Raw genomic sequence first — 55,996 nt, forward strand, 5'->3', positions numbered from 1 at the left:
GCCCGTCCCACACGTTCACGTTCATCACCGCGAGGAGCCGGCCGGACCCGTCGAGCCAGGACGCGACGAACTCCCGGCCGGCGACGTCGCCGCTGGTCTCCACCCGGTCGTAGCGACCCTGCGGGGCGTGCCCGACGTACTCCATGCCCAGGTCGAACTGGTCGGAGAAGAAGTACGGCGCGTCGGTGTAGGTGGCGTCGCCGCCGAGCAGTGCGGCCACCGCGGTCGCCGGGTGGGTGGACGCGGCGTTCCAGTGCTCGACGCGCAGGCGCCCGTAGATCGGGTGGTCGTGGGCGGCGATGTCGCCGACCGCGTAGACGTCGGGGTCGCTCGAGCGCAGCGACGCGTCGACCAGCACGCCGTTCTCGACGTCGAGGCCTGCCGCCTCCACGAGCGCGAGCTCCGGCGCCGCGCCCACCCCGATCACCACGGCGTCGGCCGCGACCGTCGAGCCGTCCCCGAGCCGGACCCCGGAGGCGCGCCCGTGCTCGACGACGATCTCGTCCACCTGCGTGTTCGGGCGCAGCTCCACGCCGTTCTCGGTGTGCAGGTCGGCGAACACCTGCGCCATCTCGGACCCGAGGACCTTGAGCAGCGGCAGCTCCTCGTGCTCCAGCACCGTCACCGTGGTGCCGGCGCCGCGCGCGGTCGCCGCGACCTCCAGCCCGATCCAGCCGCCGCCGATGACGACGAGGCGGCGACCCTCCCCGAACTCCTCCCGGATGGCCTCGGAGTCCTCGCGGGTGCGCAGCGTGTGGACGCCGGGCGCGTCGGCGCCGGGCAGGTCGAGCGTGCGGGCGGTCGAGCCCGTGGCGAGGACGAGCTTGTCGTAGTCGAGCGTGGTGCCGTCGGCGAGCGTCACCTGGTGCGCCTTCGGGTCGAGCACGTCGGCCCTGGCCCCGAGACGCAGGTCGATGCGCTGCTCGTCGTACCACTCCTGCGGGTGCAGGACGACGTCGTCGTCGAAGGCGACCGATCCGGCGAGGTAGTCCTTGGACAGCGGCGGGCGGTCGTAGGGCAGCTGCGTCTCGGCCCCGACGAGCGTCACGTCACCGTCGAACCCCTGGTCGCGGAGGGTCTGCGCCGTGGTGGTCCCGGCGAGCCCGGCTCCGATGATCACGATGTGCATGCCCGGGGGGTGCCTGCGGCTCGCGCGGACTAATCCGCGTCAGGACACGGATTAGTCCTCCCGGGGCGGAGCCACCCCCGCATGTGGAGTTCATCGGTCAGCTCAGCACCCGGCACGGTTCGGAGATCCACCCGCCGTCGGGCCCTCTTCTCGACGTCGGGTTCGTGCGGCGCTTCGCGGCCGCGCACGAGGAGGCGGGCTTCGACCGGGTGCTCATCGGGCACAGCGCCTCGTCGCCGGACGGGATGCAGGTCGCGGCCGCGCTCGCCGCGTCGACCGAGCGACTGGGCTTCCTGATCGCGCACCGCCCCGGCTTCGTCGCCCCGACGCTCGCGGCCCGCTCCTTCGCGACGCTCGACGCGTTCGCCGGGCCCGGACGGGTCGCGGTGCACACCATCTCGGGGGGCAGCGACGCCGACCAGGCGCGCGACGGCGACCACCTCGACAAGGAGGGCCGCTACCGGCGCACCGACGAGTACCTCGAGGTGCTGCGCCGGACGTGGGAGGCGGGCGAGCCGTTCGACCACCACGGCGAGTTCTACGACGTCGACGACGCGCAGACCGACGTGCGCCCGGAGCAGCCGATCCCGGTCTTCTTCGGCGGCTCGTCGGAGTCGGCCTACCGCGTCGGCGGGAAACACGCCGACGTCTTCGCGCTGTGGGGCGAGCCGCTCGCCGAGACCGCCGAGCAGATCGCGTCGGTCCACGCCGCGGCCCGGGCGGCAGGGCGGAGCGACCTGCCGGGCATCTCCGTGTCGTTCCGGCCGATCCTCGGCGCCACCGAGGAGCAGGCGTGGGACCGGGCACACGACGTCCTCGACCGGATCGTCGCCGCGGGCGGGGGCGGCGGGTCGTTCACGGGCCGGTCCGCGCACCGGCAGGGCCACGAGACGACGCGCACCAACGTCGGGTCGCAGCGGCTGATGGCCGCCGCCGAGCGCGGCGAGCTCCACGACCGGTGCCTCTGGACGCCGACCGCCGCGGCGAGCGGTGCGGCCGGGAACTCCACGGCCCTCGTCGGGACGCCGGAGACCGTGGCCGCCGCCCTGCTCGACTACGTCGACCTCGGGGTGACGACCTTCCTGCTGCGCGGCTACGACCCGTTCGACGACGTCGCCGCCTACGGGCGGGACCTGCTGCCGCTCGTGCGTTCGGAAGTGGCGTCCCGCGGCTCGGCCGCGTGAGACCGCTTGTGTGATCGCTGCCACAGGCGTAGGGCTGGGCGACGACCCCAGGAGGTGTCCATGACCGAACCGAACCGCTCCACCACCCCCCTGCCCCGACACGACGCCGACGAGCCGACGCGAGCGAGCACCGTGTCCGGGTGGGTGGAGTCCGCCCGCATGTGGGCCCGCGAGCGGGGCCTGCCCGTCCCGCCATCGGGCCCCCTGCCCCGCGGGATCGTCGACCAGTACCGCCGCCGGCAGAGCCGCGAGTAGGGAAGGTTCGACGGTCCCGGTTCGTTGTGCACGACGAAGTCGAGAGAAGGGACCTTCATGGCCACCGAGACCGCGATCCTCGCCGGCGGCTGCTTCTGGGGCGCCCAGGACCTGCTGCGGCGTCGGCCCGGCGTCATCTCCACCCGCGTCGGCTACTCCGGCGGCGACGTCCCGAACGCGACCTACCGCAACCACGGCGACCACGCCGAGGCGGTCGAGGTCGTGTTCGACGACGAGAAGATCTCGTTCCGCGAGATCCTCGAGTTCTTCTTCCAGATCCACGACCCGTCGACGCGCAACCGGCAGGGCAACGACATCGGCCGCAGCTACCGGTCGGCGATCTTCTACACCTCCGACGAGCAGAAGCGCGTCGCCGAGGACACGATCGCCGACGTGGACGCCTCCGGTCTCTGGCCCGGCAAGGTCGTCACCGAGGTCGAGCCGGCCGGTGACTTCTGGGAGGCCGAGCCGGAGCACCAGGACTACCTGATCCGCCAGCCGTGGGGCTACACCTGCCACTGGGTGCGCCCGGACTGGAAGCTCCCGAAGCGCTCGGAGACGTCCGGGTCTGCCCAGGCCTGACGCGCACGTCACCTCGGGTTGTCGGGTTCGTCCGACGACCCGAGGATGAACACCCATGACGGCCGACCACCCGTGCCTGCTCACGCAGCGCCGTCACGTCGACCAGCGGTGCCTCCGGCTCGTGTGCACTCCTCCGTTCTCTGACGCGGATGAGTACCCACGAGCCGGAGGCACCTCCTTTGTCCATCACCGCTCATTGGTTCCTGCCCACCTACGGCGACTCCCGCGGCCTCGTCGGCGGCGGACACGGCATGGCCGCTGCGGCCGCGGGCACGCCCCGCGAGGCGTCGCTCGGCTACCTCGCCCAGATCGCCCGCGCCGCCGAGACCGTCGGCTTCGAGGGTGCGCTCACGCCCACCGGTGCGTGGTGCGAGGACGCGTGGCTCACCACCGCCATGCTCGCCGCCGAGAGCGAGCGCCTGAAGTTCCTCGTCGCGTTCCGTCCCGGCGGCACCTCCCCCACGCTCGCCGCGCAGATGGGCGCCACCTTCCAGCGCCACTCCGGCGGTCGGCTGCTGGTCAACGTCGTCACCGGCGGTGAGCCGTCCGAGCAGCGCGCCTACGGCGACTTCCTCGACAAGGACGACCGCTACACCCGCACCGGCGAGTTCCTCGACGTCGTCCGCCGCCTCTGGGCCGGGGAGGAGGTCACGCTCGAGGGCGAGCAGGTCCATGTCGAGGGCGCGAAGCTCGAGCGCGTCCCGGACCCGGTGCCGCCGATCTACTTCGGTGGGTCGTCCGCCAAGGCCGGCGAGGTCGCGGCGAAGCACGTCGACGTGTACCTGACCTGGGGGGAGCCACCCGAGCAGGTCCAGGAGAAGATCACCTGGATCCGCAAGCTCGCCGCCGAGGAGGGCCGCGAGGTCCGCTTCGGGATCCGGCTGCACGTGATCACCCGCGACACCTCCGACGCCGCCTGGGCGCAGGCCGAGGAGCTGCTGCGCGGCATCCCCGATCACATGATCGAGAACGTCCAGGCCGGGCTGTCGAAGAGCGAGTCGGTCGGCCAGCAGCGCATGCGGTCCCTGCACGACGGCGGGGCCAAGACCGCCGCCGACCTCGAGGTCTCACCCAACCTGTGGGCGGGCGTCGGCCTGGTGCGCGGCGGCGCGGGCACGGCGCTCGTCGGGAGCCACGCCGAGGTCGCCGACCGCATGGCCGAGTACCACGACCTCGGCATCACCGAGTTCGTGCTCTCCGGGCACCCGCACCTCGAGGAGGCCTACTGGGTCGGCGAGGGCCCGCTGGCGGAGCTCGGCCGGCGCGGTCTGTGGACCCCGGCCGCCGGTTCCGAGGCCGCCCGCGCGCTGCACGCCCCCGCCGCGTCCGTGCCGTTCGCCGGGTCCGCCCGATGACCGCGACGGCCGACACCACCGTCCCGTCCGCCGGCAGCCGCGAGGGCCGCACGGTCCTCGCGGCCTCGCTCATCGGCACGACGATCGAGTGGTACGACTTCTTCCTCTTCGCCACCGCCGCCGGGATCGTCTTCCCGCAGCTCTTCTACGGCAACGGCGACCCGACGGTCGCGACCCTGCTCTCGTTCGCCACCTTCGCGATCGGGTTCGTCGCCCGCCCCATCGGCGGGCTGATCTTCGGCCACATCGGCGACCGCGTCGGCCGCCGCAGCACGCTCATCGTGACGATGGCTCTCACCGGGCTCTCCACCGCGGCGATCGGCCTGCTGCCCACGTACGCCGCGATCGGCGTCGCCGCGCCGATCCTGCTCGTGCTGCTCCGTGTCATCCAGGGCATCGCGATCGGCGGCGAGTGGGGCGGCGCCGTGCTCATGGCCGTCGAGTACGCGCCACCGGGGAAGCGCGGCCTCTACGGGGCGACCCCGCAGATCGGCCTCGGGCTGGGCCTCGCACTGGGCACCGGCGCGTTCGCGCTGCTCGGAGCGGTGATGGACGACCAGGCGTTCCTCGACTACGGCTGGCGCATCGCGTTCGTCGCCAGCGTCGTCCTCGTCGTCATCGGGTTCGTCGTCCGGCTCGCCGTGCTCGAGACCCCGGCCTTCCGCCGCATGCAGGAGTCGGCGGAGGTGTCGCGCGTCCCGGTGGTCGACGTCGTGCGCGACCCGGAGTCGCGCCGGAACCTCGGCTTCGGCCTGCTCGCCCGCTGGGCCGAGGGCGCGTCGTTCAACACCTGGGGCGTCTTCGTCCTCACCTACACCGTGTCGACGCTGAAGCTGCCGCGCTCGGAGATGCTGATCGCGGTGACCGTGGCGGCCGTGGTGAGCGCCTTCGTCGTGCTGCTGGCCGGGTTCCTCGGCGACCGCATCGGCCGCGGCCGGGTGTTCGCGATCGGCTGCGCGATCCTCGCCGTCGGGGTGTTCCCGGCCTTCGCGCTGCTCGGGACGGGGTCGACGGTCGTCGTCGGGCTCGTGCTGATCGTGATGCTCGGGATCTCCTACGGGCTGACCAGCGGCGCCGAGTCGACGTTGTTCGCCGAGATCTTCCCGACGCGGACCCGCTACACCGGCATGTCGCTCGCCTTCCAGGGCGGCGGGATCTACGCCTCCGGGCTCACCCCGCTGATCCTCACCTCCCTGCTCGCCCTCGGCGGCGGCGCACCCTGGTACGCGGCGGGCTACCTGTTCGTCGCGGCACTCGTCAGCATCTGGGCCGCGCTGAAGGCCCGGCCGCTCGAGCACCTGTAGGCGAGCGAGCGGCACTGTCGCAGCATCTGTGTGCGCGACAGTGCCGTTCGTTCGCGTCGGAAGCGCCCGTCAGGCCGCCACGGCCCCGACCGCATCGGCGAGCAGCTCGTAGCTGCGCACCCGGTCGGCGTGCTCGGTGGTGATCGTCGTGATCAGCAGTTCGTCCGCGCCGACCGCGTTGACCAGCGTCGACAGGCCCGCCCGGACCGTGCACGGCGAGCCGACGAACTGGGTGTCGACGCGGTCGGCCACCCCGGTGCGCTCGGCGTCCGACCATCGCCGCGCGCGGGCCTGCGCCGGCGTGACGTACGGGTGCGCGCCGCGACCGGTGCGGATGTCGAGGACCCACTGCCCGTAGGGCGCGGCGAGCTCGCGGGCGGCCGCGTCGGAGTCCGCCACGACCACGTCGGCCGAGACCATGACATGGGGCCGATCCAGGCGCTCCGACGGCCGGAACGCCGCGCGGTACGCGGCCACCGTCTCGAGCACCGTCGTCGGCAGCGTGTGGTAGTTGACCGCGAACGGCAGGCCCAGTTCGCCGGCGGTCTGCGCGCTCACCCCCGGGCTGGACCCGAGGATCCACACGTCGAGGTCGGCACCCTCGGCGGGCAACGCGTGCAGCGGCGCCCCGTCGTCGCGAACGGCCGTCCCACGGATGTACGAGAGGATCTCCAGCACCTGCGCGCGGTGGTCGGGCGCGTCGCCGTCGATGCCGAACCGCTCGGCGAGCGAGGCGAACGTCGACAGGTCCGCCCCGGGCACCCGGCCCGGGCTGGGGATGAGCAGCCCCTCGACGTGGCGTGACGGCGGTGGGGGCGGGGCGTCCGACGCCGGCGCCGACCGCTCCCGGATGCGCGCCAGGATCTTGTGGATGTCGAACCGACCGAGCCCGAGGTCGACCCGGCCGGGGTGGACCGCGGCGACCGTGCCGAACTGCTCGGCGATCTGCAACGGCGGGGTCATCGGCATCTGCACCGCGCCCGACCCCACCCGGATCGCGCGGGTCGCGCTCGCGACCAGCGCGGCGAGCACCGGTGTGGACGACGAGGCGACGCCCGGGTTCAGATGGTGTTCGGCCACCCAGTACCGGCGGTAGCCGGCCGCCTCGGCGACACGGGCGAGGTCGATCGTGTTCCGCAGGGCGTCGGCGGAGGTGCCGCCGGCCGGGACGGGGCCGAGGTCGAGGATCGAGAGCGGGACGGACGAGGGCACGGTGCACCTTCCGGGCGGGCGGGGACGGGGGCCGTCCCCGGACTCACCGCGCTCGCCGTCCGCACCAGATCGACGTGCCGGCGCAGGGTGCCGTGTCGGAGCATCCCGGGTCCCTCTCGCTCGACGCCGTGGTCAGCGCCCGCGCAAGCGGTCCGCGGCGAGCAGGAGCGCGGCGTGCGCCTCCTCCACGTCGGCCGCCGTCAGGTAGGCGCAGGCGATCGTCACGGCGGGCACCGCGTCCGACGGGCCGAGCGTCAGCTGCTCGTCGAGAGCGGCGCGCAAGGTGGTCTCGACGGTGCGGCACCGCGCCCAGCGCTCACGGGCGCCCTCGGAGTCGAGCCCCTGCAACTGCCGGATTCCGGCGGCGACGGCCCGCTCGAGCGGGTCGCGCACGCCGGTCCGGCGGCGGGTGGTGACGGTCGGCGTGGCAGGACGGGACGTGGGCACAGCGGTTCCTCACGGCGGGGCCCCGGAAGGGCCGACGGGTCGGACGGCGAGCTCAGCTCGCCCGACACCCCGCGGAGACGACGCGCAGCAGATCGACGTACGTGCGGCGCACGAGTCGCGATCCGGGTCCCGTCACGTCACTCACTCTGACACGGACGGGGCACCCACCACCAGAGCGACCCCGCGACCTGCGCACGCCGCCCGCCGCTACGACGGGACGACGGTGACCGGGGACGCCGGGGTGGATCCGGTCCGGGCCCGCAGCTCCCCGAGCACGGCGAGCGTGCGCGCCCGTTCCTCCGCCGTCCCGACCGGACTCACGTTGAGGTCGGTCGCCCCGGCGTCGGCGTACTGCGCGAGGCCCGCCGCCAGCGCCGCCTCGTCCCCGACGACCGCGATGTCGCCCGGCGAGGCGAAGCCGTCACGCGCGAGCACGGCGGCGTACGACGGCAGCCGTGCGTAGGCGGCGTAGTCCGCAGCGACCTCGGCGCGCACCCGCTCCGGCTCGTCGGTCAGCGCGACGGGCACCCCGACGACGATCCGCCGCGGCTCCCCCGCCGCCGCTGCCGACAGCCGGGGCACCACGTGCTCGCCGATGGTGCGCGGCCCGGACAGGAACGTGATGGTGCCGGACGTGCGCTCCCCGGCGAGGGCGAGCATCACCGGCCCGAGCGCCCCGAGCAGCAGCGGCACCCGCGGCTCGGCGCCGGGTACGGCGGTGTCGGTCGCGGACGAGCCCACGCCGCTCGAGCCGGGCACCGACCGGTCGTCGAGGATCGGCTCCAGCACGTCGAGGTGCGCGCGCAGCGCCGCCACGGGCCGCTCGAACGGCACCCCGTAGACCTCGAGCAGGCCGGGGTGGCTCACCCCGAGTCCCAGTGCGAGCCGACCGTGCGAACCCGCCTGCACCGTCAGCGCCTGCGCAGCCAGCACCCGCGGGTGGCGTGGCTGCACGACGACGACCGAGGCGCCCAGCTCCACCCGCGACGTCTCCCGGGCCAGCGCCGCGTACGTCGTCAGCGTGTCGAAGCCGTACCCCTGCGGCAGCCACACGGTGTCCAGCCCCGCGTCCTCGACGGCCCGCGCACGGGCCGCGAGTTCGTCGACGAGGTGGTACGCCGTGGCGGGCAGGCCGGCGGCGATGTTCACTCCGATCCGGATCATGCGACCGAGGCTGCGGGGACGACCGCGGCGGAACCAGGAGTCCGACGGTGACAGCCTCGACCCACGCCCGCCGACGGGAGCTCGGACGCTGCGTCCGGTCCTACCGCGAGCTGGTGACGCCGGGCGCGGTCGGGCTGCCCGTCGGCGACCGACGTCGCACCCCGGGCCTGCGCCGCGAGGAGGTCGCGGCGCTCGCCGGGGTCGGGATCAGCTGGTACACGTGGCTCGAGCAGGGCCGGGTCGCCGCGTCCGAGCAGGTCGTCGACGCCGTCGGCCGGGTGCTCGGCATCGACGACGTCGGCCGCGGACACCTCCGGGCACTCGCGCATCCGCCGACCTTGCTCCCGACCGTGCCACCGAGCACGCCGCTCGGGGGCCCGGACGGCCTGCGCCCGCTCCTCGCGAGCTGGTCGAGCCACCCCGCCGTGCTGCTCGACGCGCGCCTCGACGTGGTCGCCGGCAACGAGGCCTGGGCGGACGCGTTCGGTCCGGGCACCGGCCGCTCGGTGCTCGCGGCGCTGCTCGACCGTCCCGACGCCGCCGACCTCCTCACCGCGATCGCCCGCCGCCTTCGCATGGTCGGCAACCTGCTGCCCGACGACGAGCGCATCGCCCGCGTCCGCGACCGCGCCCGCGCCGCCGCCCCCGCCCTGACACCGCTGTGGGAGTGCCGTGCGGTCGGGGCGTTCGGGCGACCGCGGGTATGTCTGGGCGGGGTCGAGCGGGACGCGTACCTGCTCGGTGAGGCGGGCGCCCCCGACGTCGTCGAGGCCTCGGTGCTGGTCCTGCTCCCGGCGCCGTGATCCCGACGCCAGGCCTCATCGCGGCGCGGACGGTCCGGGAGGTCGGCCTCGGATGTCTCCCTGCCCGCTCCCGCCTCGGCGGGTGCGATCCCCGGCGAGTGGTGTCAGGAATCGGGACTCGGGCGTCCGAATCCGCTCCGTCCCGCGATTCCGCCACACGGACCGTGAACGGGACGCCCGGTCCGTGACCGAGCGTGAGTGGCCACGTGCGCTGTGACCCCGGCAACGGTTGACAGATCACGGGTCCGACTTCCTAGAGTCCTCCTCAGCCATCCCGAGCGGCCGAGAGACCTGGCTCCCTGACGCCGCAGCAACCCCCCGCAGCACCGCGGGTGAGGGTGCTCATGCCAGGACCGATGGGAGACCGCATGCGCACGGACCGGGACGTCGTCCTGCGCTGCGAGCACCGCGGGAGCTACCGCCGCCACGTCGACCTGCAGCGGGTCGCGAGCGCGGTCTGTCGGGCCTGACCGCCCCGACAGACCACTCCCCCTCCACCGCAGGAGCGCGGTACCCCCATGTCTTCTTCACCCCTGCCCGTGCACGTCGCCGTCGCCCTCGACGGCGCGGGCTGGCACCCCGCCGCCTGGCGCGAGCCCGGCGCCCGACCCGCCGAGCTGTTCTCCGCCCGCTACTGGACCGACCTCGTGCGGACCGCCGAACGCGGTCTGCTCGACCTGGTCACGATCGAGGACTCCCTCGGGCTGCAGTCGGGCGACCACCTCTCCGAGCCCGAGCGCCGCACCGACCGCGTGCAGGGTCGGCTCGACGCGGAGCTGATCGCCGCGTTCCTCGCGCCGCTGACGAGCCGGATCGGTCTCGTGCCGACGGTCACGACCACGCACACCGAGCCGTTCCACGTCGCCTCGGCGCTCGCGACGCTCGACCATGACTCCCGCGGCCGGGCCGGCTGGCGCGTGCAGACCTCGGTGCGCCCCGACGAGGCGGCCCACTTCGGACGTCGCTCCGTCCCGGGGCTGCGTCGCGGCGAGCTCGACACTCCCGCGGCGCGGGCACTGATCGCCGAGCTGTCCGGCGAGGCCGCGGACGCCATCGAGGTGGTCCGCCGGCTCTGGGACTCCTGGGAGGACGACGCCGAGTCCGCGACGCCGCCAGCGGGAAGTTCCTCGACCGTACGAAACTGCATTACGTCGACTTCGTCGGCGAGCAGTTCTCGGTACGCGGCCCGTCGATCGTGCCGCGGCCGCCGCAGGGCCAGCTGCTCGTCGTCTCGCTCGGCCACGGCGACGAGCCCTACCGGCTCGCGGCGCGGGGCGCCGACGTCCTGTGCGTCACGCCGCACGACGTTGACGAGGCCCGCGGGATCGTCGAGCGGGTCCGGGAGATCGAGGCCGAGGTCGAGCGCCACGACGAGGCGAGCGCAGCGACGAGGGGTCCGCTCGAGCCCCTCCGGGTGCTCGCCGACCTCGTCGTCCTGCTGGCCCCCACCCAGGACGAGGCCGACGAGCGCCTCGCCCGCCTCGACGCGATCGACCCGCTGACCAGCGACGCTGCCGTCCTGGCCACCACTCCGTCCGCCCTCGCGGACCTGCTGGTCGCCTGGCAGGAGGCCGGACTCGACGGCTACCGGCTCCGACCCGCCGTCCTGCCGACCGACCTCGACCGCATCGTCGACGGCCTGGTGCCGGCCCTGCAGCAGCGCGGCGCGTTCCGCACCGCCTACGTCGGGTCCACCCTGCGCGAGCGCTTCGGCCTGCCGCGCCCCACCAGCCGTTACGCCACCGCCGGGAGCTCCGCATGAGCCGCAAGCAGATCGTGCTGGGGGCCTACTTCCCCGGCGTCAACCACGACACCGTGTGGAGCGACCCGGCCTCGGGGAGCCACATCGACTTCGCGTCGTTCGAGCACTGGGCGCGCACCGCGGAGCGCGGGAAGCTCGACCTGCTCTTCCTCGCCGAGGGCCTCCGCATCCGCACCCGCGGCGAGGACTTCTTCGACCAGGACGTGGTCGGGCGCCCGGACACGTTCACCGTGCTCGCCTCCCTGGCCGCCGTCACCTCCCACATCGGGCTCGCGGGCACGATCAACTCGACGTTCAACGAGCCGTACGAGCTGGCCCGGAAGTTCGCCACGCTCGACGTCCTCTCCGGCGGGCGCGCCGCGTGGAACGTCGTGACCAGCTCGGACGCGCCGACCGGCGAGAACTTCCGCCGCGGCGGCTACCTCGGGCACCACCAGCGCTACGAACGGGCGGGCGAGACCCTCACCGCGGTCCGCGCCCTGTGGGACTCGTGGGGGTCGGACGCGGTCGTCGCGGACCCGTCGTCGGGAACGTTCCTGCGCGACGGCCACGTCGGCGACTTCGCCGTGCACGGCAACCAGTTCGACATCGCCGGCCGCTTCACCGTGCCCCGCGGCCCGCAGGGCCACCCGGTGATCCTGCAGGCCGGCGAGTCCCCGGCCGGCCGCGACTTCGCCGCCGCGAACGCCGACGCGATCTTCTCCCGCTACCAGAAGTTCGACGAGGCGCGGGCATTCTACGACGACGTGAAGGCGCGGGTCGCGAAGGCCGGCCGCGACCCCGGAGAGGTGCGGATCCTGCCGTCCGCGGCGGTCGTCCTGGGCGACACCGAGGCCGAGGCGCGCGAGCGGCACGCCGAGATCCACGACCGCCAGGTCGACCCCTGGACCGCGATCGTGCTCGCCGAGATGGTGTGGAACCGCGACCTCTCGGCCTACGACCCGGACGGTCCGGTCCCCGACGTCGAGCCGACGCCGGAGGCCCCGACCTGGATCCGCGGGCGCGCGCCGCTGACCCAGGACGCGCACGCGACCGCGACGTCGTGGCGGGAGATCGCCGAGGCCCGTGGGCTGTCACTGCGCGAGACGGTCAAGCACGTCTTCGACCGGGCCGTGTTCGTCGGCACCCCGGAGCACGTCGCCGACGAGATCGACCGCTACGTCCAGGCCGACGCCTGCGACGGCTTCATCCTCGGCTCCCACGTGAGCCCGACCGGCCTCGACGAGATCGTCGACCGGGTCGTCCCGATCCTCGCCGACCGCGGGGTGTTCCGCACCGACTACGAGGCAGGCACGTTGCGCGAGAACCTCGGGTTGGCCCCGCCCGCCCGCTTCGGCGAGCGTCGTCCGACCGGCTCCGCGGCGGTGGCCTCGTGAAGCGCTCGATCCTCCCGGCGTTCCTGACGGCGGGTCTGCTCACCCTGGCGGCCTGCAGCGGCGGCGCCGGCGGGTCCGGCGAGGACGCCGGTCCGCCGCGCCCGGGTGGCTCGCTGGTCTTCGCGGTGTCCAGTGACGCCGGGTGCGCCGACCCGGCGCAGGTCGCCAGCAACGACTCGATCTACTCGATGCGCCAGATCGTCGACTCGCTCACCGACCAGGACCCGGCGACCGGTGACATCAAGCCGTGGCTGGCGACCTCCTGGTCGCCGAACCCGCAGGCCACCGAGTGGACGTTCCAGCTCCGGCCGGGCGCGACCTTCTCCGACGGCACCCCGGTCGACGGAGGAGCGGTGAAGGCGAACTTCGACCGCGTGCCGTCGCTGGGCGCGCGCGGCACGCTGGCGAAGGGCTACCTCGCCGGCTACCAGGGCACGACCGTGACGAGCCCGACGTCGTTCACGGTGCGCTTCGCCCAGCCCAACGTGCAGTTCCTGCAGGGCACCTCGACGCACAGCCTCGGCCTGCTCTCCCCCGCGAGCGCGGCGCAGACCGACGACCAGCGCTGCGCCGGCGTCGTCGGGTCGGGGCCGTTCGTGCTGCAGTCGTACACGAAGAACCAGGCCACGATCCTGACGAAGCGGACCGGCTACTCCTGGGGCTCGTCGCTGTTCACGCACCCCGGCGAGGCCTACCTCGACCGCGCCGAGTTCCGGGTGGTCCCGGAGTCCGGCGTGCGCACCGGCAGCCTGCAGTCCGGCGAGGTCGACGCGATCGCGAGCATCGGCCCACAGGACGAGGCGCCGCTGTCGGGCGCCGGGATCGACCTGCCGTCGCGGGCGAACCCGGGCATCCCGTTCGGGATCGTGTTCAACCAGGCGACCCCGCTCGGCGCCGACCCGGCCGTCCGCGAGGCCGTCTCGGCGGCGATCAACCGGCAGGAGATCGTCTCGGCCGTCTACACCTCGCAGACGAAGCCGGCGACCTCGGCGCTCGCCTCGACGACGCCGGACTACGCCGACCGGTCCGCGTCGCTCGGGTTCGATCCGGACCGGGCGAACCGGGTGCTCGACGCCGCCGGCTGGGTCCGGGGCGGCGACGGGGTCCGGGCGAAGGCCGGCGCGCGGCTGACCGTGCCCCTGCTCTACGCCCCGGTCATCGCGACGAACCGGCCGGCGCTGGAGCTGCTCCAGCAGCAGCTGCGCGCCGTCGGGATCGACCTCCAGCTGCAGGAGCGGCCGGTGTCCGACACGGCGGCCATCCAGCAGAGCGGCCAGTTCACCGCGGCCTGGTTCAACGTCAGCCGCGCCGACCCGGACATCCTGCGCGCCCAGTTCTCGAGCGCCGGGTCGAACGTCTTCCGCTTCCCGGCGGCTACTCCGGTGGACGGGCTGCTGTCCGCGCAGGCGGGCACGCTCGACCCGGCGCAGCGCACGCAGATCGTGGCGCAGGCCCAGCAGCAGCTCGTCGACCAGCACCTGGTGATCCCGGTCGCCGAGCTGACCACGACGCTCGCCGTCGGGCCGAACGCGCACGACGTCGCCTTCGACGCCTCGTCGCGCATCCAGCTGCACGACACCTGGAAGTCGGCGTCGTCGTGATCTACCTGGCGCGGCGGCTCGGGTTCGCGGTGCTCGTGCTCTGGGCCGCGTACACCGTCTCGTTCGCGGTGCTCTACCTGCTCTCCGACCCCGTGGCGACCCTCGTCGCCCGGGCGTCGGACGGCTCGGCGGTCACCCCGGCCGAGCTGGCGGAACTGACGGCCCGCTACGGGCTCGACCAGCCGCTGCTCGTGCAGTACCTGGACCGGCTGGGGGCCGCGCTCCACGGTGACCTCGGGACGTCCTTCGTCAGCGGGCAACCCGTGGGCCGCACCGTCGCCGAGGCGCTGCCCCCGACCCTGCAGATCGCGACGGCGGGCCTCGTGCTCGCCGTCGTGCTCGGGGCCGGGGTCGCGCTCCTCGCCACCTACACGCGGCGCCGGTGGCTCGCGCACGCCCTCATGGGGCTGCCGTCGCTGGCGGTGTCGCTCCCGGTGTTCTGGGTCGGGCTGATGCTGGTCCAGCTGTTCTCGTTCCAGCTCGGCTGGCTGCCCGCCGTCGGGGCCCGCGGGCCAGAGGCGCTGATCCTGCCCGCGATCACGCTCGCGCTGCCGACGGGCGCGCTGATCGCGCAGGTGCTCGTGAAGAGCATGTCGACGGCGCTCGCCGAGCCCTACGTGACCACCGCACGCGCGAAGGGGGTCGGTCCGCTCGCGGTCCACCTCCGACACGCGCTGGGCAACGCGGCGATCCCGGCGCTGACGGTGCTCGGGTACGTCACCGGCAACCTGCTGGCGGGCACCGTCGTCGTCGAGACCGTCTTCACCCGACCCGGCCTCGGGCGGGTCACGGTCGAGGCCGTCGCCGACCAGGACGTCCCGCTCGTGCAGGGCGTCGTGCTCTTCGCCGCGGTCGTGTTCGTCGTGGTGAACCTCGTGGTCGACCTGATCTATCCCCTGCTCGACCCCCGCGTCACCCAGGCGGTGCCCGCATGACCGACCTCCTCGACCCCCGCACGACGGCCGAGCCGGCACCACCCCCGTCGTCGGGAACGCCTCCCGTCGCGGGACGCGCGCGGCTCGGCCGCTTCCTGCGGCGCCGACCGGGGCTCGTGGTCTCGGTCCTCGTGATCGTGTTCGTGCTGGTCTCGGCGGTCTTCCCGTCCCTGTTCGCGCCCGGCGACCCGACCCTCGCCGTACCCCGCCAGCGCTCGTTGCCGCCGGGGCCCGGACACTGGTTCGGGACCGACTACCTCGGCCGCGACGTGTGGACCCGCGTGGTCCACGGCACCTCCCTCTCGCTGCAGGCGACGCTGACCGCGGTGGCGGTCGCGCTCGTCGTCGGGGGCCTGATCGGGCTGCTGGCGGGATTCGTCGGCGGCTGGGTCGACGAGGTGCTCATGCGCGTCGTCGACGTGCTGCTCGCGATCCCGCCGATCCTGCTGGCGCTCGCGCTGATCGCCGCGCTCGGCTTCGGCACGACGAACGTGGCGATCGCCGTCGGCGTCGCGAGCGTCGCCCAGTTCGCGCGCGTGATGCGGGCGGAGACGCTGCGGGTGCGCGGGACGGTGTACGTGGAGGCGGCGCGGGCGGTCGGGACGCGGTGGTGGGTCTCGCTGGGCCGCCATGTGCTGCCGAACGCCGCGGGCCCGGTGCTGGTCCTCGCGGTGCTGGAGTTCGGGCTCGCGATCCTCGCGGTGTCGTCGCTGTCGTTCCTCGGCTACGGCGCTCCGCCGCCCGCGCCGGAGTGGGGGTCGCTCGTGGCCGAAGGGCGCAACTACCTCGCGACCGCATGGTGGATGTGTGCCATGCCCGGCCTGACGATCGCCGCGACGGTGCTCGCGGTCAACCGCGTCTCGAAGGCGCTCGACGGCGAGTGGGGGCGGGACCGGTGAGCCTGCTGAGCGTGACGGACCTGCAGGTCGACTACCGGGTCGCCGGCGGCACCGTCGACGCCCTGCGCGGGGTCTCGCTGGAGGTGGCGGCGGGCGAGGTCGTGGCCGTCGTCGGGGAGTCCGGCTCGGGGAAGTCGACGCTGGCCCAGGCCGTGATCGGGCTGCTCGCGGCGAACGGCGCGGTGCGCGCGGGCAGTGTCGCGCTCGACGGCGAGGAGCTGCTCGGCCGCTCCGAGAAGGCCCTGCGCGCGGTGCGCGGCGCCCGGATCGGTCTGGTCCCCCAGGACCCGGGCGTCTCGCTCAACCCGGTGCAGAAGGTGGGGACGCAGGTCGCGGAGGTGCTGCGCGTGCACGCCCTGGCCGACCGACGCTCCGCCCCGGCGCGGGCCGTCGAGCTGCTGGAACGGGCGGGCATCCCCGACGCGGTGACGCGCGCGGGCCAGTACCCGCACGAGCTCTCGGGCGGGCTGCGGCAGCGGGCGCTGATCGCCGTGGCCATCGCGGCGTCCCCCGCGCTGCTGATCGCGGACGAGCCGACGAGCGCGCTGGACGCCACCGTCGCGCGGCGCATCCTCGACCACCTCGAGGAGCTGCGGGCCGCGACCGGCAGCGCGCTCCTGCTGGTCACCCACGACCTCGGGGTGGCCGCCGATCGTGCCGACCGCATCGTCGTGATGTCGCAGGGCCGGATCGTCGAGCAGGGGCCGACCGCGGAGATCCTCGAACGGCCGACGCACCCCTACACGCGGGAGCTGCTCGCGGCCGCGCCCGGGCTCGCCGTCGTGGACGCCCTTCCGCCGGTCTCCGCGGCCGGAACGCCGATCGCCGAGGTGCGGGGACTGGTGAAGGACTTCCCGCTGCCGCGGACGCGCGGGTCGTTCCGACGCGAGCACCTGCGGGCGGTCGACGACGTCTCCTTCACGATCGCGCGCGGCGAGACGCTGGCGCTCGTCGGGGAGTCCGGGTCGGGGAAGTCGACGACGGCGCGCCTCCTGCTGCGCCTCGCGGACCCGACGTCGGGACAGGTGTTCCTCGACGGCTCCGACGTCACGACGGTGCGCGGGTCCGCCTGGCGCGACCTGCGACGGCGGGCCCAGCTCGTCTACCAGAACCCCTACGCCTCGCTCGATCCCCGCTTCGCGGTGCGCGAGGTGATCACCGAACCGCTGCGGGCGTTCGGCGTGGGCACGCGCGAGGAGCAGGCGGCGCGGGCGGCCGAGCTCGTCGACCGGGTGGCGCTGCCGGCCGCGATGCTCGACCGGCGGCCCGTGGAGCTCTCCGGCGGGCAGCGGCAGCGCGTCGCGATCGCCCGGGCGCTCGCCCTCTCCCCCGACCTCGTGGTGTGCGACGAGCCCGTGTCGGCGCTCGACGTCTCGGTGCAGGCCCAGGTGCTGGAGCTGCTGCACGAGCTGCAGGAGCGCGACGGGCTCTCGTACCTGTTCATCTCGCACGACCTCGCGGTGGTCCGCCGGGTCGCCCACCGGGTCGGGGTGATGCAGGGCGGGCGGCTCCTGGAGCTCCGGCCCACCGGCGAGCTGTTCGACGACCCGCACCACGAGTACACCCGGACCCTGCTGGGCGCGATCGCCGGTCAGCAGGCGCGGGTGTAGGCACCTGGACCGGACCATGATCACGTCGAGGGGACGGCCATGGCCGTTCCGGAGATCGACATCAGCTACCGACGTCCCCTCGACGTGATCATGGTCCGGCGCCCAGGGTTCATGGATGGACGACGAGCTGCGCGCGGTGATCGACCTCGAGCTCCGGCTGCTCGACCTCGAGGTCCGGCGGTCCCGGGAGCTGGCGGGCCCGCTGATCGACCCGGAGTTCCGCGAGTTCGGCGCGTCGGGCCGGGAGTGGGACCGCGAGTCCGTCCTGGCGGTCGTGTTCGCCGCCGACCACGAGCCGCTGGTCGTCTCCGACGAGGCGGCGGTCCGGCTCGCGGAGGACGTCGTGCTCGTGACCTACCGGACCCGTCGTCGGGAACGGACCACGCTGCGCAGCTCGATCTGGCGGCGGGAGCCCGGCGGGCCGTGGCGGGTGCTCTTCCACCAGGGCACGCCGGTCCCGACACAGATGTAGCGGATCCGGACGCCCAGGCCTCGGATCCGCTACTTCTCCTGGGCACCGTCCTACTCGAGTCCTGCCGGCGCACCGCGATCGACCCCGAGGGAGGGGACCGAGGCGCGGTGGGTCGCGGTCAGCTGTACCAGGTCGGCTGGGGCAACTCGCCGGTCAGCACGAAGCGCCCGACCTCACGGCGCTTGTAGGCGACCGGGTCGTGCAGCGAGTGCGTGCGGACGTTGCGCCAGAACCGGTCGAAGCCCAGGGACGCCCGGGTCGCGCGGGCACCGGTGAGCTCGAAGATCGCGTTGGAGGCGGCCAGCGCGACGTCGGTGGCGACCGCCTTCACGGCCGCCACCCGGACCTCGTGCTCGCCGCGCGCCTGCTCGGTCAGGGCGTCGGGGTCGCGGTGGATCTCCTGCTGCTCGTCCGCGACGGCGTCGGCGAGGGCCTCGGCCGCCCAGAGCTTCGCCGTCAGGTCGCCGTAGCCGTCGACGATGTAGGGCTCGTCGGTGGCGCGCTCCTGCCCGCCGTGCAGCCACGGGCGTGTGGTGGTGCGGGTGTACTCCGCAGCCGTGTCGAGGGCGCCGCGCGCGATCCCCAGGTAGAAGTTGACGAACACCAGCTGGATCACCGGGACGTTCAGGGTGTTGTAGACGCGCGGCTGATAGACCTTGTCGCGGAACCCCGCCGCTGCGGCCCACGGCACCCGCACGCCGTCGATGGTGACCCCGCCGGACTCGGTCAGTCGCTGGCCGACGTTGTCCCAGTCGTCGTGGTAGACGATGCCGTCCTGCTTCGAGGGCACGATCGCGAAGACGTGGGTCTCGGTGCCGGAGATGACGCCCTCGAGGACGGTCACGTCGGAGACGTTGCTGCCGGTCGAGAACGACTTCTTGCCGTGGTAGACGAGCTCGTCGCCCTCGTCGTGGATGACGACGTCGTCGTCGCGCGGGTTCACGGCGCCGCCGAAGAACCACTGCTCGGCCGTCGCCTGCGTCTCGACGGCCTCGATCTGCTCGGGTGTGCCGACCAGCCGCGCCGCCCAGAACCACAGGTAGTGGTAGCCGAGCAGCTGGCCGATCGAGCCGTCGCCCGCGGCGACCTCCCGGGTCACCCGATAGGCCAGCGGCCACTCCTGGCCGCCCCCGCCCTGCGCCACGGGGCCGAGCAACGTGACCAGGCCGGACCGCTTGAGCACGGCCACCTCGTCGTACGGCGTCGCGCCGGCGGCGTCGCGCTCCGCGGCGTCGACCTCCAGGATGCGGCGGACCAGGCGGGCCCGCTCCAGCCACTCGGCGGTCGTGGTCGGGGTGGGCAGGGCCGCGAAGTCGGCGCCGCCGTCGCGGGCGGCGGTCACGAAGGGCTCGAGTACCTCGGTCATGGGGGTCCTTCCAGCGGGATGTGCACGCGACGTCGGCGTGCGCGGGAACGGGCCGCGGGGGGGGGGGAGAAGGCACCCCGGGCCGGGGACGGCGTGCGAGGACGCCGGGAGGGATCGCGCGGAGGACGCGCGAACAGCGGCGCGCTCAGCGGGCGCCGGGGACCGTCGAGGTCAGTGGCGACAGGCGCTGGAGGAGACCAGCAGCAGGTCGACGTGCAGACGCGACGTCAGCAGTGCCGGGATCAGCACCTCGGTCGGTCGGCTCACGGGCCTCACCGAACCGGCACACCGACGGCGTGTCAACGGATCTCCTGCCGGAGAGAGGTCGCGGTCACATCCGCTTTCCTTCGGCTTGCTCCGACGTCGGCCGGATGACGACGATGGCGGCCCGCCGACCCGCCCCGACGAGGTGAGACACGTGCCCGGACGCCTGGTGCGCCGCCTGCACGTCGACCTCCGGCGGCGCTCGAGCGCGGCCTGTCCGCGCCGCTGACCGTCCCGCGACCGGCCCCGGTGGGCCCTCGTCCGCGGCGCGCCGTCGCCCGCCCGGGCGTCGGTTCCCGACCCCTCGACCCCCAGGAGCTCGCCATGGCGGACACCACGTACAGCAAGACCGAGATCGTCGGCACCTCCGAGAAGGGGGTCGACGACGCGATCCGCGGCGCCATCTCCCGCGCCTCGAAGACCCTGCAGGACATCGACTGGTTCGAGGTGACCGAGATCCGCGGCCACGTCGAGAACGGCGAGGTCGGCCACGTGCAGGTCACCCTCAAGGTCGGCTTCGCGCTCACCGACACGAAGTGAGCACCTCCTCCGCGGGCGGCGTTGACCTGCCGCCGCCCGCGGAGGACGGTGGAGGGCGTGCCGCTCCTGACGCGCCGGCGTCACATCGACCTCGAGCGGGTCTGCTCCGCGACCTGAGATGGGCCGCCGTGGCCACCCGTCGTCGAGAACCCCCTGGAGTAGAGCTGTGCCCGTCGAGTTCCTCGGTATCGCCGCCACCCACGACGGGTCGGAGACGGGGGCCCGCAGCGGCCCCGCCTTCGACCCCGAGTACACGTTGCGCCTCGCGCGCGCCCACCGCGACCACGGCTGGGACCGCGTGCTCACCGCCTACGGGTCGGGCAGCCCCGACCCGGCGCAGGCCGCCACCTACATCCTCGACCACGTCGAGGACCTGCAGCTGCTGGTCGCGCACCGACCCAACCTGTCGATCCCCACGTTCGCGGCGAAGACCTTCGCGACGATGGATGCGATCAGCGGGGGCCGCGTCACCGTCCACGTCATCACGGGCGGCAGCGACCACGAGCAGGCCCGCGAGGGCGACCGGCTGTCCAAGGACGAGCGGTACGGCCGCACCCGCGAGTACATGCAGATCCTGAAGCAGGCGTGGACCCGCAGCGAGCCCTGGGACTACGCGGGCGAGCACTACGCCTTCGAGGACTTCGTCGCCGACGTCCGCCCGCTGCAGTCACCCCGGCCGAACCTGAGCTTCGGCGGCTCGTCGGCCGCGGCCTACGCCGTGGGCGGCGCCGAGGCCGACATCTACGCCCTGTGGGGCGAGCCGCTGGCGGACACCGCCGAGCAGATCCGCACCGTGCACGCGGCCGCCCGGGCCGCCGGCCGCACGACGATGCCGCGCATCCAGGTGGCGTTCCGCCCGATCCTCGGCGTCACCGAGGAGGCGGCGTGGGAGAAGGCGTACGCCACCGTGGCGCGGATCGAGGAGCGGACGCAGGGCGGGGCGGTGCCCCTGACCAACCGGCACCGGCTGCAGAACCCGGAGAACGCCGGCTCCCAGCGCCTGCTCGCCGTCGCGACCCGGGGTGAGCGGTTCGACCGCGCGCTGTGGACCGTGACGGCGAAGGCCACCGGGGGCGGCGGGAACTCGACCGCACTCGTCGGGACGCCCGAGACCGTCGCCGCCGCGCTCGTGGACTACTGGGACCTCGGCGTCGACGTCCTCTCGGCGCGCGGATACGACCTGCTCGCCGACGCCGAGGAGTTCGGCCGTGAGGTCATCCCGCTGGTCCGCGCCGAGGTCGCCCGCCGGGAGGCCGAGGGGCGGCCGCGCGGTGTGGACACGCTGACCGCGGCCTGACGCTCAGGCGCGGAGACCGGCGGCGCGCCCGGCGTCGTCGGGACCCCACAGCGTCGTCGACACCTCGCGGCGCACCAGCGGGATCACCTCCTCGGCGAAGCGCGCGAGGACCTCCTGCTGCTCGCCGTGGGGCAGCACGGGGTTGATCGACACCGACTGCAGGTCGTGGCGGTACGCCTTGTGGTAGTCGAGGATCTTCTCGGCCACGCGCTCCGACGTCCCGACGAGCGCCGGCCCGTGCGCGACGGCCTCCTCGATCGTCGTGAACGACATCGTCTTGCCCGTGCGCGGGTCGCCGGCGTGGGCGGCGGCGAGCTTCGCGGCCATGGCCTCGTAGATCGGCCGGTACTGCCGGACCGCCTGCTCGTCGGTCGCCGCGAGGTACAGCCCGCCCGAGCCCGACCCGACGTAGCCGACGGCCGGGTCGTGGCCGTGCTCGGCGAGCTTCTCCCGGTAGCGATCGATGAGCACGAGGTAGGCCTCGCGCGGCTGCAGGGCGTTCGCCGTCATGAGCGGGTCGCCCCAGCGGGCGGCGAGGTCGACGGCGTCGGTGGAGGTCGCCGACCCGTGCCAGATCCGGAACGGGCCGTCGAACGGGCGCGGATGGGTCGTGACGTCGTGCAGGTCGGCGTGGTGCGTGCCCACCCAGTCCACGTGCTCGGAGCGCAGGAGGCGCCGGAGGAGTTCGTAGTTCTCCCGGAGGTACTCGTACTGCTTGCCGATCTCGAGGCCGAACATGCCGAAGTGGCGGTCCTCGTTCCCCTTGCCGACGACGATCTCCAGGCGACCGCCGGAGAGCTGGTCGATCGTCGCGTAGTCCTCCGCGACGCGGACCGGGTCGAGCAGGGAGAGCACCGTCACCCCGGTCGAGAGCAGGATCCGCTCGGTGGCCTGGGCGAGGGCGCCGAGCAGCACGGTCGGCGACGAGGACAGGAAGTCGCCTGCGTGCCGCTCCCCCACGGCGTAGGAGTCGAAGCCGAGCGCCTCGGCGTGCACGGCGGTCCGCACCACCCGGTTCAGGCGCTCGTGCGCCGAGAGGATCTCCCCCGTGACCGGGTGCGGGAGGTGGGGGACGATGTCGAGGACCTGGAACCGCATGGACGTGCCTTCCTGACGACGGCTGTGACTGGGTTCGGGACCTCAGCGACAGCCCTGCGCCGTCACGCGGAGCAGGTCCACGTGACGGCGGCGCGTCAGCACGGGGCGGGGCACGGTTCGAGCGTCAAGCGTCACCCGGTCGGGTGTCAAGCGCTCAGGTCCACCGCCGGAGCAGCCGGGTCTCCACCAGGCCCAGCGCACCGTCGGTCAGCAGGGCCAGCAGGGCGAGCAGCACGAGCGCGAGGCACGGTGCGACCCCGACACAGCGGTCGACCTCGTTCGCGGACCACCGTCCGGACGGTGGTCGCGCTCGTCACCGGTCGCAGCCGGGCAGTCCTTCCCTGGTCCCGACAGCGAGCGGATCCAGGTCCCGCGGGTCCGGCGTCGGCACCCACCGACCGTCGCGCTGCGCGTAGGTCCAGCCCGGTCCGCGCGCGACCAGCTGCGCCACGGCCACGACGAGCCGGTCGACGTCGTCGGCGGTGCCCGCCAGGCCCAGGCTCGCGCGCACGGCGTCGCGGCCGCCGGTGAGGCGGTCGAGCAGCGGGTGGGCGCAGAAGCGGCCGTCGCGCACGCCGATGCCGTGCTCGGCGGACAGGGCCGCGGCGACGAGCCCGGCCGGCAGGGTCTCGACCTCGAACGCCACCACCGCCACCTGGTCCGGCGCGTCGTCGAAGCACTCGAGCAGCCGCACCCCCGGCACGTCGACGAGACCGGCGCGCAGACGGGCGGCGAGCTCGCGCTCGTGCGCCGGGACCGCGCTGTCGATGACGGGCTCGAGCGCCCGGCACGCGGCGGCCAGCGCCACGGCGCCGAGCAGGTTCGGTGTACCGCCCTCGTGGCGCTGCGGGGCGGGCAGCCAGGCGGTGTCGGTCTCCCCGTCGGTCACCGCGACCGACCGGACCGCTCCCCCACCCGCCAGGTGCGCGGGCGCAGCGTCGAGCCAGTCCCGCCGTCCGACGAGGACCCCGGCGCCGTACGGCGCGTACAGCTTGTGGCCGGACAGGGCGAGGTAGTCGGCGCCCAGGGCGGCGAGGTCGACCCGGCGGTGCGGGGCGAGCTGCGCGGCGTCGACGGCGACCCGGGCCCCGGCGGCGTGGGCGATCTCGACGATCGTGGTCAGCGGCAGCGTCTCGCCGGTGACGTTGGAGGCCCCGGTGACGGCGAGGAGGGCCGGCCGGTGGGTCCGGAGGCCGTCGCGCAGGGCGTCGAGCGTGCCGCGCACGGTGTCGCCGGCGGCCACGACGTGGTGCGGGGTGTGCCGCCAGGCGAGCAGCGTCGCGTGGTGCTCGAGGTCGAGGGTGAGCACCGGGCCCGGCACGGCGCGGGCGAGCAGGGCGACCGCGTCGGTGGTGTTGCGGGTGAAGACGACGACGTCGTCGGTCCGGGCACCCACGAACCGCCCGACCGTCGCGCGGGCCGACTCGAGCAGCGATGTGCACACCCGGGACGTGTAGCCCGCGCCGCGGTGGACGCTCGCGTAGTAGGGCAGCACCTCCGCGACGTGGTCGGCGACGGCCTGCAGCGGCGGCGCGCTGGCGGCGGCGTCGAGGTCGGCGTACCGGACGCGGCGCCCGTCGACGAGCGGGACCTCGAGGTCCGCACCGACGGTGAGGGGCAGGGCAGGGCTCAGGACGGCAGTCATGACGGTTCTCCGTGACCGTCGGGGACCCGACGGTTCGGGTCCGCGCTTGCCGGGTCGCGGGTGTCGCGCCGGCCTGGTCATCACCCGGAGCACCCCGCCGCGGAGGAGGGTTGCCGACCAGCGAGCCGGGGCTTGACGCTGGTACTCGTGACCTGGTCGAGGACGCTAACACGGTCGACGACCGCCGCCGACCCCCGTGATCCGCTTCACCGCCGACGGGACCGCCGGCAGCTGGACGTCGCGGACCATGATCACGTCGAGGGGACCGCCATGGCTGTTCCGGAGATCGACATCAGCTCTGAGCGTCCCCTCGACGTGATCATGCTCGGACGGGGATGGCGTCGGACGGTTCCCGCACCCCGGCACGCACGGCCACCGGGAACACCAGCGCCGCCCACACCGCCACGACCACGCTGTCCCACGGCGTCGGGAGCACCCCGAGACCGTCGAACGAGCCGAGACCCGACAGCAGCGTCAGCACCACCAGGTGCAACACGAGCCACGCGCCGCGGCGGAGTTCCTCGAGCAGCGACCCTGTCCGGTCCCGCCGCCACAGCACCACGAACAGCGGCACGCCGATCAACGTCAGCGGCAGTGCCAGGCGCAGGTCGGTGAAGCCCGACCAGTAGACGAACAGCGTCGCGAGCACGAACGACACCGGCGTGATGACCCGCAGCCCCGGGACCCACCCCGAGAGCCGTTCCGGTTCCCGCCGTCGGAACACCTCGGCGGCCACGGCCGCGGCGAGGTAGAGCAGCAGGTACAGCGTGCCCATCACCGAGACGATCGACTGCCATCCGGAGAAGGGCAGCAGGTAGACCACGATGACGGCGAGGTTGAGCAGCAGCGCCCGGCGCGGGACGCCCGACGAGGGGTGCACGGCCATCAGGGCGCGCGGCAGCAGCCGGTTCTTCGCGAGCGCGTAGGTGTGCCGCGCGTCGACGGCGACCCCGACGAACGCCGACCCGCCCGGCGAGACGACCGCGTCGCCGTAGAGCACCGCGGCCAGGAACCCGAGGTTCAGGGCCACCGCGAGCTGCCCGAACGGGGACTCGAAGTTGACCCCCTGCCAGCCGGCGCCGAGGGCGTCGTCGGGAACGGCCCCGAGGAACGCGAGCTGCAGCCCGAGGTAGAGCAGCAGCGCGAGCCCGATGGACCCGAGCACCGCGAGCGGCACCGTGCGCTGCGGGTTGCGGGCCTCGCCGGAGAAGTCGGCCGGCGCCTGGAACCCGTTGAGCGAGTACACGATCCCGCCGCCCGCCAGCGCAGAGAGCACGGCACCCCAGCCGTAGGGCGCGAAGCCGCCGTGGTCGGTGAGGCGGGCGGAGTCGAAGCCGGAGGCGAGCAGGAGCACGACGGTCAGCAGCGGGACGGCCACCTTGACCACGGTCACCGCCGTGTTGACCCGTCCGAACAGCTTCACGCCGAACCAGTTCAGCGCGGTCAGCACCACCGAGAGGACCACGGCGAACAGCACGCCGGGCCCGGTCAGCGCGTCGTCGGCCTAGAGCCACGGCAGGTAGTAGCCCGCGTACTGGACGATCGCGGTGAGCTCGGCGGAGGTCGCGCCGACCGAGAGCAGCACCGAGAACCCGATGACCGTCCCGGTCAGCCGGCCGCTCGCGTAGAGCGGCCAGCGGACGGTGCCGCCGCCCTCGGGCCGGGTCGCGCCCAGCTCCACCATCACCAGCGCGACGAGCGTGACCAGCACGCCCGCGATCAGCCACGCCACGAGGGCCGCGGGCCCCGCGATCTGCGCGGCGTAGAGCGCGGCGAACAGCCAGCCCGAGCCGACGATGTTGGAGAACCCGATGGCGGAGAGCCCGCCCACGCCGAGGTGGCGGCGCAGGCGGCCCTCCTCCGCGGCGACCTCGTCGCCGGCCGTGGTGGACACGGACCGCGGGCTACCCGGTCGCGACGCCCTGGAAGAGCAGCGCGGCGAGTCCGAGTCCGACCGCCAGGTTGAACACGGTCGCGGCCCCGAACACGCCGACCGGACGCCAGCCCGCCTCCCGCAGCGGTCCCGGCCGGAACTCGAGGCCGATCGAGATGAAGGCCAGGGTGAGGAAGAAGTTCCGGAGGGCGTTGACGTCGCTGATCGCGGCCTTGCCGGCGGAGCCGACGAGACCGAGGTAGACGGTCGCGATCACGGAGGCGGCGACGAACCCGAGGACGAACTTCGGGAACCGGTGCCACAGGTCGGCCCAGCGCGGGCGGGCGGAGCCCGCGGTGCGCTCGACCCGGAACGCGAAGTACGCGGTCAGGGCGACCGCGACGAGCCCCATGAGCGCGTTCTGCGTGACCTTGACGATCGTCGCGATCTGCAGCGCGTCCTCGCCGGCGAGCGCGCCCGCCGCACTGACCGCGGCCGTCGTGTCGATGTTGCCGCCGATCCACGCGCCCGCGACGGCGGGCGGGAGCCCGAACAGCGTGGCCAGCCACGGCAGCAGGAAGATCGAGGGCAGGGCGAAGACGATGACGAGGCTCGCCGAGTACGCCAGCTGCTCCTTGCGCGCCTGCACCGCCCCGGCCGCCGCGATCGCCGCGCTGACCCCGCAGATGGACACGGCCGACGCGAGGAGCGCCCGCAGGCGCTGGTCGACGCCGAGCTTCCCGGCGAGCCACCACGTGAACGCGAAGACCGCGCTGACCAGCACGATCGCCTGGATGATCGCAGGCAGGGCGGCGCCGGCGATCACGCCCAGGTCGATCGAGGCGCCGAGCAGCACGAGGCCGGTCTTGATGAAGAACTCGGTGCGGAAGGCGCCGGAGAGCCGGTCGCGCTGCCCGGTCGCGGACAGCACGAGGTTGCCCAGCAGGCCCAGCGCGATGGCGTAGATCGGGTACTCGACGCCCTCGGCGATCCCGGACCAGGCGGTGCCCTCGGCGGCCTCGGGGACCGCCTCGGAGAGCCACGTGACCAGCAGCGCGAGGGCGACGACGAGGACCACGCCGGCCACGGTCCACGGCCAGGTCGCGCGGCCGTCGGGGGTCTGCGGGAGGGGGCGGTCGGCGGCGTCCGCACTGGTGTCGGAGGTGCTCATCAGGGCACCAGCCAGCCGGGGAAGGCGCCGGCGAGGACCAGGACGATCAGCAGCAGACCCACGACGGTCGCTGCCCAGTCCTCGGAGAGGGCGATGGATCGGACTCGGTCGACGCGCGCGTCGGCGGCGTCGTCGTTCTCGGGCACGACGGAACTCCTGACGGGAGTGCGGAAGAGGTGGCGGGGGCGTCAGGAGCGACAGAGCGCCGCGGCCGTGCGGCAGAGATCCACGTGACGACGCCACACGGCCACGAGCACGTGCGGCGAGGCGGACACAGGTGCACTGAAGTGCACGAGCCGGACGGATGTCAACGACGGGTGATCGACCGGGCACCCCGCGCGTGTGATTCCCTGCTCCCCCATGAGGTGGACCTGGCCCCGGCTCGCGGCGCTCGCCGCGGGGCTGTTCCTGACGGCGGGTGCGGTCACCGTCGCGGTGCTCCCCACGACGCCGGGTCCGTCGCCCGCCGCCCCCGTCCTCCCCGCGGCGGGGGCGCCGATCGTGCCGGCGGGCGTCGCCCCGCCGTCCGCCGCGGCCCCGGCCCCGGTCGCCGTCGACGCTCCCGACCCGACCACCACCCGGTCGCAGGCCGCCGCCGCGCCGGACGCCGGACCGCGCGAGGCGTCCCGACCCGACGTCGGGAAGGACCGGCCCGCCGCGGACGACGAGGGGCCCGGGAAGGGCCGTGGGGACGAGAAGGGCAAGGACAAGGGCGGGGACCGGGGCAAGGGGCCGAAGGACGACGGCCGTGGGAAGGGCCACGGGAAGGACCGCTGAGTATTCCCGCAGGCGGGGCGGATGTTGCTCACCTGCACGAACCGCGCCGTCGTGGTTACGGTGGCCGGGTGATCGTGCTCGTCTCGCGCCGGTGGCTCGACGGCGTCGGGTCCCCGCCCGGGCAGTAGGACGTCTCCCCGTCGCATCCGCACCGACAGGGAGGACACCCGGTGGACGCCCCCACCACGACCGCGCTCGACGACCCGCTGCGCGCCGCGCTCGACGGCCCGCAGGCCCACCTGGCCGTGCGCCACGGCGACGCCGTGCGCTACCACCCGGACGTCGCCCCGTTCCTCGCGCCGCCGCGCTCGCCGCAGGAGTGGCGCGACGCGGCCGCGCTCGGGGACGTGATGGTGATCCGCACGGCCGGCCCGCTCGACGTCCCCGACGGGTGGACCCTGGAGCGGGACATCCCCGGGGTGCAGATGGTGCTCGACGACGCCGTCCCGACCCCCACCGCGGCCGACCCGCAGCTCGCGCTGCTCGGCGAGGCGGACGTCGACGCGATGCTCGCCCTCGTCGGGCGCACCCGGCCCGGTCCCTTCGCCCGGCGCACGCGTGAACTGGGCGTCTACCTGGGCATCCGGGACGACATGTTGGGACTCGTCGCCATGGCCGGCGAGCGCATGCACGTCCCGGGCGCCTGTGAGATCAGCGCCGTGTGCACCGACCCCGCCGTGCGGGGGCAGGGTCTGGCGACCCGGCTGGTCCTCGCCGTCGCCGCGGGCGTCCGGGCGCGGGACGAGACGCCGTACCTGCACGCCGCCGCCGAGAACACCACCGCCATCCGGCTCTACGAGCAGCTGGGGTTCCGCCTGCGCGCCCGCCCCTCGTTCGTCGCCGTCCGAGCCCCGGAGGACTCATGACGTTCCACCTCGCCGTCGCACTCCACGACACCGGCTGGCACCCCGCCGCCCCACCGGGCGACGTGCTCGATCCGGACTTCTGGGTGTCGCAGGTCCAGGAGGCCGAGCGGGGCCTGGCCACGCTGGTCACCCTCGAGGACGGGTTCGCGCGGCGCGGGCTCGACTCGGTGCTGATCGCGCTGCGCGCCGGCCCGGCCACCTCGCACGTCGGTGTCGTGCCGACGGTGGTCGCCACGCACACCGAGCCGTTCCACGTCTCGACGCAGATCGCGACGCTGGACTGGGTCACCGCGGGACGCGCCGGCGAGCGGATCAAGGTCTCGGCGGACCCGGCCGAGGCGGCGCTGTTCGGCCGACGCGACCCGAACTCGGAGACCCGCGAGACCCTGTTCGACGAGGCCGCCGACCACGTCGAGGTCCAGCGCCGGCTGTGGGACTCGTGGGAGGACGACGCCGAGATCCGGGACGCGGCCACCAACCGCTTCGTCGACCGGGAGAAGCTGCACTACATCGACTTCGTCGGCTCGCACTTCGCGGTGCGCGGCCCGTCGATCACGCCGCGTCCGCCGCAGGGCCAGCCGATCGTCACCGCTCTGGCGCACGTCGACACGGCGTACCGGCTCGCGGCGCGCTGCGCGGACCTCGTGTTCACCACGCCGGACGGCGTCGGCCGCGACGGGCCCACCGGTGACGCGGCCACGACGCTGCGCGGGGTGCGGTCGGCCGAGGCGGAGATCGGACGCGACCGGCCGACCCAGGTCCTCGGTGACCTGATCGTCTTCCTCGACGACGACGCCACCGCCGCCAGCACCCGCTGGACCCGCCTCGACGGCGAGCGGACGCTGCGCTCCGACGCCGACGTCTTCGCCGGCACCGTCGACCAGCTCGCGACGAAGCTCGAGGGCTGGGCCGCCGCCGGCCTCGACGGGGCGCGCCTGCGACCCGCCGTCGCCGAGCACGACCTCCCCCGCATCACCCGCGACCTCGCCCCGGAGCTGGCCCGCCGGGGCCTGACGCGCACCGCCTACGAGGCGGACACCCTGCGCGGGCTGCTCGGCCTGGAGAAGCCCGCCGACCGCTACGCCGGAGTGCAGTGATGAACCAGCCCGCGAAGAAGCAGATCCACCTCGCCGCGCACTTCCCCGGCGTCAACAACACGACGGTCTGGAGCGACCCGGCGTCGGGCAGCCACATCGAGTTCTCGTCGTTCGAGCACTTCGCCCGCTCCGCCGAGCGCGGCCTGTTCGACTTCCTCTTCCTCGCCGAGGGCCTGCGGCTGCGCGAGCAGGGCGGGAAGATCTACGACCTGGACGTCATGGGGCGCCCGGACAACGTGTCGATCCTGCAGGCGATGGCGGCGGTGACGTCGCACGTCGGGCTGGCCGGCACGGTGAACTCGACGTTCAACGAGCCGCTCGACGTGGCCCGCAAGCTCGCCTCCCTCGACTTCCTCTCGGGCGGTCGGGCCGCGTGGAACGTCGTCACCAGCTGGGACGAGTTCACCGGCGAGAACTTCCGTCGCGGCGGCTACCTCCCGAAGGAGAAGCGCTACCTGCGGGCGAAGGAGATGCTCGACGTCGCCAAGCAGCTCTGGGACACCGACGGCGGCGAGTTCGACATCCACACCGACCAGTTCGACATCACCGGCCGGTTCCCCCTCCCCCGCAGCCCCCAGGGCCACCCGGTGATCATCCAGGCCGGGGACTCCGAGGAGGGCCGCGAGTTCGCCGCGGAGTCCGCCGACGCGATCTTCACCCGGCACGCCGAGAAGCAGGCCGGCATGGAGTTCTACGCCGACGTGAAGGCCCGGCTCGCCAAATTCGGCCGCCGCGAGGAGGACCTCAAGATCCTGCCCGCGGCGACGTTCGTGCTCGGCGACACCGAGGACGAGGCCGCCGAGAACGCCCGGCAGGTCCAGTACCAGCAGGTCTCCCCCGCGACGGCGATCGCGTTCGCCGAGCAGGTGTGGAACCGCGACCTCTCCGACGTCGACCCCGACGGCCCGGTGCCGAGCTTCGACCCGGTCACCGAGAACGACGTCGACTCGGGCCAGCACTTCTCGAAGGGGCGCGCGAGCGTGCGGCAGTACCGTGACCCGGTCGCGACCGCGCAGGAGTGGCGCGAGCTCGGCGAGGCGAAGGGCTGGTCGCTGCGCGAGGTGGTCATCGCGAAGAACGGACGGCACACCTTCGTCGGCACCCCGCAGCGCGTGGCGGACACGATCGACGACTTCGTCCAGTCGAACGCCTCCGACGGGTTCGTCCTCGTCCCGCACATCACGCCGGGCGGGATGGACCCGTTCGTCGACCAGGTCGTGCCCCTGCTGCAGGAGAAGGGCTCGTTCCGCACCTCCTACGAGGGCACGACCCTGCGGGAGAACCTGGGGCTCGCGCCGGCGCGGGCACTGTCGCAGTCATGAACCTGCTCGATCTCGTCGGCGGGACGCCCCTGGTGACCCTGGGGTCCGGCGTGCACGCCAAGCTCGAGTACCTCAACCCGGGCGGGTCGGTGAAGGACCGGGCCGCGCTGTCGATGGTGCTCGACGCCGAGGCGTCCGGCGCCCTGCGTCCCGGCGGCACGATCGTCGAGGGGACCTCGGGCAACACCGGGCTCGGGCTCGCCCAGGTCGCCGCCGCCCGCGGCTACCGCATGGTGTGCGTGCTGCCGGACAAGACCGCCGTCGAGAAGCTCGACGCCCTCCGCGCGTACGGCGCGGAGGTGGTGCTGACGCCGCCGGCGCTGCCGAAGGAGCACCCGGACCACGTCGTCGCGTACGCCGCGCGGATCGCCCGCGAGACCGACGGCGGATGGTGGGCCGACCAGTACGGCAACCCGGCCAACCCGGCGGTCCACGTCCGGACGACGGGTCCGGAGATCTGGGAGGCCACCGAGGGCCGGGTCACGCACTTCGTCGCGACGATCGGTACCGGGGGCACGATCTCCGGGACCGGACGGTTCCTCAAGGAGGCCTCGGACGGGCGCGTGCGGGTGATCGGCGCGGACCCCGTGACCTCGACCTACGGCGGCGGGGACGGCTCGCCGTTCGCGATCGAGGCGGCCGGGCACTACCTGCACCCGCAGACCGTGGACGACCCGTGGCCCGACTCCTACCACCGGGACGTGGTGGACGAGGTCGTGTCGGTGCCGGACCGGGCGTCGATCCACGCCTGCCGGACGCTGGCCCGGACGGAGGGGCTGCTGGTCGGCGGCTCGTCGGGGACGGCCTACGCGGTGGCGTCCTCGGTGACGGGCGACTGCGTCGTCGTCCTGCTGCCGGACTCCGGCCGCGCCTACCTCTCGAAGTACCACTCCGACACGTGGTGCCGACGGCAGGGCTTCCTCGACGGCGAACTGTCGGCGTACGTGTCTCCCGTCGTGTCGGTGCCGGTGGGGACGCCGGCGGCGGAGGCCCGCCGGGTCCTGGAGTCGTCGGGCCAGCCCGCGCTGCCGGTGGTGCTGGCGGGGCGGCCCGACCGGTTCCCGCCGGCCGCCGGTGAGGTGCTGGCGCTGGCCACCGCTGCGGACCTGTCGGGTTCCGGGACGGTGGGGCCCGCAGCGTCTCCGCCGGTGGGGCTCGGCGTGGGCGAGTCGGTGGCCGACGCCCTGGAGCGCTTTCCCGACGGCGGATGTGCGCACCTCGTGCGGGACGGTCGCCTGGCAGGGCTGGTGACGCGAGGTGCGCTCCGCGCAGGTGAGCAGAAAGTGGGGTCATGACCCCACCTTCTGCTCACCTGGCGAAGCCGTACCAAACGCTAGGTCGACGAGTGCCGTGTGTGGTGCACATGGTCCCTGTGCACCACACACGCCGGTTCCCGACCTAGCCTCCCCGACGCGACTGCACCGCCGTTCCGCAGAGGTAGCGGATCCAAGGCCTGGGCGTCCGGATCCGCTACCTCTCCGGGCGGGGCCGTACCTTGCCTGCCGTGACCGAGCGACCCGACAAGCACGACCCGTCGTCGTGCCGCCTCGAGACGCAGGCGGTGCACGGTGGCAACGCCGTCGACCCCAGGACCCGGGCGATCCGCACCCCACTGGTCATGGCGAACTCGTACGCGCTCCCGGAGGACCCGTCGTCGCTGTCGTGGTCCGGCTTCGACACGCCGCTGTACACGCGCAACTCCGGGGTCAACCAGATCGCGCTGCAGCACAAGCTCGCGGCGCTGGAGCGGGCCGAGGACGCGGTCGTGCTCGCGTCGGGGGTCGCGGCGCTGCACGCCGTGTTCTTCAGCCTGCTGCGCACCGGCGACCACGCGGTGATCTCCGACGTGACCTACGAGGCGACGTTCCGGCTGTTCCGCGACATCCTGCCCGCGCGCTACGGCGTGGCGGCGACGTTCGTCGACACGTCCGACCCCGAGGCCGTCCGCGCCGCGATCCGGCCGGAGACGAGGCTCGTGCACACCGAGGTCGTCGCGAACCCGACCACACGCGTGTGCGACGTCCCGGCCGTCGCGGCGATCGCGCACGAGGCCGGCGCGCTGCTCTCGGTGGACTCCACCTTCACGCCGCCCCCGCTGTACCGGCCGCTCGAGCACGGCGCGGACCTCGTCGTGCACTCCCTGACGAAGTTCGTCAACGGGCACGGCGACGCGATGGGCGGCGCCGTCCTCGGCGCGACGGACCTGCTCGACCCGATCCGGGCCGACGTCATGATCGACGTCGGCGGCGTCATCTCGCCGTTCAACGCCTGGCTGATCGCCCGCGGGGCGATCACCCTGCCGCTGCGGCTGCGGCAGCACCTGGCGTCGGCGCAGCGGGTGGCGGAGTTCCTGACGTCGAGGCCCGAGGTCGCCTACGTCGCGTACCCCGGCCTGCCGTCGCACCCGCAGCACGAGCTGGCCCGACGGATGTTCGACGGCGAGCCGCCCGGCGCGGTCATGGCGTTCGCCCTGGACGGCGACGCCGACACCCAGAACCGGTTCGTCGCCGACCTGCGGGTGATCACCTCGGCGGTGTCGGTGGGACACGACGAGTCGCTGATCGTGCACGTCGGGCCGGACGGTCCCCGGGCGGCGCACTGGCCCGAACAGTTCCGCCGGTACGGCCACCTGCGGCTGTCGGTCGGCCTGGAGGACCCGGACGACCTGATAGCCGACCTGGCCGCCGCGCTGGGCTAACGGGCGGGGCGCAGCCGCTCCCAGTTGCCGGAGCCGACGGCGTCCTTCTCGGCGTCGGTCAGGTCGGTCTCCTCGAGGAAGCGGCGCGCGGCTCCGCCGGAGTTGTCGACGTACGGGTGGTCGACCGCCGTCATGACGCGCTCCACCCCGACCAGCTCGATCGTCCACCGCAGCATCCGCGGAACCGTCAGGCCGCTGCCGGTGTAGGAGACGTTCTCGCGGAAGTAGTCGGCGACCGGGCGGCGCAGGTCGGTGCCGAACCGGCCGGACACCGCGGCAATGCGGTCGAGGTAGAAGAGCACGACCTCGCCCCAGTGCCCGATCACCAGCTGCAGATCGGGGTGCCGGTCGAACGTGCCGGCGAGGATCAGGCGCAGGACCTGCATGCCGGTCTCGTAGTGCCAGCCGATCGCGGGCCCGGCGAGGGCGCCGTCGGTGGCCGGGTCGAAGCCCGAGTAGTAGACGTCGCGGATCTCGTCGACGGGCTGGTGGGGGTGCACGTAGATCGGCGCGCCGAGCTCCGCGGCCGCCGCCCAGATCGGCTCGTTGCGGGGGTCGTCCAGGCGGACCGGCCCGGTCCGGCCGTGGATCATCGCGCCGGCGAGCCCCAGCTCGGTCACCGCGCGGCGCAGCTCGGTCGCCGAGGCCTCCGGGTCGGGGGTCGGCAGCGTCGCGAACCCGTCGAAGCGGTCGGGGTGCGCGGCGACGGCGGCGGCGATGGCGTCGTTCGCCCCGCGCGCCAGCGGGACGGCCCGCCCGGCCTCCAGGTTCTGCACGCCCGGAGCGGTGAGCGACAGGACCTGGACGTCGATCCCCTGGTCGTCCATGGCCGCGATGCGCCCCTCGCCGACGTCGAGCAACGCCTCGCCCGCCGTCGCCATCATCGACGCCACGTCCTCCCGGTCCCGGTCCGTGCCGGGGGCGGTCCGCCACGCCTCGGCGACCTCCGGCGTGGCCAGGTGCTCCTCGAGAGCAATGAGCTTGCGCATGCTCACCATCGTGCTCCCGGCGGTGTGCGGTCGCTGCGTGGGTAGGGCCGGCCCCCCTCGGTCCCGGGGGTCCTCCCCGCCGGGTCGGGGGGTCCGCACGATCGTTGCGCCGCCCGGATCGCGACAGGCTTCTCCCATCACCGAGACGGGGTCACCGAGGCCCCGGGACACACCAGGAGCCCCGCGATGACGAGCTACGTCGACCCCCGCACCGTCCACCACCACGCCCACCAGCCGCAGTTCCGGGGTCCGCAGCAGGTCGGCCCGCAGGACTTCCCCGGCCGGCCGTTCCCGGGCCCGGTCCCGCCGCCCGCCGCGCCGCTGCCGCCGAAGCGGCCGATCGCGGGCAGGATCGTCGCCGGGCTCGTCGCGGCCGGCCTGGTCGTCGGCGGTGCCGGCACCTGGTTCGCCCTCTCCGGTGCCTCCTCCCCCGCCGTCCAGGCCACGAGCTTCGCCGGCGCGAACCCGACCACCGACCCCTTCGGCACCGACCACGCCGAGGTCGCCACCGTCGCCGCGTCCGGCGAGCAGAGCGGTGACACCGCCGGCCTCTACGCCGCCACCACCCCGCCCGCCTGCGACAACGCCGCCTTCCTGGCGCAGCTGCAGGCCGACCCCGCGAAGCTCGCCGCCTGGGGCGGCGTGTTCGGCCTCCAGGCCGCCGACGTCCCCGCCTTCGTCGACTCGCTCTCGCCGGTCGTGCTGCGCGCCGCCACCAGCGTCACCGACCACCCGTTCCGCGAGGGCGCCTTCGTCGAGGAGCCGGTCGTCCTGGCCGCCGGCACCGCGGTGCTGGTCAACTCGTACGGCGAGCCCACCGTGAAGTGCTTCAACGGCAACCCGCTCACCCCGGGGGCCGCCACCTCCGGCGCGATCACCGTCGCCCCGACGCAGCAGGTCATCACGCAGTACCGCTTCACCAGCATCGACAACCGCCGCGTCGTCGTCATCGCCGGCAAGCCGGACCCGAAGCCGCACCCCGGGCCGAACCCCGGCGGCGGCACCACGACCACGCCCGCCGAGCCCGACCCGGTGCTCGTCGCCAAGGCCGAGGAGGCGAAGAAGCTCGCCGAGCAGGCCCGCAAGGACGCCACCGACTCCCGGGCGAAGGCCGACGACCTGGCGATCAACGCGAAGGTGTTCCGCTCGGAGGCCGACCGGCTCGCCGGCGTGCGCACCGCGGCCGAGCAGCGGGCCACCGCCGCGAACACCGCAGCCGTGGCCGCGCAGAACGAGCTCGCCGCCGCCCTGCGCGCCTTCCCGCCGAACCCGGCCCGGGTCGCCCAGGCCCACGCCCGCCTCGCTGCGGCCAAGTCGGAGCAGATCGGCGCGGCCACGGCACTGATCAAGGCCGGCAACGACGCCACCAAGGCCGACCAGGAGGCCGACACCGCCGAGAGCCAGCTCAAGAACGCCGAGTCCAAGGCCCGCAACGACGAGAACGTCGCGAAGGCCGCCGAGGAGGCCGCGAAGAAGGCCCAGGAGGAGGCCGCCGCCTCGGCGACCGAGCCGGCGACGAAGCCCGGCGACGAGCCGAAGGACCCGAAGGCCCTCGAGGCCGCGACGGCTCCCGAGGCCGCGACGGCTCCCGACGCACCCGGCGCCGACGAGACGGCTCCGGCCGTGGCCGGCACCGGTGCCGCCACGGGCACCGCGACCTGCCCGGTCGGCACCTCCGCCACCGTCTCGCCGGTGACCGACCCCGCCGCGCAGTGCGCCGCGAAGTCGGCGACGTCGGAGCCCGCCACCACCTCCTCGACCGGCTCGACCGGCTCGACCGGCAGCTCGGAGACCTCCGGGAGCACCGGGAGCACCGGGAGCACCGGGAGCACCGAGGCCGGCTCCTCGGGGTCGAGCTCGACGGAGAGCGCCTCCGAGACCTCGTCGCAGGAGAGCACCGACAACTGATCCCCGCGACACCGGAGCCCGGCCCCACCCCAGGTGGAGCCGGGCTCTCGTCATGATCAGCGAGCACCCTCGGTGGCCCCGGGCCCGGCCCGACCACCGAGGGTGCTCGCTGGTCTTCCCGGCCGGAGGCAGGCGGACGGCGCACCTCCCGGGTTGCAGGACCCCGTCCGGTTCCGCACGATCGGGGGATGCTCCGGGGCTGGCTCCTGACGTGGCGACGCCACGTGGACCTCATGCGCCTCGACGCGACGACCTGTCGGTAGGACACGCCGACCGTCGCCGCCCACCCCAGGAGCCCGTGTGTCCACCACCCTCCCGGGCGCGCCCGCGCGCGCCTCCACACCCGCCGTCGGGAAGCCGCCCGTGGCCCGACGTCGAGAATCCGACGCCTGGAAGCGCTGGATCTCGCCGATCGCGATCCTCGTGATCTGGCAGCTCGCGTCGACGACCGGCCTGCTCGCCGAGGACGAACTCGCCTCCCCGCTGCGCGTGGTGCAGGCGGCGTGGGACGTCACGGTGTCCGGCGAGCTGCCCGAGGGCCTGCTGGTCTCCCTGGTGCGGGTGATCGTCGGGTTCGTCCTCGGCGCGGTCCTCGGCGTGGCCCTCGGCATCTGGTCCGGGCTCTCCCGCTGGGGCGGCCTGCTGATCGACCCGCCTGTGCAGATGCTGCGGACGCTGCCGCACCTGGCGCTGGTCCCGCTGTTCATCCTGTGGTTCGGGGTGCAGGAGACACCGAAGATCCTGCTCGTCGCGCTCGGCGTGCTGTTCCCGATCTACCTGAACGTGCACGCCGGCGTGCGGGGTGTGGACCCGAAGCTGCTCGAGATGGCGCAGGTCTCCGGGTTCGACCGCCGCGAGGTGCTGCGCCACGTCGTCATCCCGGGCGCCCTGCCCTCCGCGCTGACCGGCCTGCGTCTCTCGCTCGGCATCGCATGGCTGTCGCTGGTCGTCGCCGAGACGGTCTCGGCCGACTCCGGGCTCGGCTACCTGATCATGGACGCCCGCGAGTTCCTGCGGACCGACGTGATCGTGGTCGGGCTCGTCGTCTACGCGCTGCTCGGGCTCGGCACGGACGCCCTGGTGCGCCGCGTCGAGAAGCGCGCGCTGCGGTGGCGCGGATGAGCGCCGCGGAGGTCACGGGGCTGGTCCGGGAGTTCGCCGGACGGCGGGTGCTCGACGGTCTCGACGTCACCGTCGGCGCCGGGGAGTTCGTCGCGCTGCTCGGGCGCAGCGGGTCGGGCAAGTCGACGCTGCTGCGGGTGCTCGCGGGCCTCGACGTTCCCGACGTCGGGTCGGTGGCGGTCCCGGGGTCGGTGGCGGTTGCGTTCCAGGAACCGCGCCTGCTGCCGTGGCGCAGCGTGCGGGAGAACGTCGCACTGGGGCTGCCCACCGGGGCCGACGTGGACCGCACGCTCGCCGAGGTCGGGCTGGCCGAGCGCGCCGAGGCGTGGCCGCTCACGCTGTCGGGCGGCGAGGCGCAGCGCGCGTCGCTGGCACGGGCCCTGGTCCGGGAACCGGAGCTGCTGCTGCTCGACGAGCCGTTCGGCGCCCTGGACGCCCTGACCCGGATCGCGATGCACGACCTGGTGCTCGACCTGTGGGGGCGCCACCAGCCCGGGATCCTCCTCGTCACCCACGACGTCGACGAGGCGATCGCCCTCGCCGACCGCGTGCTCGTCCTCGACGGGGGCCGGATCGTCGCCGACCACGCGCCGGGACCGCGGCCGCGTCGGGACACCGGCGCGTTGCGGTCGACGGTGCTGGCCGAGCTCGGGGTGGTCGACGATGCGGCGTAGGGCGTTCCTGCTCGGCGTCGGCTCGGCGGTCGCCCTCGCCGGGTGCTCGTCGGTGCCGATCTCGCGCCCGCCGGTGCAGCCGCCGGCCGACCCGACGGGCGTCGTGCTGCGGGTCGGCGACCAGAAGGGCGGCATCCAGTCCCAGCTCGAGGCGGCGAACGCGCTCGCGGGCCTGCCGTACCGCATCGAGTGGACCACCTTCAGCGCCGGGCCGCCCCTCATCGAGGCAGCCCGGGCCGGGGCGATCGACGTGGGCTACGTCGGGAACACCCCGGTGATCTTCGCGGCGGCCGCGAAGGCCCGCGTCCAGCTCGTGGCCGCAGCCCAGGGCAACGTCGTCAGCGACGCGATCCTCGCACCGCGCGACTCGCCGCTGCGGCGGGTCGAGGACCTGCGTGACAAGCGCATCGCCGTCGGGAAGGGCACCTCCGCGCACGGCCAGCTGCTGCTGTCGCTACGCGCGGCGGGGATGACGATCGACGACGTCGACACCACGTTCCTGCAGCCCGCCGACGCCTACGGTGCCTTCAAGCAGGGGCAGATCGACGCCTGGGCGGTGTGGGACCCGTACACCGCGCAGGCCCAGCTCGAGACCGGCGCGCGCGTGCTCGTCGACGGGACCGGCACCGCCAACGGGTACTCGTTCCAGGTGGCGGGCAACCAGACGCTGGCCGACCCGCGCACCCAGGCCGCCCTCGGCGACTACCTCCGCCGGGTCGACGCCGCCATGCGCTTCTGCGACGCGAACCGACCGGAGCGGGCGCAGTCGTGGAGTGCGGAGACGAAGCTGCCGCTCGCCGTGACGACGACGGCCACGGACCGCGGTCCCGACCTGCCCGTGCCGATGGACGAGAAGCTCGTCGCTTCCCAGCAGGACCTGGCGGACGCGTTCTCCGACGCCGGGGTGATCCCCGGCCGGGTCCGCTTCGCCGACGTGATCGACCGCCGATACGAGTCCGAGAGGGGGTGGGCTACGCCCACGTGAGCACTTTCGGTCGTTATAGCGACCTTTTCTGCTCACCTGCGCGCAGCGCACACCATGATCGTTCCCCACTGGTTCCTGCCGACCTCCGGTGACGCGCGCGGCATCGTCGCGCGCCGCCACGCCGACCGCGGCGACATCGGCGACGCCTCGCGCGGCGCCGACATCGACTACCTCGCGCAGGTCGCGCGGGCCGCCGAGCACCTCGGCTACGTCGGGGTGCTCACGCCCACGGGGTCGTTCTGCGAGGACGCCTGGATCACGACGGCGGCCCTGCTCCGCGAGACCCGCCGACTGCGCTACCTCGTCGCCTTCCGGCCCGGCGTCATCTCGCCCACCCTCGCCGCGCAGCAGGCCTCGACCTACCAGCGCATCTCCGACGGCCGACTGATGCTCAACATCGTCACCGGCGGCGACGCGGTCGAGCAGCAGCGCTTCGGCGACTGGGCCGACCACGACGCCCGCTACGCCCGGACCGACGAGTTCCTGACGGTGCTGCGGGGAGCGTGGGGCGCGGAACCCTTCGACTTCTCCGGGGGGCAGTACCGCGTCGTCGGTGCGTCGACCTACGCCCCGCCGGACCCGACGCCGCCGATCTACTTCGGCGGGTCCTCCGACGCCGCGCTGCCCGTCGCGGCCCGGCACGCGGACGTCTACCTGACCTGGGGCGAACCCCCGGCCGGCGTCGCCGAGAAGATCGGTCGCGTCCGCAAGCTCGCCGACGAGCTCGAGCGCCAGATCCGGTTCGGCATCCGCCTGCACGTGATCAGCCGCGACACCGCCGAGGAGGCGTGGGCGCAGGCGCAACGCCTGCTGGACGCCCTCGACCCGGCGGCGATCGAACGCGCGCAGGCCACGCTGCGGACCAGCCAGTCGGTCGGCCAGCAGCGGATGCTCGCCCTGCACGGCGGGTCCACCGACTCGCTGGAGATCAGCCCCAACCTGTGGGCCGGGATCGGGCTGGTCCGCGGCGGCGCGGGCACGGCCCTCGTCGGGAGCCACGAGCAGGTCGCCGAGCGGATCGCGGAGTACCACGAGCTCGGTATCGACGAGTTCGTGATGTCGGGCTATCCGCACCTCGAGGAGGCCTACCAGTTCGGCGAGGGCGTGCTGCCGCTGCTGCGGTGACCTCCTGGCCGGGCCCTGCACGGAGGTCGCGGATCCGGGGCCTGGGCGTCCGAATCCGCTCCTTCCGGTGCGGAGGCGGCGTCCAGCGCTGTGACGGACCCGCGTCGGTCTCGACATCGGTTGTGCACACCGGGTTGAATGGGCCCCGTGGCCCAGGATCTCGTGCGCCGTCTGCACGTCGACCTGTGTCGCGTCCCGGCGATGGGCTGTCGCCCCGCCGCCGCGCTCGTCTGAGCGCGTCACACCCCGGCGGTCGAACCCGCCGTCCCCCGCGCGCGTACGTCCCGGAGTCGGCGCGCGCCTCCAGCACCCGGTCCGCGTCCGGGCCGGGACTCGTCCGAACCCTCCAGGAGAGACATCAGCATGGCCATCAAGCCCAAGGAGACCGTCGTCCCGTTCGCCGTCCACGGCGAGGGCACCGGCGTCTACCAGACCCTCACCGCCGGCGGCGAGGGCGGCCACGTCTTCCACACCGACGCCTACCCCGCCTTCGGCGGCCAGGACTCGGCCCCGAGCCCGCTGTTCTACGCGCTCGGCGCCCTCACCTCGTGCAACCAGGTCACCGGCAGCCTCGTCGCGAAGGACCTGGGGATCACGGTGACGAGCTGGAACTTCGACATCGTCGGTGACCTCGACACCGCCGTCCTCGTGGGCGGCGCCGAGGGCAACGCCAACTTCGACCGGGTCGAGGTGCGCGCGACGATCGAGACCGACGCGACGGAGGAGCAGTTCGCCCGGCTGGTCTCCGAGACCGAGCGCCGCTGCCCGGTGACGCAGCTGTTCAAGCGCAGCGGCCTGGAGTTCGAGAACAACTGGACCCGCGTCGAGGCGACCGCGACGGTCTGATCCGTACGCGAACGGGCCGTCCGACACGATCGACCGTGACGGGCGGCCCGTTCGTCGTCCCGGCGACGCGCCGAGGCCGCCCGTGTGAACCTCAGGCCCCGCGCCACGGCCCGCACGCACCTCGCTGGGCCCCCACTCATCGACAAGATCCTGTCCGGCGGAGCGATGTGATCGCTGTGCGATCACTTCGCCCCGCACGTCCGGATCTTGCCCGGGGCGGGCGCCCGCTCCTGGGGAGCGCTCAGGTGAGCTTCTCGCGCAGCTCCCGGATGCCGGTGGCGAACACGCCCTCGGCGAAGGTCCGGTTCAGCTCCTCCTCCTGGGCGGCGTCGGCGTCGTACTCGGCGAACCACTCCACGAAGGTCTCGCCGGTGTCGGTGACCGGGCAGACCCGCACCGTCGACAGGTAGCGACGCACCCCGAACGGGTTCGCCCCGGCGAACGTGTAGGTGAGGCTGCGGATCGTGTCGTCGAGCGTGATCAGCCGCTCGTCGAAGGGGTCCCCGCCGGCGGCCATGGTCAGTCGCCGCACCGCTCCGACCTGGCCGTCGACGCCCTCGACGAGCTCGCTGTGGCTCAGGGCCGGGTGCCACGAGGGCAGGTCGTTGAACGCGCGCAGCTGGGCCCAGACCTTCTCGACCGGGGCGGCGACGACTCCACTGGCGTACGGACGCGGCACGGTGGTTCCTCCTGCGGGTGAGTGGATCACCACGCTATAGCGGCCGCGGCCCGGTCCACCAGGACCCGTCGTCAGGACCGGAAGGAGGCGAGGGCGGCGACCAGGCCCGCGAGGGCGCAGAGCACCCCGGGGACGACGACGAGCAGGGTCGGCACCTGCGGCGGGACCAGGACCGCGAGCGCGATCGCGGTGAGCGAGAACCCGAGCGAGAACCGCATCCGCGACAGCCTCGTGCGCTCCCGGGCGAGCAACCACCGGACGTCGCCCACTAGCGCCGCCAGTCGTCGAGGTCCCAGCCGGTGATCTCCTCCAGCCGCGCGACGTCGTCGGCGAACCACGGCAGGGCCGCCGCGCGCTCCTCCGGGTCGAGGCCCGACGAGCGGCCGTGGACGTCGGGGCGCACGTGATGGCGCGGCACCCCGCGCACCACGCCGGTCTCCACGCCGAGGAACGCGCACACGCGGTCGGCCGTGCAGGTCGGCGAGTCCCGCAGCGCGCGGTAGCGCAGGAGCAGGACCTGCTCCGGCGGGAACAGCCCCAGCAGGTGCTCCACCTGTTCCCCGTACCGGCCCTGCGCGACGTAGTGCCAGAAGTGCGCCCAGCCCCCGGCGCGGCGCTCCTCCTCGAGGCGGCACGCCGTGAGGAAGTCGGCCTCCGGTTCGAGGCCCGCCTCGCGCAGGTGCGACCAGTTCGAGTGCGCCCGCTCCACGGGGTCGCGCAGCACCGCGACGAGCTTCGCCCGCGGGACCAGGTCGTGGATGCGCCGCTGGGCCTCGGTGTCGTAGAGGTAGAACACGGTGCCCTCGCCGGTGAGCGACCCGGGCGGGGCGGGGGCGAAGAGTGCCTCGTAGTCCGCCCGCCGCCACACGTGCTCACCCCACGTGGGCACGTCGCCCGGGCCTCCCCCGCCGGTCGGCGGTGGGCCGTCGGTGAGGAAGAACTTCGGTTCCTTCACCTCGGGCAGGAACAGCTGCGGATGCCCCTGCAGCGCCTTGTGCAGCGCGGACGTGCCGCACTTCGGGGCGCCCACGAGCAGGAAGTCCGGGAGGGCCACTAGGTGGCTCCCACCAGGGCGGGGACCGTCTCGGTCCGCAGCTCGTGCGCGCCGTCGGGCCGGGTGACCTCGTAGTAGAGGCGGTACTCCCCACCGGGCAGGGGCAGCGCGTGCACGTAGCGCAGGCCCTTCCCGACGACGGGTGACTCCGCCGCGGGACCGGAACCCTCGGCGCGGAAGCGCCCGAACCCGCCGTCGGGAAGGGCCGTGGCGACCCCCGTCCGCTCCTCCCAGTTCTCCCCGGCGGTCGCGCGGCCGTCGTAGAGGGCGACGAGGTGATCCCCGAGGTCGACGACGGTGCTGATGCGGACCCCGCGCGCGTCCCACTCCCCCGGCCGCGGCGCGAGCGCGGTGCCCTGCCAGGTCCAGGCGACGCCGTCCGGGCTGGTGGCGTACTCGGTGGTCATGCGGTCGGTGGCGTCGGGATCGTCGAGCGGGTGGACCGACGCCCACAGGTGCCACTGCCCGCCGTGCGACTGCACCACCGGGTCCTTCACGGCGAGCTCGGCGGACCCGGGCAGCACCGTCACCGACGGCGCGCCCGCGAGACCCTCGGGTGTGTCGGCCTCGAGCAGCTCCACCCACCAGTGCTTGGTGCCGGGGGTCGCGCAGCTGATGTACAGCCGCCAACGGCCGGCCGGCGTGACGACGAGCGCCGGGCGCTCCAGTGACTCGGCGTCGAAGCGCTCCTTCTCGATGATCGCGAGCACCTCGAAGTCGACCCCGTCGGTCGAGCGGGCCACGACGTTCGCGTACCCGCGGCCCTCCCCCTCCGGGCGGCGCAGCCGGTAGGCGAGGTACACCGCGCCGTCGTGGCGCAGGGCGCTCGGGGCGCCCGCCCACGTGCCGGGACGCCCGTCGGGCGGGGGGACGACGACGGCGGCCGCGGTGCCGTCGGGCAGCGGGGCGCCGGTCGGGTCGAGGTGGCTCACGCGGACTCCTTCGTCAGGCGGTCGGGTTCGCGCGCCAGGATCCCGCGGCGGACGAGGTGCTCGAGCAGGGCGGTGACCGACTCGTCGACCGTCTGCTCGTGCGTGGGGAGGACGACGTCGGGGCGCTCGGGGACCTCGTAGACGTCGTCGACGCCGGTCAGCCCCGTGATCTCGCCGGCGCGGTGCCGGGCGTAGAGCCCCTTCACGTCCCGCTCCGAGGTCACCTCCACCGGCGTCGAGAGGTGCACCTCGACGTAGGGCACGCCGAGCGCCTCGTGGTCGCCGCGGACCTGCGCGCGGACGTCGGCGTGGGGCGCGATCGACGCCACCAGGACGATGACGCCGTTGCGCGCCAGCAGGCCCGAGACGAACCCGATGCGCCGGATGTTGACGGCCCGGTCCTCGCGGCTGTAGCCGAGCCCCTTGGAGAGGTTCGTGCGGATGACGTCGCCGTCGAGCACCTCGACGCCGCACCGCCCGGTGCGCAGCCGGTCGGCGAGGCCGGCGGCGACGGTCGACTTGCCGGCGCTGGGCAGGCCGGTCAACCAGACGGTGGCGCCCCCGGCGCAGGGGACGGAGGACGGGTGGACGGCAGGACCGGACGACATGGCGGCTCCTGGTTCGCGGACGGACACACGGGTGCCGTCAGCGACAGAGCGCGCTGTCCACCCGCCCGTGGTCCACGTGCCGCCGCCGGGTCAGACCCACGTCTCAGGGTCCCGTCGCGAGGCCGCGGGCCCGCAGGACCCGGAGCTCGGCCGGCCGGAAGAACAGCAGCTCGACCCCGATCCCCACGATGAGGATCAGCAGGATCGCCGCCATCACCGAGGGCATGTCGGAGAGCGACTGCCCCTCGTTGAGGTAGGCGCCCAGACCGAACCCGAGGCTCGGCGACGTCGCGATGATCTCCGCGGCCATGAGCGAGCGCCACGAGAACGCCCAGCCCTGCTTGAGGCCGCCGAGGAACCCGGGCAGGGCCGCGGGCAGCATGATCAGCCGGGCGGACTGCGAGCGGGAGGCGCCCATGGCGAACCCGACCCGCGGCAGCAGCGGCGGCACCTGGTCGATGCCCGACACCAGGCCGTTCGCGATCGAGGGCACCGCGCCCATGAGCACGACGAAGTAGATCGTCGCGTCGGTCAGCCCGAACCACAGGACGGCCGCGGGCACCCAGGCGACCGACGGCAGGCTCTGCAACCCGGTGAGGATCGGGCCGATCGCGGAGCGGACCAGCGGCACGGTGGCCACCAGCAGCCCGAGCGGGGTCGCGACGACGACGGCCAGCAGGAAGCCGAGCACGGCGCGGCTGATCGACGTCCAGATGATGTCGAACGCCCGGCCCTCGGCGAAGTCCTGGCCGATCGTGCCGAACACGGCCTCGGGCGAGGGCAGCTTGAACTCGGGCCAGATCGCCGACGCCCACAGGATCTGCCAGACGACGACGAACAGGACCACCGCGACGATCGGCGGGACGACCCCCGTCAGGAAGCGCTTCCACAGCGGGGTCCGCTGCTCGGTCGGGGTGTCGAGGGCGTCGAGACCCCGTCCGACGTCGATCGCGTCGTCGGTCGGTCCCGGGCGCTCCTCGTCGGTGGCCGTCGTGCTCTCAGCGGCCATGCGCGGAGATCACCTCGCGCAGCTCACCGGTGATGTCGCCGTGCAGTTCCTCGGCGTCGGTGTCGGTCGACGTGGCCCACTCCCGGACCACCCGACCGGGCCGCGAGGACAGCAGCACGACGCGCTCCGCGAGGCGGACGGACTCCCGCACGTCGTGGGTCACGAACAGCACCGTGGTGCCGGTCGCCTCCCAGACGCGCAGCAGCTCGGCCTGCAGCACGTCGCGGGTGATCGCGTCGAGCGCCCCGAACGGCTCGTCCATGAGCAGGACGCCCGCCTCCTCACGGCTCTTCCCCTCCCCGCCCAGGCCGGTTGCCGCGGCGAGGGCCCGGGCCAGGGCGACGCGCTGCCGCATGCCGCCGGAGAGCTCGTGCGGGCGCTTGTCCGCCTGGCCCTCCAGACGCACGAGCGCGAGCAGCTCCTGCGCGCGCTCCCGCCGCTGCGCCCGGCCGATCCCGGCGAGGCGCAGCGGCAGCTCGACGTTGCGGCCCGCGTCCAACCACGGCAGCAGGGCCGCCTCCTGGAACATCACCGCGGGCCGCGCCGACGTCGTCTCGACCGTGCCGCTGGTGGGCCGGTCGAGGCCCGCGACGAGGTTGAGCAGCGTCGACTTGCCACAGCCCGAGGCGCCGAGGAGGCAGACGAACTCCCCCGGCGCGACCGACAGGTCGACCCCGTCGAGGGCGACGACGGCGTCCTGTCCCGTCCCGAAGACCTTGGAGACGCCGCGGACGTCCAGGGCGGGCGGCCCGGTGCGCGGTTCCGGGGCGTGGCGCTCGAGCGTGGCGGTCATGGTGGGAGTCCCTCCGGACTTACTTGGTGTCGAGCCCGGCCGGGTCGACGGTCGGTCGGCCGGCGGCCTGGAGTGCCTCGTTGAGCGGGCCGAGGGCGAAGAGGCCCTTGACGTCGGTGGCGGACTGCGCGGTCCCGGCGGTGACGGCGTTCTGCGCGAGCACCGGGAACGTCGACGCGAGCGGGTCGGGGTTCAGCGACACGTCGCTCCACGCGCGGTCGAGCACGTTCTGCGCGAGCGGCTTGCTGCCCGCCGCCCCGAGCCCGGCGTTCGCGGCGGCCTTCGCGGCGTTCGGGTCGGTCCGCGCGAGGTCCTCCGCGACGACGAGGCCCTTGAGGAACGCGGCGACCGTGCTCGGGTGCTGCTGCACGTAGTCGGTGCGGGCGATGACGACCGTCGTCGGGAACTGCCCGTTCGGCCACAGCGTCTTCTCGTCGAGCAGCGGCGTGGCGCCGCCCTCGAGCACGAAACGCGAGGCGAACGGTTCGGGCAGCCACCCGCCGTCGAGCTGACCCGTGCGGTAGGCGTCGAGCGCGCGGGCGTTGTCGATGTTGACGACCTCGACGGCGCCGGGGCCCGTGCCGGTCGGCAGGTTGTTGTCCTTCAGCCACTTCTTGAGCGCGATGTCCTGCGTGTTCGCGAGCTGCGGGGTGGCGATCTTCCGGCCGAGCAGCTGCTGCGGGCTGGTGATGCCCGGCCGGACGACGAGCTGGGCGCCGCCGGAGGTCGCCCCGGCGATGATGCGGACGCCCTCGGGGTTCTGCTTGTAGGCGTTGATCGCCGGGCCCGACCCGATGAACCCGATGTCGATCGAGTTGCCGAAGAGCGCGCTCGTCTCCTCCGGCCCGGCGTTGAAGGTCTGCGTCGAGAGCTTCGTCTGCCCCAGCTGCTGGGCGAACAGACCGTTCTGCACCCCGATCAGCGCGCCGGCGTGGGTGATGTTCGGGAAGTACCCGAGGCGCAGCTCGGGCGCGGGCCCGGCGTCCGCGGCGGGGGTGCTCGTGGACTCCTCGGCGCGGGAGCAGCCGGCGAGGGCGAGCGCACCGACGACGAGGGCGATGACGACGGCGGGCAGGGTGCGCCGGCGATGACGGGTCACGGGGTGTGGTTCTCCTGAGGGGGCCCCGCGCGGTGTGCGGGGTCGGGCGGGCGGATGTCCGGCGCGCAGCACCCGCGTCCGACCCGCCGTCATCGGGGTGACGGCGGGTGACGCAGGTGGATCAGGAGGACAGACAGGCGCAGCTGTAGACGCGGCCGTAGTCCACGTGGCGGCGGGCCACGAGACGCACGTCGGCTGCTGCGGTCACGGGAGGAAAGCCTGCCATGACCGATCCGTGGAGGCCACCGACGTGATGCGGGTGACCCCCACGGACCTGTTCCACCGGACAGGTCACCGGACTCAGTCGGCGAACGCGGTGCGGTGGCGCTGCAGCTCGGTGCGCAGCAGCGCGAGCGAGCCCGCCACCTCGGCGGCGATCCGCTCGGCCTCGATCTCCCAGCGTCCGGCGCCGGCGTCGACCGCCGAGACCTCGCGCTGGACGACCGCGTCGAGATGGGTGAGGAACGTGGCGACCGCGGCGCCACGGGGGGTGAACGGCACAGGTGTCTCCTGGTGCTCGGACGTGGGAGGAGGGGTCAGGCCGGTTCGGGCGGGTCGACCAGGGAGGTGCGCAGCGCGGACGGCGAGGTGCCCCACTTGGCGAGGATCCGGGCGTAGGTGCCGTCGGCCATGAGGCGCGTGACGGCGGCCTGCACGGCCGGGATCAGCGGGGAGTCCTTCGCCAGGGCGAACCCGACGTCGAGCCGGCGGAACTCGTTGACGAACCGCAGCCGGGGCTGCTGGTCGACGAGGTAGCGCAGGCCGTTGATCGTGCTCATCGTGACGTCGGCGCGCCGCTGGGCGAGTGCGAGACCCGTCGTCGCGCCGTCGGGGTAGCTGCGGACCTCGATGGCCGGTCGACCCGCCTGGCGACATCGCGGCTGGGCCTTCCCGAGGGTGGACTCGAAGGTGGAGCCGGTGAGCACCGAGACCGTGCGCCCGCACAGCTGGACGAGATCGGTGATCGGCGGCTGCGGGTCGTCGGCGCGGACGGCGAAGCCCTGGCCGTCGTTGATGTAGGTCACGAAGCTGACCTGCTTCTTGCGCGCCTCGGTCACCGCGAAGTTGCCGGTGCCGACGTCGAACTTCCCGCTGGTCAGGCCGGGGACGATGCCGTCGAAGGTCGACTCGGTGCGCTGCACGCGCAGGCCGAGGGTCCGGGCGACCGCCTCGGTCATGTCGATGTCCTGACCCGTCGTCGTCACACCGTCGGCGAGGTGGAAGGCGGACGGCGGCGCCGACACGCTCGCCCCGACCGAGAGCACGCCGTCCTGCGCGACCGCGGCGGGCAGCAGCTGCCGGGCCGCCGGGTCGACGGTGATCGACGAGGTGAGGTCCTCGCGCGGGACGCCGGCGTCGGCGTCGTCGAGCGGGGACGCGCAGCCGGCGAGCAGCACGCCGACGAGGGCGAGCACGGCCGCGAGCACGGCACGGGGCATGGGGGTGGTCCTGTCGGGAGTGCCGCAGGGGGACCCGACGCAGCGCACTGCGACGAGGGGTGGGTCCGCTGCGACGGCGGCCGGGCGGCGGCTCAGCGACAGGCGGCGGACCAGCAGCGGCACAGGTCGACGTGCTCACGCGAGACGAGCGTGACGCCGGGTGCCATGGAAGCGACAGAACCACCCGGACCCGACGTGGTCAAGCTCGGTGTGACGGCGCGCGCCCGACTCGACGCGGTCCGTGTCGCCGACGTACCGTCGCGACGTCTGCGTTGAGGGACGCCGGCACCTCCCATGATCCTCTCGTGTCCGGAGTGACCCGATGACGTCCCTCATCGCCCCCGAAGCACCGTCGCCGTCCCCACCGCGCACCGTCGGCTCCCGCCACGTCGGCCGCTGGGTGTGGGCCGTCGTCGTGCTCGTGCTCGTCGTGTGGGCGCTGCGCTCGGTCGCGCTGAACCCGGCCTTCGGCTGGGGCACCGTCGCGCAGTACGTCCTCACGCCCTCGGTGCTGCGCGGGTTGGCGACGACGCTGCTGCTCACGCTCGCGACCACCGTCGTCGGCTTCCTGCTGGGGATCGGGCTCGCGGCGATGCGCCTGTCGGGCAACCCGGTGCTCTCGTCGGTGAGCTGGGCCTACGTGTGGTTGTTCCGGTCGACGCCGCTGCTCGTGCAGCTGCTGTTCTGGTACAACGTCGGCGCCCTGTACCCGCAGCTCTCGCTGGGGATCCCGTTCGGTCCGACGTTCTTCTCGGTCGAGTCGGTGAACCTCGTCAGCGTGCTCGTCGCGGCCCTGCTCGGGCTGATCCTGCACGAGGCCGCCTACGCCGCGGAGATCGTGCGCGGCGGCATCCTGTCGGTCGACGCCGGGCAGTCCGAGGCGGCCGTCTCGCTCGGCATGACCCGCGCCCGCGTGCTGCGCCGGATCGTGCTGCCGCAGGCGATGCGCTCGATCATCCCGGCCACCGGCAACATGGTGATCGGCACGCTGAAGGGCACGTCGATCGTCTCCGTGATCGCGGTGACCGACCTGCTGTACTCGGTGCAGACGATCTACAACCGCACCTACGAGATCATCCCGCTGCTGCTGGTGGCGACGGTCTGGTACGTGATCCTGACGTCGATCCTGTCCGTCGGGCAGTACTACGTGGAGCGGTACTACGCGCGCGGCGCGGAGCGGACGCTGCCGCCCACGCCCCTGCAGCGACTGCGGAGGTGGTTCTCGTGAGCCTGCTGGAGATCCGGGGCCTGACGAAGGCGTTCGCCGGGACGACCGTGCTCGACGGCGTGGACCTCGACGTCGAGGCCGGGTCGGTGACGGTGCTCGTCGGGCCCAGCGGGTCGGGCAAGTCGACCCTGCTGCGCTGCATCAACCACCTCGAGACCCCGGACGCCGGGACGATCGAGGTCGACGGGTCGCTCGTCGCGTACCGCCGGGACGGGGACGTGCTGCGCGAGCTGCCGGAGCGCACGATCGCGGCGCAGCGTCGGCGGATCGGCATGGTGTTCCAGCAGTTCCAGCTCTTCGGGCACATGACGGCGCTGGCGAACGTCGTCGAGGCGCCGATCGGCGTGCTCGGCGTGCCGCGGCGGGAGGCCCTCGAGCGGGGCCGCGCCCTGCTGGCCCGCGTCGGGCTCGCGGGACGCGAGGACGCCTATCCGCGCCAGCTCTCGGGCGGCCAGCAGCAGCGCGTGGCGATCGCCCGGGCGCTGGCGATGGAACCGACGCTCATGCTCTTCGACGAGCCGACCTCCGCCCTCGACCCCGCCCTGGTCGGCGAGGTGCTCGAGGTGCTGCGCGACCTCGCCGCGGGCGGCACGACGATGGTCGTGGTGACGCACGAGATCGCCTTCGCGCGCGAGGTGGCCGACACCGTGGTGGTCCTGCAGGACGGGCGGATCGCACGCTCCGGTCCGCCGTCCGAGGTTCTCGACGACAGGTCGGTGCGCGTGGCGTAGCCCGGCGCCGGCCGGTGCGCCGTCGGCCTGCCGCGCCCTGTCGCGGGCTTCTGCCGACACCCGCCGACCTTGTCGCGCTTAATTCCCACGACACCATGCGCCGCCGACCGCGAGAGCCCGCGACAAGGTGCGACGGTGGTCGCCCACCTGATCCGACCGCCACCCTCGGGTGCCGCTCGGCCTCTGCGCCGGACCCACCCGTCGCGAGTCGTGCGCGCCCGCAACCGCCGCCCGACGTCAGGTCGCCGTGGCCAGCTCCAGCGCCGAGCCGTACGCCTGCACCGCCGCGACCCGGGCGTGCAGCACCCGCAGCCCGGTGTCGGTGAGGCGGAACCGGCGGCGGTCGCCGACGACGCGCCGCAGCAGACGGTTGCGTTCGAGCCGGTGCAGCGAGGTCCACAGCTGGCGCACCGACGGTCGGGGCGTCCGGCGGGCCGTGCGTGCGAGGTGATCGAGGATCTCCTCGCCGGTCCGCGGCGACGCCTCGAGGGCGGCCATGACGAGCGTGTCGCAGCGTTCACGGTCGATCCTGCTCATAGCTCGCAGGGCTGCCCGATCGCGGGCGACGACACGCGTGCGCACCCCGTTCCACCGGCAATCCCCGCCGATGGCACGACAGCAACGCACGCGTGCGGACTACGAACGCGGCCTTCCGGACCACCACGATCCCCTCGGGGGCTTCGGCGGCGCCGCCCCGGCCTACTCGGCCCTCACCCTGCGGGCCGTCCTCGCCGCCTTCGGCGTGCTCTCCTGCGTGGCGGGCGTCGTCGTGATGGCGTGGCTGGGCCTGACGTGGGCAGTCGTCGCCTTCGTCGTCATCGGGGTGATCTGCCTGGTCGACCTGGGGTGGGTGATCCACCGCAAGCGCCGCGGCGAACCGGGATGATCGGGGCATGGCCGACCAGCGCGCCCACCGTGCCCTTCTCGCCGCCGCCCGCCTCGGGGTGCTCGCCACGCTGAAGCGCGACGGGCTCCCCCAGCTCTCCCCCGTCCAGCCGTTCTACGACCCCGACGCCGGCACGCTCCAGGTCTCGATGACCGAGGGCCGCGCGAAGACGGCCAACCTGCGCCGTGACCCGCGCGCGGCGGTGGAGGTGACCGCGCCCGACGGTCGCTCGTGGGCCACCGCGGAGGGCCCGGTCACGCTCGTCGGGCCGGGCACCGACCCGCGCGGCCCGGAGGTCGAGGCACTCGTCGCCTACTACCGCGCCGCCGCCGGCGAGCACCCGGACTGGGACGAGTACCGCGCCACCATGGTCGCGGACCGCCGGGTGCTCATGACGATGACCGTCGAGAAGGTCTACGGCGACAGCATCTGACCGTGCACGCTCCTCACGGGGGCTTCACCCTGATCCTTCGTGAGCATCAGCACCGACCCGGCCACACCGGCCGTCGGGAAGCCGTCCCGGCGGGCCGTGCTGGCGAGCAGCATCGGGAACTACGTCGAGCAGTACGACTTCGGCGTCTACGGCTACCTCGCGCCGATCCTCGCCCCGTTGTTCTTCCCCGACGAGAACCCCGTGGCCGGGCTCCTCGCGACGTACGGCATCTACGCGATCTCGTTCATCATGCGGCCGCTCGGCGGGGCGCTGTTCGGCGTCGTCGGCGACCGCCTCGGGCGGCGGGCGATGCTCTCGCTCACGGTGCTGCTGATCGGCGTGTTCACCGGCCTGATCGGGGCCCTCCCGACGTACGCGAGCGCCGGCATCGCCGCACCGGTGCTGCTGCTCGTGCTGCGGATGCTGCAGGGACTGGCCGCGGGTGGCGAGTACTCCGGCGCCGTCGGGTTCATGGTCGAGCACGCCCCGGCCCACCGGCGGGGGTTCTTCGCGAGCTTCGCGTCGCTCGGGGTCTACCTCGGGCTGATGTCGGGCGCGGCGATGGCGACGCTGCTGACGGCGACGCTGTCCGCGGAGCAGCTCGCCACGTGGGGCTGGCGCATCCCGTTCCTCGTCGCGATCCCGCTCTGCGCGCTCGGTCTGGTGCTCCGGCTCGCCGTCGAGGAGAGCCCGGAGTTCGAGCGGTTCCGGCGCGAGCAGGGCGCGGTCGAGGCCACGCCGTTCCGGACGACGCTGCGGACCCAGTGGCGGGCGATCCTGCTCTACGTCGGGATGACGGTCGGCGGATCGGTGTCCTCCTACAGCGTCATCACCTACCTGCCGCAGCACCTCATCAACGACGTCGGGCTCGACTCCGACGCCGCCTTCGCCACCAGCCTGATCGCGACCGGCGCGCTGCTGGTGACGTTGCCTCTCACCGGCCTGCTCGTCGACGTGGTCGGCCGGAAGCCGGTGCACCTGACGGCGGCGGTGATCTACGTGGTGCTCCCGGCGATCGCCTACACGATCGCCGACGACGGGACCTTCGGCGGCGCCCTGACCGCGCAGCTGCTGTTCATGATCCCGGTGTCGCTGAACTCGGCGGTGGTCACGGTGCTGATCCCGGAGCTCTTCCCGACGAGGGTCCGCGCGACCGCGAGCGGCATCGGCTTCAACGTCTCGTACGGGCTGTTCGGCGGGACCGCTCCCCTGGTCGGCACCGCGCTCGTCGCGGCGACGGGCACGGTCCTGTCGGTCGCCGCCTACGCGAGCGTCGCGGCGCTGGTCAGCCTGCTGGTCTGCGTGTTCTGCTTCCGCGAGACCCGCGACGTCGACCTGCGGACCGCGGCGCCCCGCGCCCGGGGGTGAGGGGTCAGGACCGCGTGTGCAGCAGTCCGCCCAGCACGGTGTGCGCGTAGGCGGCGCCGATCTCGGCGGCCGGGACGGTCGAGGTCTCCGGGTTGAACCACCGGTTCGACCACGCCACCATCCCGAGGATCCCGTAGGCGACCACCCACGGCTGCGTGCTCGCGTGGAAGCTGCCGTCGGCCAGGCCGTCCTCGACGATCGCGACGAGCACGTTCTCGTACCGCTTGTTGTAGCGGGCCATCGTGCGGCCCCACTGCGACCGCGGCGCCAGGGCGCCGAGGTCCTCCTGGATGTAGAGGTACAGGTAGGGGTAGTTGTCGGCGTAGGACACCATCAGCTCGGTGATCAGCGTCCGCAGCTTCTCGGGCGGTGAGCCGCCGGCGGCGAGGATCTCCTCGGCGCGCAGGCAGTTGCGCTCCACCGCGTCGCCGACGGCGGTGTGGAAGAGCTCCTCCTTGCCGCCGACGTAGTAGTAGATCGTCGCCCGGTCCATGCCCACGGCCTCGGCGATGTCGCCGATCTTGGTGCCGCGGAACCCGTGCCGCTTGAACACGTCCCCGGCCGCGCGGACGATCGCGGCCCGCCGCTGCTGGTAGGCCGCGCCGCCCTCGTCGAGCGCCGCGGCCCGTCGTCGGGATATGGCACTCGGCTCGTCCCGTGCCGCCATCCGACCTCCCGCCGTCCCGTCCGCTCAGCGCCAGTAGGGCGCGCGGAGCTCGCGCTTGAGTACCTTGCCAGCCGCGTTGCGCGGCAGGGCCGCCACCACGTCGATCGACGTCGGGCACTTGTAGCGGGCGAGGCGCGTGCGGACGTCGGCGAGCACCTCGTCGACGTCCAGCGTGGTGCCGTAGGCCGGCACGACGACCGCCTTCACCGTCTCGCCCCACCGCTGCGACGGGACGCCGATCACCGCGACGTCCCCGACCGCCGGGTTCGCGGCCAGCGCGTTCTCCACCTCGGCCGGGTAGACGTTCTCGCCGCCGGAGATGATCAGGTCCTTGATGCGGTCGTGCAGGTACAGGTAGCCCTCGGCGTCGCGGTAGGCGGCGTCGCCGGTGCGCAGCCAGCCGTCGGCGTCCGTCGTGGGGTCGTCGCGGTGCCAGTAGCCCGGCGTGTTCTGCCCGGACCGCACGAGGATCTCCCCCACCCCGCCGACCCCGACGTCGTCGCCGCTGACCGGGTCGACCAACCGGATCTCCAGCCACGGCAGCGGGCGGCCGACGGACCGGAGCCGGTGCGTCTCGTGCTCCTCGGGAGCCATGCTCACGACGGTGCCCGCGGTCTCGGTCATGCCGTAGACCGCCATGAACCCGCAGCCCAGCACGGCGATCGCGCGGCGCAGGAGCGCCTCGGTCATCGGGGCCCCGCCGTAGGCGATCCGCTGCAGCGCCGACAGGTCCGCGTTCCCGACGGCGGGTGCGGCCAGGACGGCGGCCACGATCGCCGGCACGGCGAAGGCGTGCGTGACCCGGTGCCGCTCCATCACGGCGACGAGGTGGTCGGGCGTGAGGTCGGAGAGCAGGATCGTGTGCCCGCCCTGGCCGAGCGCGGTCAGCCCGTAGCCGATGCCGCCGATGTGGAACAGCGGGGAGGGCACGAGGTTCACCGTGTCCGGTCCCATGCCGTAGAACTCGCGGCCCATGCGCGGGGTGAACGCGAGGTTGGCGTGCGTTAGCCGGGCACCCTTGGGCAGGCCGGTGGTGCCCGAGCTGTACAGCTGCAGGACGACGTCGTCGGGGGCCGCGTCGTGGCCGACCGGCTCGTCGGCGCCCTCCTCCAGCCAGCTCTCGTAGCGGTCCTCGAGGACCAGCGGACGCCGGTCGTCGGGGACGAGTCCGAGCTGGTCGCGGCCGCAGACCAGCAGCGCCGGCTCGGCGTCGTCGAGGATCGCGCGGACCTCCGGAGCCGCCAGCCGCCAGTTGAGGGCGACCAGCACGACCCCCGCCCGGGCCGCCCCGAACAGCAGCTCGACGTACTCCGGACC

At 73.8% G+C, this 55,996-nt stretch carries 57 protein-coding genes, 1 pseudogene and 2 riboswitches (2 of these 60 cut by a window edge); of the genes and pseudogenes, 33 read left to right on the forward strand and 25 right to left on the reverse strand.

The features are described from left to right. A protein-coding gene (locus tag LN037_RS05950; RefSeq protein WP_230750762.1) for an NAD(P)/FAD-dependent oxidoreductase crosses the window boundary here: on the reverse strand, positions 1 to 1,129 show its 5' portion. It extends 77 nt beyond the left edge of the window; only the first 1,129 of its 1,206 coding nucleotides appear in the window; it begins with the start codon at positions 1,127 to 1,129; its stop codon lies beyond the left edge, outside the window. An 83-nt stretch (positions 1,130 to 1,212) separates the two neighbouring features. On the opposite strand from LN037_RS05950, the gene LN037_RS05955 reads away from it, so the two are divergent. From LN037_RS05955 to LN037_RS05975, 5 genes are all read left to right on the forward strand, one after another. Beyond that, positions 1,213 to 2,313: an LLM class flavin-dependent oxidoreductase gene (locus LN037_RS05955; protein ID WP_230750764.1), complete on the forward strand. Its 1,101-nt coding sequence runs from the start codon at positions 1,213 to 1,215 to the stop codon at positions 2,311 to 2,313. Positions 2,314 to 2,373: 60 nt separating this feature from the next. Next, positions 2,374 to 2,568 carry a hypothetical protein gene (locus LN037_RS05960; RefSeq protein WP_230750766.1) on the forward strand — a complete coding sequence of 65 codons (195 nt, stop codon included), beginning with the start codon at positions 2,374 to 2,376 and terminating at the stop codon, positions 2,566 to 2,568. A 57-nt stretch (positions 2,569 to 2,625) separates the two neighbouring features. Continuing rightward, a complete protein-coding gene (gene msrA, locus LN037_RS05965) occupies positions 2,626 to 3,150 on the forward strand; it encodes a peptide-methionine (S)-S-oxide reductase MsrA (protein WP_230750768.1) in 525 nt (174 codons plus the stop codon). A 149-nt stretch (positions 3,151 to 3,299) separates the two neighbouring features. After that, positions 3,300 to 4,505, forward strand: coding sequence for an LLM class flavin-dependent oxidoreductase (locus tag LN037_RS05970; RefSeq protein ID WP_230750771.1), 1,206 nt, complete (start codon positions 3,300 to 3,302; stop codon positions 4,503 to 4,505). Further along, positions 4,502 to 5,809, forward strand: coding sequence for an MFS transporter (locus LN037_RS05975; protein WP_230750772.1), 1,308 nt, complete (start codon positions 4,502 to 4,504; stop codon positions 5,807 to 5,809). Before LN037_RS05970 ends, LN037_RS05975 begins: the two co-directional genes overlap by 4 nt. Before the next feature lie 69 nt (positions 5,810 to 5,878). Here the strand turns inward: LN037_RS05975 and LN037_RS05980 are convergent, their stop codons facing one another. From LN037_RS05980 to LN037_RS05990, 3 genes are all read right to left on the reverse strand, one after another. Beyond that, positions 5,879 to 7,021 (reverse strand): LLM class flavin-dependent oxidoreductase, encoded by a 1,143-nt coding sequence (locus LN037_RS05980; protein ID WP_230750775.1) that lies wholly within the window; start codon positions 7,019 to 7,021, stop codon positions 5,879 to 5,881. A gap of 132 nt (positions 7,022 to 7,153) precedes the next feature. Continuing rightward, positions 7,154 to 7,468, reverse strand: coding sequence for a hypothetical protein (locus tag LN037_RS05985; protein WP_230750777.1), 315 nt, complete (start codon positions 7,466 to 7,468; stop codon positions 7,154 to 7,156). Positions 7,469 to 7,675: 207 nt separating this feature from the next. After that, positions 7,676 to 8,632 carry a TIGR03564 family F420-dependent LLM class oxidoreductase gene (locus tag LN037_RS05990; RefSeq protein ID WP_230750778.1) on the reverse strand — a complete coding sequence of 319 codons (957 nt, stop codon included), beginning with the start codon at positions 8,630 to 8,632 and terminating at the stop codon, positions 7,676 to 7,678. A gap of 47 nt (positions 8,633 to 8,679) precedes the next feature. Between LN037_RS05990 and LN037_RS33425 the strand changes: the two genes are divergently transcribed. The 9 genes and pseudogenes from LN037_RS33425 to LN037_RS06030 all read left to right on the forward strand — a co-directional run bounded on the left by LN037_RS33425 (position 8,680) and on the right by LN037_RS06030 (position 18,090). After that, on the forward strand, positions 8,680 to 9,435 hold the full coding sequence (locus tag LN037_RS33425) for a helix-turn-helix domain-containing protein (RefSeq protein WP_230750780.1): 756 nt from the start codon (positions 8,680 to 8,682) through the stop codon (positions 9,433 to 9,435). Between the two features lie 266 nt (positions 9,436 to 9,701). Next, a riboswitch (SAM riboswitch) is annotated at positions 9,702 to 9,798 on the forward strand. Positions 9,799 to 9,803: 5 nt separating this feature from the next. Further along, positions 9,804 to 9,905, forward strand: a complete 102-nt coding sequence (locus LN037_RS34010; protein ID WP_372460389.1) for a putative leader peptide — start codon at positions 9,804 to 9,806, stop codon at positions 9,903 to 9,905. 48 nt (positions 9,906 to 9,953) lie between these two features. Then, positions 9,954 to 11,197 (forward strand): annotated as a pseudogene (locus LN037_RS06000) (LLM class flavin-dependent oxidoreductase). Continuing rightward, positions 11,194 to 12,573 carry an NtaA/DmoA family FMN-dependent monooxygenase gene (locus tag LN037_RS06005; protein WP_230750782.1) on the forward strand — a complete coding sequence of 460 codons (1,380 nt, stop codon included), beginning with the start codon at positions 11,194 to 11,196 and terminating at the stop codon, positions 12,571 to 12,573. The pseudogene LN037_RS06000 and the gene LN037_RS06005 overlap by 4 nt, the downstream one beginning before the upstream one ends. Then, the gene (locus tag LN037_RS06010) at positions 12,570 to 14,174 is read left to right on the forward strand and encodes an ABC transporter substrate-binding protein (protein WP_230750784.1); all 1,605 of its coding nucleotides are present in this window, start codon (positions 12,570 to 12,572) and stop codon (positions 14,172 to 14,174) included. The genes LN037_RS06005 and LN037_RS06010 overlap by 4 nt, the downstream gene beginning before the upstream one ends. Continuing rightward, positions 14,171 to 15,109 (forward strand): ABC transporter permease, encoded by a 939-nt coding sequence (locus LN037_RS06015; protein ID WP_230750786.1) that lies wholly within the window; start codon positions 14,171 to 14,173, stop codon positions 15,107 to 15,109. The genes LN037_RS06010 and LN037_RS06015 overlap by 4 nt, the downstream gene beginning before the upstream one ends. Then, entirely contained in the window at positions 15,106 to 16,008 is a 903-nt protein-coding gene (locus LN037_RS06020; protein WP_230750788.1) for an ABC transporter permease, read from the forward strand. Before LN037_RS06015 ends, LN037_RS06020 begins: the two co-directional genes overlap by 4 nt. Positions 16,009 to 16,019: 11 nt before the next feature. Next, complete coding sequence (locus LN037_RS06025) at positions 16,020 to 17,618, forward strand: dipeptide ABC transporter ATP-binding protein (RefSeq protein ID WP_230750790.1); 1,599 nt, start codon at positions 16,020 to 16,022, stop codon at positions 17,616 to 17,618. Between the two features lie 115 nt (positions 17,619 to 17,733). Beyond that, entirely contained in the window at positions 17,734 to 18,090 is a 357-nt protein-coding gene (locus LN037_RS06030; RefSeq protein WP_230750792.1) for a nuclear transport factor 2 family protein, read from the forward strand. A gap of 118 nt (positions 18,091 to 18,208) precedes the next feature. On the opposite strand, the gene LN037_RS06035 is transcribed toward LN037_RS06030, so the two are convergent. After that, on the reverse strand, positions 18,209 to 19,456 hold the full coding sequence (locus tag LN037_RS06035) for an acyl-CoA dehydrogenase family protein (protein ID WP_230750794.1): 1,248 nt from the start codon (positions 19,454 to 19,456) through the stop codon (positions 18,209 to 18,211). Between the two features lie 588 nt (positions 19,457 to 20,044). Here LN037_RS06035 and LN037_RS06040 point away from each other — a divergent pair. Next, a complete protein-coding gene (locus tag LN037_RS06040) occupies positions 20,045 to 20,260 on the forward strand; it encodes a dodecin (RefSeq protein WP_230750796.1) in 216 nt (71 codons plus the stop codon). 166 nt (positions 20,261 to 20,426) lie between these two features. Continuing rightward, positions 20,427 to 21,557 (forward strand): LLM class flavin-dependent oxidoreductase, encoded by a 1,131-nt coding sequence (locus LN037_RS06045; RefSeq protein ID WP_230750798.1) that lies wholly within the window; start codon positions 20,427 to 20,429, stop codon positions 21,555 to 21,557. A 3-nt stretch (positions 21,558 to 21,560) separates the two neighbouring features. Here the strand turns inward: LN037_RS06045 and LN037_RS06050 are convergent, their stop codons facing one another. The 6 genes from LN037_RS06050 to LN037_RS06075 form a co-directional block, all read right to left on the reverse strand. Then, complete coding sequence (locus tag LN037_RS06050; protein ID WP_230750800.1) at positions 21,561 to 22,655, reverse strand: LLM class flavin-dependent oxidoreductase; 1,095 nt, start codon at positions 22,653 to 22,655, stop codon at positions 21,561 to 21,563. 313 nt (positions 22,656 to 22,968) lie between these two features. Then, positions 22,969 to 24,300, reverse strand: a complete 1,332-nt coding sequence (locus LN037_RS06055; protein WP_230750802.1) for an aminotransferase class V-fold PLP-dependent enzyme — start codon at positions 24,298 to 24,300, stop codon at positions 22,969 to 22,971. Positions 24,301 to 24,337: 37 nt separating this feature from the next. Then, a riboswitch (SAM riboswitch) is annotated at positions 24,338 to 24,453 on the reverse strand. Positions 24,454 to 24,619: 166 nt separating this feature from the next. Beyond that, positions 24,620 to 25,777 (reverse strand): APC family permease, encoded by a 1,158-nt coding sequence (locus LN037_RS06060; RefSeq protein ID WP_230750804.1) that lies wholly within the window; start codon positions 25,775 to 25,777, stop codon positions 24,620 to 24,622. 27 nt (positions 25,778 to 25,804) lie between these two features. Continuing rightward, positions 25,805 to 26,194 carry an APC family permease gene (locus tag LN037_RS06065; RefSeq protein WP_230750806.1) on the reverse strand — a complete coding sequence of 130 codons (390 nt, stop codon included), beginning with the start codon at positions 26,192 to 26,194 and terminating at the stop codon, positions 25,805 to 25,807. A gap of 10 nt (positions 26,195 to 26,204) precedes the next feature. After that, positions 26,205 to 27,344 carry a YeiH family protein gene (locus tag LN037_RS06070; protein WP_230750807.1) on the reverse strand — a complete coding sequence of 380 codons (1,140 nt, stop codon included), beginning with the start codon at positions 27,342 to 27,344 and terminating at the stop codon, positions 26,205 to 26,207. Beyond that, complete coding sequence (locus tag LN037_RS06075; RefSeq protein WP_230750809.1) at positions 27,344 to 27,490, reverse strand: hypothetical protein; 147 nt, start codon at positions 27,488 to 27,490, stop codon at positions 27,344 to 27,346. The genes LN037_RS06070 and LN037_RS06075 overlap by 1 nt, the downstream gene beginning before the upstream one ends. A gap of 214 nt (positions 27,491 to 27,704) precedes the next feature. Here LN037_RS06075 and LN037_RS06080 point away from each other — a divergent pair, with 214 nt between their 5' ends. The 6 genes from LN037_RS06080 to LN037_RS06105 all read left to right on the forward strand — a co-directional run bounded on the left by LN037_RS06080 (position 27,705) and on the right by LN037_RS06105 (position 34,104). Beyond that, on the forward strand, positions 27,705 to 28,121 hold the full coding sequence (locus tag LN037_RS06080; RefSeq protein WP_230750811.1) for a hypothetical protein: 417 nt from the start codon (positions 27,705 to 27,707) through the stop codon (positions 28,119 to 28,121). Positions 28,122 to 28,291: 170 nt separating this feature from the next. Beyond that, complete coding sequence (locus tag LN037_RS06085) at positions 28,292 to 28,987, forward strand: GNAT family N-acetyltransferase (RefSeq protein ID WP_230750813.1); 696 nt, start codon at positions 28,292 to 28,294, stop codon at positions 28,985 to 28,987. Next, positions 28,984 to 30,084, forward strand: coding sequence for an LLM class flavin-dependent oxidoreductase (locus LN037_RS06090; protein ID WP_230750815.1), 1,101 nt, complete (start codon positions 28,984 to 28,986; stop codon positions 30,082 to 30,084). The genes LN037_RS06085 and LN037_RS06090 overlap by 4 nt, the downstream gene beginning before the upstream one ends. Then, the gene (locus tag LN037_RS06095; RefSeq protein ID WP_230750817.1) at positions 30,084 to 31,406 is read left to right on the forward strand and encodes an LLM class flavin-dependent oxidoreductase; all 1,323 of its coding nucleotides are present in this window, start codon (positions 30,084 to 30,086) and stop codon (positions 31,404 to 31,406) included. The genes LN037_RS06090 and LN037_RS06095 overlap by 1 nt, the downstream gene beginning before the upstream one ends. Then, a complete protein-coding gene (locus LN037_RS06100; protein WP_230750818.1) occupies positions 31,403 to 32,701 on the forward strand; it encodes a PLP-dependent cysteine synthase family protein in 1,299 nt (432 codons plus the stop codon). Before LN037_RS06095 ends, LN037_RS06100 begins: the two co-directional genes overlap by 4 nt. Before the next feature lie 209 nt (positions 32,702 to 32,910). After that, positions 32,911 to 34,104, forward strand: coding sequence for a trans-sulfuration enzyme family protein (locus tag LN037_RS06105; protein WP_230750819.1), 1,194 nt, complete (start codon positions 32,911 to 32,913; stop codon positions 34,102 to 34,104). On the opposite strand, the gene LN037_RS06110 is transcribed toward LN037_RS06105, so the two are convergent. Next, positions 34,101 to 35,093, reverse strand: a complete 993-nt coding sequence (locus LN037_RS06110) for an amidohydrolase family protein (RefSeq protein WP_230750821.1) — start codon at positions 35,091 to 35,093, stop codon at positions 34,101 to 34,103. The two genes, LN037_RS06105 and LN037_RS06110, sit on opposite strands and share 4 nt — an antisense overlap. Positions 35,094 to 35,279: 186 nt before the next feature. On the opposite strand from LN037_RS06110, the gene LN037_RS32290 reads away from it, so the two are divergent. The 6 genes from LN037_RS32290 (at position 35,280) to LN037_RS06140 (ending at position 41,753) form a co-directional block, all read left to right on the forward strand. Next, positions 35,280 to 37,001: a DUF6777 domain-containing protein gene (locus tag LN037_RS32290; RefSeq protein ID WP_255693287.1), complete on the forward strand. Its 1,722-nt coding sequence runs from the start codon at positions 35,280 to 35,282 to the stop codon at positions 36,999 to 37,001. Between the two features lie 300 nt (positions 37,002 to 37,301). Then, positions 37,302 to 38,123, forward strand: coding sequence for an ABC transporter permease (locus tag LN037_RS06120; protein WP_372460391.1), 822 nt, complete (start codon positions 37,302 to 37,304; stop codon positions 38,121 to 38,123). Further along, positions 38,120 to 38,797, forward strand: coding sequence for an ABC transporter ATP-binding protein (locus tag LN037_RS06125; RefSeq protein ID WP_230750822.1), 678 nt, complete (start codon positions 38,120 to 38,122; stop codon positions 38,795 to 38,797). Before LN037_RS06120 ends, LN037_RS06125 begins: the two co-directional genes overlap by 4 nt. Beyond that, positions 38,787 to 39,782 carry an ABC transporter substrate-binding protein gene (locus LN037_RS06130; RefSeq protein WP_230750824.1) on the forward strand — a complete coding sequence of 332 codons (996 nt, stop codon included), beginning with the start codon at positions 38,787 to 38,789 and terminating at the stop codon, positions 39,780 to 39,782. Before LN037_RS06125 ends, LN037_RS06130 begins: the two co-directional genes overlap by 11 nt. A 54-nt stretch (positions 39,783 to 39,836) precedes the next feature. Then, a complete protein-coding gene (locus tag LN037_RS06135) occupies positions 39,837 to 40,907 on the forward strand; it encodes an LLM class flavin-dependent oxidoreductase (RefSeq protein WP_230750826.1) in 1,071 nt (356 codons plus the stop codon). Positions 40,908 to 41,270: 363 nt separating this feature from the next. Then, the gene (locus tag LN037_RS06140; RefSeq protein WP_230750828.1) at positions 41,271 to 41,753 is read left to right on the forward strand and encodes an OsmC family protein; all 483 of its coding nucleotides are present in this window, start codon (positions 41,271 to 41,273) and stop codon (positions 41,751 to 41,753) included. A 241-nt stretch (positions 41,754 to 41,994) separates the two neighbouring features. Here the strand turns inward: LN037_RS06140 and LN037_RS06145 are convergent, their stop codons facing one another. From LN037_RS06145 to LN037_RS06190, 10 genes are all read right to left on the reverse strand, one after another. After that, positions 41,995 to 42,432, reverse strand: coding sequence for an SRPBCC family protein (locus LN037_RS06145; protein WP_230750829.1), 438 nt, complete (start codon positions 42,430 to 42,432; stop codon positions 41,995 to 41,997). Positions 42,433 to 42,503: 71 nt separating this feature from the next. Continuing rightward, on the reverse strand, positions 42,504 to 42,770 hold the full coding sequence (locus tag LN037_RS06150) for a DUF202 domain-containing protein (RefSeq protein ID WP_308286113.1): 267 nt from the start codon (positions 42,768 to 42,770) through the stop codon (positions 42,504 to 42,506). Beyond that, entirely contained in the window at positions 42,701 to 43,486 is a 786-nt protein-coding gene (locus LN037_RS06155) for a sulfotransferase family protein (RefSeq protein WP_230750833.1), read from the reverse strand. The genes LN037_RS06150 and LN037_RS06155 overlap by 70 nt, the downstream gene beginning before the upstream one ends. Beyond that, positions 43,486 to 44,418, reverse strand: coding sequence for a glycoside hydrolase family protein (locus LN037_RS06160; protein ID WP_230750834.1), 933 nt, complete (start codon positions 44,416 to 44,418; stop codon positions 43,486 to 43,488). The genes LN037_RS06155 and LN037_RS06160 overlap by 1 nt, the downstream gene beginning before the upstream one ends. Then, positions 44,415 to 45,026, reverse strand: a complete 612-nt coding sequence (cysC, locus tag LN037_RS06165) for an adenylyl-sulfate kinase (protein ID WP_230750836.1) — start codon at positions 45,024 to 45,026, stop codon at positions 44,415 to 44,417. The genes LN037_RS06160 and cysC overlap by 4 nt, the downstream gene beginning before the upstream one ends. Positions 45,027 to 45,129: 103 nt before the next feature. After that, a complete protein-coding gene (locus tag LN037_RS06170; RefSeq protein WP_230750838.1) occupies positions 45,130 to 46,035 on the reverse strand; it encodes an ABC transporter permease in 906 nt (301 codons plus the stop codon). Beyond that, on the reverse strand, positions 46,025 to 46,828 hold the full coding sequence (locus LN037_RS06175; protein ID WP_230750840.1) for an ABC transporter ATP-binding protein: 804 nt from the start codon (positions 46,826 to 46,828) through the stop codon (positions 46,025 to 46,027). Before LN037_RS06175 ends, LN037_RS06170 begins: the two co-directional genes overlap by 11 nt. A gap of 19 nt (positions 46,829 to 46,847) precedes the next feature. Further along, positions 46,848 to 47,927, reverse strand: coding sequence for an ABC transporter substrate-binding protein (locus LN037_RS06180; protein WP_230750842.1), 1,080 nt, complete (start codon positions 47,925 to 47,927; stop codon positions 46,848 to 46,850). Positions 47,928 to 48,227: 300 nt separating this feature from the next. Beyond that, complete coding sequence (locus LN037_RS06185) at positions 48,228 to 48,428, reverse strand: hypothetical protein (protein ID WP_230750844.1); 201 nt, start codon at positions 48,426 to 48,428, stop codon at positions 48,228 to 48,230. A gap of 35 nt (positions 48,429 to 48,463) precedes the next feature. After that, a complete protein-coding gene (locus tag LN037_RS06190) occupies positions 48,464 to 49,366 on the reverse strand; it encodes an ABC transporter substrate-binding protein (RefSeq protein ID WP_230750846.1) in 903 nt (300 codons plus the stop codon). Positions 49,367 to 49,688: 322 nt separating this feature from the next. Here LN037_RS06190 and LN037_RS06195 point away from each other — a divergent pair, with 322 nt between their 5' ends. Both LN037_RS06195 and LN037_RS06200 read left to right on the forward strand, forming a co-directional pair. Further along, on the forward strand, positions 49,689 to 50,594 hold the full coding sequence (locus LN037_RS06195; RefSeq protein WP_230750848.1) for an amino acid ABC transporter permease: 906 nt from the start codon (positions 49,689 to 49,691) through the stop codon (positions 50,592 to 50,594). Continuing rightward, positions 50,591 to 51,325: an amino acid ABC transporter ATP-binding protein gene (locus LN037_RS06200; protein WP_230750850.1), complete on the forward strand. Its 735-nt coding sequence runs from the start codon at positions 50,591 to 50,593 to the stop codon at positions 51,323 to 51,325. The genes LN037_RS06195 and LN037_RS06200 overlap by 4 nt, the downstream gene beginning before the upstream one ends. A 237-nt stretch (positions 51,326 to 51,562) precedes the next feature. Here LN037_RS06200 and LN037_RS06205 read toward each other — a convergent pair whose 3' ends face one another. Continuing rightward, a complete protein-coding gene (locus tag LN037_RS06205; RefSeq protein ID WP_230750851.1) occupies positions 51,563 to 51,862 on the reverse strand; it encodes a helix-turn-helix transcriptional regulator in 300 nt (99 codons plus the stop codon). Positions 51,863 to 51,932: 70 nt separating this feature from the next. Between LN037_RS06205 and LN037_RS06210 the strand changes: the two genes are divergently transcribed. The 3 genes from LN037_RS06210 to LN037_RS06220 are packed head-to-tail and all read left to right on the forward strand — an operon-like array spanning position 51,933 to position 54,012. Beyond that, entirely contained in the window at positions 51,933 to 52,211 is a 279-nt protein-coding gene (locus LN037_RS06210; RefSeq protein ID WP_230750853.1) for a DUF6343 family protein, read from the forward strand. A gap of 7 nt (positions 52,212 to 52,218) precedes the next feature. After that, positions 52,219 to 52,644, forward strand: coding sequence for a PPOX class F420-dependent oxidoreductase (locus LN037_RS06215; RefSeq protein WP_230750855.1), 426 nt, complete (start codon positions 52,219 to 52,221; stop codon positions 52,642 to 52,644). Positions 52,645 to 52,683: 39 nt separating this feature from the next. Then, positions 52,684 to 54,012, forward strand: a complete 1,329-nt coding sequence (locus LN037_RS06220) for an MFS transporter (RefSeq protein ID WP_230750857.1) — start codon at positions 52,684 to 52,686, stop codon at positions 54,010 to 54,012. A 4-nt stretch (positions 54,013 to 54,016) separates the two neighbouring features. On the opposite strand, the gene LN037_RS06225 is transcribed toward LN037_RS06220, so the two are convergent. Together LN037_RS06225 and LN037_RS06230 are read right to left on the reverse strand one after the other, a co-directional pair. Then, positions 54,017 to 54,679, reverse strand: coding sequence for a TetR/AcrR family transcriptional regulator (locus LN037_RS06225; protein ID WP_230750859.1), 663 nt, complete (start codon positions 54,677 to 54,679; stop codon positions 54,017 to 54,019). Positions 54,680 to 54,703: 24 nt separating this feature from the next. After that, positions 54,704 to 55,996 carry the 3' portion of an AMP-binding protein gene (locus LN037_RS06230; RefSeq protein ID WP_230750861.1) on the reverse strand. Its footprint extends 201 nt past the window's final position, so the window shows 1,293 of its 1,494 coding nt (coding positions 202-1,494); its start codon lies beyond the right edge, outside the window; it ends in the stop codon at positions 54,704 to 54,706.

The sequence above is a fragment of the Actinomycetospora soli genome, assembly GCF_021026295.1.
Lineage (GTDB): Bacteria > Actinomycetota > Actinomycetes > Mycobacteriales > Pseudonocardiaceae > Actinomycetospora > Actinomycetospora soli.

Coding starts and splice junctions, on each gene's coding strand:
- LN037_RS05960 (WP_230750766.1), top strand. CDS start 2,374: ATGACCGAACCGAACCGCTCCACCACCCCCCTGCCCCGACACGACGCC.
- msrA (WP_230750768.1), top strand. CDS start 2,626: ATGGCCACCGAGACCGCGATCCTCGCCGGCGGCTGCTTCTGGGGCGCC.
- LN037_RS05970 (WP_230750771.1), top strand. CDS start 3,300: ATGAGTACCCACGAGCCGGAGGCACCTCCTTTGTCCATCACCGCTCAT.
- LN037_RS05975 (WP_230750772.1), top strand. CDS start 4,502: ATGACCGCGACGGCCGACACCACCGTCCCGTCCGCCGGCAGCCGCGAG.
- LN037_RS05990 (WP_230750778.1), bottom strand. CDS start 8,632: ATGATCCGGATCGGAGTGAACATCGCCGCCGGCCTGCCCGCCACGGCG.
- LN037_RS34010 (WP_372460389.1), top strand. CDS start 9,804: ATGCGCACGGACCGGGACGTCGTCCTGCGCTGCGAGCACCGCGGGAGC.
- LN037_RS06005 (WP_230750782.1), top strand. CDS start 11,194: ATGAGCCGCAAGCAGATCGTGCTGGGGGCCTACTTCCCCGGCGTCAAC.
- LN037_RS06020 (WP_230750788.1), top strand. CDS start 15,106: ATGACCGACCTCCTCGACCCCCGCACGACGGCCGAGCCGGCACCACCC.
- LN037_RS06030 (WP_230750792.1), top strand. CDS start 17,734: ATGGACGACGAGCTGCGCGCGGTGATCGACCTCGAGCTCCGGCTGCTC.
- LN037_RS06035 (WP_230750794.1), bottom strand. CDS start 19,456: ATGACCGAGGTACTCGAGCCCTTCGTGACCGCCGCCCGCGACGGCGGC.
- LN037_RS06040 (WP_230750796.1), top strand. CDS start 20,045: ATGGCGGACACCACGTACAGCAAGACCGAGATCGTCGGCACCTCCGAG.
- LN037_RS06050 (WP_230750800.1), bottom strand. CDS start 22,655: ATGCGGTTCCAGGTCCTCGACATCGTCCCCCACCTCCCGCACCCGGTC.
- LN037_RS06055 (WP_230750802.1), bottom strand. CDS start 24,300: ATGACTGCCGTCCTGAGCCCTGCCCTGCCCCTCACCGTCGGTGCGGAC.
- LN037_RS06070 (WP_230750807.1), bottom strand. CDS start 27,344: ATGAGCACCTCCGACACCAGTGCGGACGCCGCCGACCGCCCCCTCCCG.
- LN037_RS06080 (WP_230750811.1), top strand. CDS start 27,705: ATGAGGTGGACCTGGCCCCGGCTCGCGGCGCTCGCCGCGGGGCTGTTC.
- LN037_RS06090 (WP_230750815.1), top strand. CDS start 28,984: ATGACGTTCCACCTCGCCGTCGCACTCCACGACACCGGCTGGCACCCC.
- LN037_RS06095 (WP_230750817.1), top strand. CDS start 30,084: ATGAACCAGCCCGCGAAGAAGCAGATCCACCTCGCCGCGCACTTCCCC.
- LN037_RS06100 (WP_230750818.1), top strand. CDS start 31,403: ATGAACCTGCTCGATCTCGTCGGCGGGACGCCCCTGGTGACCCTGGGG.
- LN037_RS06110 (WP_230750821.1), bottom strand. CDS start 35,093: ATGCGCAAGCTCATTGCTCTCGAGGAGCACCTGGCCACGCCGGAGGTC.
- LN037_RS32290 (WP_255693287.1), top strand. CDS start 35,280: ATGACGAGCTACGTCGACCCCCGCACCGTCCACCACCACGCCCACCAG.
- LN037_RS06125 (WP_230750822.1), top strand. CDS start 38,120: ATGAGCGCCGCGGAGGTCACGGGGCTGGTCCGGGAGTTCGCCGGACGG.
- LN037_RS06130 (WP_230750824.1), top strand. CDS start 38,787: ATGCGGCGTAGGGCGTTCCTGCTCGGCGTCGGCTCGGCGGTCGCCCTC.
- LN037_RS06135 (WP_230750826.1), top strand. CDS start 39,837: ATGATCGTTCCCCACTGGTTCCTGCCGACCTCCGGTGACGCGCGCGGC.
- LN037_RS06140 (WP_230750828.1), top strand. CDS start 41,271: ATGGCCATCAAGCCCAAGGAGACCGTCGTCCCGTTCGCCGTCCACGGC.
- cysC (WP_230750836.1), bottom strand. CDS start 45,026: ATGTCGTCCGGTCCTGCCGTCCACCCGTCCTCCGTCCCCTGCGCCGGG.
- LN037_RS06170 (WP_230750838.1), bottom strand. CDS start 46,035: ATGGCCGCTGAGAGCACGACGGCCACCGACGAGGAGCGCCCGGGACCG.
- LN037_RS06175 (WP_230750840.1), bottom strand. CDS start 46,828: ATGACCGCCACGCTCGAGCGCCACGCCCCGGAACCGCGCACCGGGCCG.
- LN037_RS06190 (WP_230750846.1), bottom strand. CDS start 49,366: ATGCCCCGTGCCGTGCTCGCGGCCGTGCTCGCCCTCGTCGGCGTGCTG.
- LN037_RS06195 (WP_230750848.1), top strand. CDS start 49,689: ATGACGTCCCTCATCGCCCCCGAAGCACCGTCGCCGTCCCCACCGCGC.
- LN037_RS06205 (WP_230750851.1), bottom strand. CDS start 51,862: ATGAGCAGGATCGACCGTGAACGCTGCGACACGCTCGTCATGGCCGCC.
- LN037_RS06210 (WP_230750853.1), top strand. CDS start 51,933: ATGGCACGACAGCAACGCACGCGTGCGGACTACGAACGCGGCCTTCCG.
- LN037_RS06215 (WP_230750855.1), top strand. CDS start 52,219: ATGGCCGACCAGCGCGCCCACCGTGCCCTTCTCGCCGCCGCCCGCCTC.
- LN037_RS06225 (WP_230750859.1), bottom strand. CDS start 54,679: ATGGCGGCACGGGACGAGCCGAGTGCCATATCCCGACGACGGGCCGCG.